Source organism: Neisseria sp. 83E34 (assembly GCF_001308015.1).
Lineage (GTDB): Bacteria > Pseudomonadota > Gammaproteobacteria > Burkholderiales > Neisseriaceae > Neisseria.
Window position 1 is genome coordinate 397,872 of record NZ_LGYH01000001.1, and the last position, 53,805, is coordinate 451,676.

72 protein-coding genes, 1 tRNA gene and 1 pseudogene (2 of these 74 running past the window's edge) are annotated in these 53,805 nt (G+C 45.5%); 49 read left to right on the plus strand and 25 right to left on the minus strand.

Features of this window, described 5'->3' with window-relative positions; translation table 11 throughout:
- The 24 genes from AKG09_RS01915 to AKG09_RS02030 form a co-directional block, all read left to right on the plus strand.
- Positions 1 to 380, plus strand: partial view of a hypothetical protein gene (locus AKG09_RS01915; RefSeq protein WP_054617798.1) — the 3' portion only. Its footprint begins 88 nt before the window's first position; only the last 380 of its 468 coding nucleotides appear in the window; its start codon lies beyond the left edge, outside the window; the stop codon is at positions 378 to 380.
- Positions 381 to 571: 191 nt separating this feature from the next.
- Complete coding sequence (locus tag AKG09_RS01920) at positions 572 to 1,291, plus strand: virB8 family protein (protein WP_054617799.1); 720 nt, start codon at positions 572 to 574, stop codon at positions 1,289 to 1,291.
- Positions 1,292 to 1,300: 9 nt separating this feature from the next.
- Positions 1,301 to 2,116 (plus strand): P-type conjugative transfer protein VirB9, encoded by an 816-nt coding sequence (virB9, locus tag AKG09_RS01925; protein WP_054617800.1) that lies wholly within the window; start codon positions 1,301 to 1,303, stop codon positions 2,114 to 2,116.
- Positions 2,117 to 2,133: 17 nt separating this feature from the next.
- The gene (gene virB10 / locus AKG09_RS01930; protein ID WP_054617801.1) at positions 2,134 to 3,582 is read left to right on the plus strand and encodes a type IV secretion system protein VirB10; all 1,449 of its coding nucleotides are present in this window, start codon (positions 2,134 to 2,136) and stop codon (positions 3,580 to 3,582) included.
- A 57-nt stretch (positions 3,583 to 3,639) separates the two neighbouring features.
- On the plus strand, positions 3,640 to 4,761 hold the full coding sequence (locus tag AKG09_RS01935; protein ID WP_054617802.1) for an ATPase, T2SS/T4P/T4SS family: 1,122 nt from the start codon (positions 3,640 to 3,642) through the stop codon (positions 4,759 to 4,761).
- Positions 4,761 to 5,279: a thermonuclease family protein gene (locus tag AKG09_RS01940; RefSeq protein WP_082391721.1), complete on the plus strand. Its 519-nt coding sequence runs from the start codon at positions 4,761 to 4,763 to the stop codon at positions 5,277 to 5,279. Before AKG09_RS01935 ends, AKG09_RS01940 begins: the two co-directional genes overlap by 1 nt.
- A gap of 107 nt (positions 5,280 to 5,386) precedes the next feature.
- Complete coding sequence (locus tag AKG09_RS01945; RefSeq protein WP_054617803.1) at positions 5,387 to 5,722, plus strand: hypothetical protein; 336 nt, start codon at positions 5,387 to 5,389, stop codon at positions 5,720 to 5,722.
- Between the two features lie 14 nt (positions 5,723 to 5,736).
- Positions 5,737 to 6,135: a single-stranded DNA-binding protein gene (locus AKG09_RS01950; protein WP_054617804.1), complete on the plus strand. Its 399-nt coding sequence runs from the start codon at positions 5,737 to 5,739 to the stop codon at positions 6,133 to 6,135.
- Positions 6,136 to 6,256: 121 nt separating this feature from the next.
- Complete coding sequence (locus tag AKG09_RS01955) at positions 6,257 to 6,583, plus strand: toxin C-terminal domain-containing protein (RefSeq protein WP_054617805.1); 327 nt, start codon at positions 6,257 to 6,259, stop codon at positions 6,581 to 6,583.
- 3 nt (positions 6,584 to 6,586) lie between these two features.
- A complete protein-coding gene (locus AKG09_RS01960) occupies positions 6,587 to 6,775 on the plus strand; it encodes a hypothetical protein (protein WP_054617806.1) in 189 nt (62 codons plus the stop codon).
- Positions 6,776 to 6,960: 185 nt separating this feature from the next.
- A complete protein-coding gene (locus AKG09_RS01965; RefSeq protein ID WP_054617807.1) occupies positions 6,961 to 8,994 on the plus strand; it encodes a type IV secretory system conjugative DNA transfer family protein in 2,034 nt (677 codons plus the stop codon).
- Between the two features lie 150 nt (positions 8,995 to 9,144).
- Positions 9,145 to 9,774 (plus strand): hypothetical protein, encoded by a 630-nt coding sequence (locus AKG09_RS01970; RefSeq protein WP_156320768.1) that lies wholly within the window; start codon positions 9,145 to 9,147, stop codon positions 9,772 to 9,774.
- Between the two features lie 172 nt (positions 9,775 to 9,946).
- Positions 9,947 to 10,408, plus strand: a complete 462-nt coding sequence (locus AKG09_RS01975; RefSeq protein WP_054617809.1) for a hypothetical protein — start codon at positions 9,947 to 9,949, stop codon at positions 10,406 to 10,408.
- A gap of 74 nt (positions 10,409 to 10,482) precedes the next feature.
- Positions 10,483 to 13,350 carry an LPD7 domain-containing protein gene (locus AKG09_RS01980; protein ID WP_054617810.1) on the plus strand — a complete coding sequence of 956 codons (2,868 nt, stop codon included), beginning with the start codon at positions 10,483 to 10,485 and terminating at the stop codon, positions 13,348 to 13,350.
- 54 nt (positions 13,351 to 13,404) lie between these two features.
- Positions 13,405 to 14,640, plus strand: a complete 1,236-nt coding sequence (locus AKG09_RS01985; RefSeq protein WP_156320769.1) for a hypothetical protein — start codon at positions 13,405 to 13,407, stop codon at positions 14,638 to 14,640.
- 76 nt (positions 14,641 to 14,716) lie between these two features.
- Positions 14,717 to 15,826 carry a hypothetical protein gene (locus tag AKG09_RS01990; RefSeq protein ID WP_054617812.1) on the plus strand — a complete coding sequence of 370 codons (1,110 nt, stop codon included), beginning with the start codon at positions 14,717 to 14,719 and terminating at the stop codon, positions 15,824 to 15,826.
- Between the two features lie 83 nt (positions 15,827 to 15,909).
- Positions 15,910 to 16,431, plus strand: a complete 522-nt coding sequence (gene mobC, locus AKG09_RS01995; protein ID WP_054617813.1) for a plasmid mobilization relaxosome protein MobC — start codon at positions 15,910 to 15,912, stop codon at positions 16,429 to 16,431.
- Positions 16,432 to 16,447: 16 nt separating this feature from the next.
- On the plus strand, positions 16,448 to 17,518 hold the full coding sequence (locus AKG09_RS02000; RefSeq protein WP_054617814.1) for a hypothetical protein: 1,071 nt from the start codon (positions 16,448 to 16,450) through the stop codon (positions 17,516 to 17,518).
- 72 nt (positions 17,519 to 17,590) lie between these two features.
- Positions 17,591 to 17,899, plus strand: a complete 309-nt coding sequence (locus AKG09_RS02005; RefSeq protein ID WP_054617815.1) for a type II toxin-antitoxin system Phd/YefM family antitoxin — start codon at positions 17,591 to 17,593, stop codon at positions 17,897 to 17,899.
- A gap of 7 nt (positions 17,900 to 17,906) precedes the next feature.
- Positions 17,907 to 18,197: a type II toxin-antitoxin system RelE/ParE family toxin gene (locus AKG09_RS02010; RefSeq protein ID WP_054617816.1), complete on the plus strand. Its 291-nt coding sequence runs from the start codon at positions 17,907 to 17,909 to the stop codon at positions 18,195 to 18,197.
- Positions 18,198 to 18,376: 179 nt separating this feature from the next.
- Positions 18,377 to 19,381, plus strand: coding sequence for a site-specific DNA-methyltransferase (locus AKG09_RS02015; protein WP_054617817.1), 1,005 nt, complete (start codon positions 18,377 to 18,379; stop codon positions 19,379 to 19,381).
- A 36-nt stretch (positions 19,382 to 19,417) separates the two neighbouring features.
- Positions 19,418 to 19,750, plus strand: a complete 333-nt coding sequence (locus AKG09_RS02020; protein WP_054617818.1) for a hypothetical protein — start codon at positions 19,418 to 19,420, stop codon at positions 19,748 to 19,750.
- Positions 19,751 to 19,826: 76 nt separating this feature from the next.
- On the plus strand, positions 19,827 to 20,645 hold the full coding sequence (locus tag AKG09_RS12120; protein WP_231623881.1) for a DUF5131 family protein: 819 nt from the start codon (positions 19,827 to 19,829) through the stop codon (positions 20,643 to 20,645).
- Complete coding sequence (locus tag AKG09_RS02030) at positions 20,642 to 20,920, plus strand: type II toxin-antitoxin system RelE/ParE family toxin (protein ID WP_054617819.1); 279 nt, start codon at positions 20,642 to 20,644, stop codon at positions 20,918 to 20,920. Before AKG09_RS12120 ends, AKG09_RS02030 begins: the two co-directional genes overlap by 4 nt.
- A gap of 47 nt (positions 20,921 to 20,967) precedes the next feature.
- On the opposite strand, the gene AKG09_RS02035 is transcribed toward AKG09_RS02030, so the two are convergent.
- Positions 20,968 to 21,336: a hypothetical protein gene (locus AKG09_RS02035; protein ID WP_054617820.1), complete on the minus strand. Its 369-nt coding sequence runs from the start codon at positions 21,334 to 21,336 to the stop codon at positions 20,968 to 20,970.
- Between AKG09_RS02035 and AKG09_RS02040 the strand changes: the two genes are divergently transcribed.
- From AKG09_RS02040 to AKG09_RS02065, 5 genes are all read left to right on the plus strand, one after another.
- Positions 21,335 to 21,592, plus strand: a complete 258-nt coding sequence (locus AKG09_RS02040; RefSeq protein WP_054617821.1) for a hypothetical protein — start codon at positions 21,335 to 21,337, stop codon at positions 21,590 to 21,592. The two genes, AKG09_RS02035 and AKG09_RS02040, sit on opposite strands and share 2 nt — an antisense overlap.
- A 16-nt stretch (positions 21,593 to 21,608) precedes the next feature.
- Positions 21,609 to 22,148, plus strand: a complete 540-nt coding sequence (locus AKG09_RS12125) for a DNA cytosine methyltransferase (protein WP_231623882.1) — start codon at positions 21,609 to 21,611, stop codon at positions 22,146 to 22,148.
- A 633-nt stretch (positions 22,149 to 22,781) separates the two neighbouring features.
- The gene (locus AKG09_RS02055; protein WP_054617823.1) at positions 22,782 to 23,375 is read left to right on the plus strand and encodes a hypothetical protein; all 594 of its coding nucleotides are present in this window, start codon (positions 22,782 to 22,784) and stop codon (positions 23,373 to 23,375) included.
- A 238-nt stretch (positions 23,376 to 23,613) separates the two neighbouring features.
- Positions 23,614 to 24,222: a hypothetical protein gene (locus AKG09_RS02060; protein ID WP_054617824.1), complete on the plus strand. Its 609-nt coding sequence runs from the start codon at positions 23,614 to 23,616 to the stop codon at positions 24,220 to 24,222.
- Between the two features lie 18 nt (positions 24,223 to 24,240).
- Positions 24,241 to 28,269, plus strand: coding sequence for a calcium-binding protein (locus AKG09_RS02065; RefSeq protein WP_054617825.1), 4,029 nt, complete (start codon positions 24,241 to 24,243; stop codon positions 28,267 to 28,269).
- A 98-nt stretch (positions 28,270 to 28,367) separates the two neighbouring features.
- Here AKG09_RS02065 and AKG09_RS02070 read toward each other — a convergent pair whose 3' ends face one another.
- The 5 genes from AKG09_RS02070 to AKG09_RS11810 all read right to left on the minus strand — a co-directional run bounded on the left by AKG09_RS02070 (position 28,368) and on the right by AKG09_RS11810 (position 32,126).
- Positions 28,368 to 30,146, minus strand: coding sequence for a DUF2326 domain-containing protein (locus AKG09_RS02070; RefSeq protein WP_054617826.1), 1,779 nt, complete (start codon positions 30,144 to 30,146; stop codon positions 28,368 to 28,370).
- Positions 30,147 to 30,163: 17 nt separating this feature from the next.
- A complete protein-coding gene (locus AKG09_RS02075) occupies positions 30,164 to 30,421 on the minus strand; it encodes an ABC-three component system middle component 6 (protein ID WP_054617827.1) in 258 nt (85 codons plus the stop codon).
- 1 nt (position 30,422) lies between these two features.
- The gene (locus AKG09_RS02080; protein ID WP_054617828.1) at positions 30,423 to 31,325 is read right to left on the minus strand and encodes a hypothetical protein; all 903 of its coding nucleotides are present in this window, start codon (positions 31,323 to 31,325) and stop codon (positions 30,423 to 30,425) included.
- Positions 31,326 to 31,682 (minus strand): hypothetical protein, encoded by a 357-nt coding sequence (locus AKG09_RS02085; RefSeq protein WP_156320770.1) that lies wholly within the window; start codon positions 31,680 to 31,682, stop codon positions 31,326 to 31,328.
- Between the two features lie 225 nt (positions 31,683 to 31,907).
- Positions 31,908 to 32,126: a recombinase family protein gene (locus AKG09_RS11810; protein ID WP_054617830.1), complete on the minus strand. Its 219-nt coding sequence runs from the start codon at positions 32,124 to 32,126 to the stop codon at positions 31,908 to 31,910.
- 248 nt (positions 32,127 to 32,374) lie between these two features.
- Here AKG09_RS11810 and AKG09_RS02095 point away from each other — a divergent pair, with 248 nt between their 5' ends.
- Entirely contained in the window at positions 32,375 to 32,614 is a 240-nt protein-coding gene (locus tag AKG09_RS02095) for a hypothetical protein (RefSeq protein ID WP_231623883.1), read from the plus strand.
- A complete protein-coding gene (locus tag AKG09_RS02100) occupies positions 32,615 to 33,508 on the plus strand; it encodes a zeta toxin family protein (protein ID WP_054617832.1) in 894 nt (297 codons plus the stop codon).
- A gap of 31 nt (positions 33,509 to 33,539) precedes the next feature.
- Here AKG09_RS02100 and AKG09_RS11815 read toward each other — a convergent pair whose 3' ends face one another.
- From AKG09_RS11815 to AKG09_RS02130, 6 genes are all read right to left on the minus strand, one after another.
- Positions 33,540 to 33,767 (minus strand): hypothetical protein, encoded by a 228-nt coding sequence (locus AKG09_RS11815; RefSeq protein WP_156320771.1) that lies wholly within the window; start codon positions 33,765 to 33,767, stop codon positions 33,540 to 33,542.
- Between the two features lie 43 nt (positions 33,768 to 33,810).
- Positions 33,811 to 34,356 (minus strand): hypothetical protein, encoded by a 546-nt coding sequence (locus AKG09_RS02105; protein WP_054617833.1) that lies wholly within the window; start codon positions 34,354 to 34,356, stop codon positions 33,811 to 33,813.
- Complete coding sequence (locus AKG09_RS12130) at positions 34,349 to 35,161, minus strand: hypothetical protein (protein ID WP_231623884.1); 813 nt, start codon at positions 35,159 to 35,161, stop codon at positions 34,349 to 34,351. Before AKG09_RS12130 ends, AKG09_RS02105 begins: the two co-directional genes overlap by 8 nt.
- Before the next feature lie 58 nt (positions 35,162 to 35,219).
- Complete coding sequence (locus AKG09_RS02120; RefSeq protein WP_054617834.1) at positions 35,220 to 35,531, minus strand: hypothetical protein; 312 nt, start codon at positions 35,529 to 35,531, stop codon at positions 35,220 to 35,222.
- Between the two features lies 1 nt (position 35,532).
- Positions 35,533 to 35,979: a hypothetical protein gene (locus AKG09_RS02125; protein WP_054617835.1), complete on the minus strand. Its 447-nt coding sequence runs from the start codon at positions 35,977 to 35,979 to the stop codon at positions 35,533 to 35,535.
- Positions 35,980 to 36,051: 72 nt separating this feature from the next.
- Entirely contained in the window at positions 36,052 to 36,453 is a 402-nt protein-coding gene (locus AKG09_RS02130; RefSeq protein WP_197272088.1) for a phosphoglycerate kinase, read from the minus strand.
- A 658-nt stretch (positions 36,454 to 37,111) separates the two neighbouring features.
- On the opposite strand from AKG09_RS02130, the gene AKG09_RS02135 reads away from it, so the two are divergent.
- The gene (locus AKG09_RS02135; protein ID WP_054617837.1) at positions 37,112 to 37,576 is read left to right on the plus strand and encodes a hypothetical protein; all 465 of its coding nucleotides are present in this window, start codon (positions 37,112 to 37,114) and stop codon (positions 37,574 to 37,576) included.
- Between the two features lie 45 nt (positions 37,577 to 37,621).
- Here the strand turns inward: AKG09_RS02135 and AKG09_RS02140 are convergent, their stop codons facing one another.
- Entirely contained in the window at positions 37,622 to 37,906 is a 285-nt protein-coding gene (locus AKG09_RS02140; RefSeq protein WP_054617838.1) for a type II toxin-antitoxin system RelE/ParE family toxin, read from the minus strand.
- Entirely contained in the window at positions 37,894 to 38,181 is a 288-nt protein-coding gene (locus AKG09_RS02145) for a CopG family ribbon-helix-helix protein (protein WP_009115645.1), read from the minus strand. Before AKG09_RS02145 ends, AKG09_RS02140 begins: the two co-directional genes overlap by 13 nt.
- A 434-nt stretch (positions 38,182 to 38,615) precedes the next feature.
- Between AKG09_RS02145 and AKG09_RS02150 the strand changes: the two genes are divergently transcribed.
- On the plus strand, positions 38,616 to 39,014 hold the full coding sequence (locus tag AKG09_RS02150; RefSeq protein WP_054617839.1) for a hypothetical protein: 399 nt from the start codon (positions 38,616 to 38,618) through the stop codon (positions 39,012 to 39,014).
- 48 nt (positions 39,015 to 39,062) lie between these two features.
- On the opposite strand, the gene AKG09_RS02155 is transcribed toward AKG09_RS02150, so the two are convergent.
- The 5 genes from AKG09_RS02155 to AKG09_RS02175 all read right to left on the minus strand — a co-directional run bounded on the left by AKG09_RS02155 (position 39,063) and on the right by AKG09_RS02175 (position 41,767).
- Positions 39,063 to 39,407 (minus strand): type II toxin-antitoxin system PemK/MazF family toxin, encoded by a 345-nt coding sequence (locus AKG09_RS02155; RefSeq protein WP_054617840.1) that lies wholly within the window; start codon positions 39,405 to 39,407, stop codon positions 39,063 to 39,065.
- A complete protein-coding gene (locus AKG09_RS02160) occupies positions 39,407 to 39,649 on the minus strand; it encodes an AbrB/MazE/SpoVT family DNA-binding domain-containing protein (protein ID WP_054617841.1) in 243 nt (80 codons plus the stop codon). The genes AKG09_RS02155 and AKG09_RS02160 overlap by 1 nt, the downstream gene beginning before the upstream one ends.
- Before the next feature lie 144 nt (positions 39,650 to 39,793).
- Positions 39,794 to 40,198, minus strand: a complete 405-nt coding sequence (locus tag AKG09_RS02165; protein ID WP_054617842.1) for a type II toxin-antitoxin system VapC family toxin — start codon at positions 40,196 to 40,198, stop codon at positions 39,794 to 39,796.
- A complete protein-coding gene (locus tag AKG09_RS02170; RefSeq protein ID WP_054617843.1) occupies positions 40,195 to 40,482 on the minus strand; it encodes an AbrB/MazE/SpoVT family DNA-binding domain-containing protein in 288 nt (95 codons plus the stop codon). The genes AKG09_RS02165 and AKG09_RS02170 overlap by 4 nt, the downstream gene beginning before the upstream one ends.
- A 478-nt stretch (positions 40,483 to 40,960) precedes the next feature.
- On the minus strand, positions 40,961 to 41,767 hold the full coding sequence (locus AKG09_RS02175; RefSeq protein ID WP_054617844.1) for a hypothetical protein: 807 nt from the start codon (positions 41,765 to 41,767) through the stop codon (positions 40,961 to 40,963).
- Positions 41,768 to 41,809: 42 nt separating this feature from the next.
- Between AKG09_RS02175 and AKG09_RS02180 the strand changes: the two genes are divergently transcribed.
- Both AKG09_RS02180 and AKG09_RS02185 read left to right on the plus strand, forming a co-directional pair.
- Positions 41,810 to 42,088 carry a type II toxin-antitoxin system RelE/ParE family toxin gene (locus AKG09_RS02180; RefSeq protein WP_054617845.1) on the plus strand — a complete coding sequence of 93 codons (279 nt, stop codon included), beginning with the start codon at positions 41,810 to 41,812 and terminating at the stop codon, positions 42,086 to 42,088.
- Positions 42,089 to 42,097: 9 nt separating this feature from the next.
- Positions 42,098 to 42,391, plus strand: coding sequence for a HigA family addiction module antitoxin (locus tag AKG09_RS02185; protein WP_054617846.1), 294 nt, complete (start codon positions 42,098 to 42,100; stop codon positions 42,389 to 42,391).
- A gap of 148 nt (positions 42,392 to 42,539) precedes the next feature.
- Here the strand turns inward: AKG09_RS02185 and AKG09_RS02190 are convergent, their stop codons facing one another.
- The gene (locus tag AKG09_RS02190) at positions 42,540 to 42,743 is read right to left on the minus strand and encodes a Cro/CI family transcriptional regulator (protein ID WP_054617847.1); all 204 of its coding nucleotides are present in this window, start codon (positions 42,741 to 42,743) and stop codon (positions 42,540 to 42,542) included.
- 111 nt (positions 42,744 to 42,854) lie between these two features.
- On the opposite strand from AKG09_RS02190, the gene AKG09_RS02195 reads away from it, so the two are divergent.
- Complete coding sequence (locus AKG09_RS02195; RefSeq protein WP_054600255.1) at positions 42,855 to 43,493, plus strand: S24 family peptidase; 639 nt, start codon at positions 42,855 to 42,857, stop codon at positions 43,491 to 43,493.
- Between the two features lie 45 nt (positions 43,494 to 43,538).
- Here AKG09_RS02195 and AKG09_RS02200 read toward each other — a convergent pair whose 3' ends face one another.
- Positions 43,539 to 43,913, minus strand: a complete 375-nt coding sequence (locus AKG09_RS02200; RefSeq protein ID WP_054617848.1) for a type II toxin-antitoxin system HigA family antitoxin — start codon at positions 43,911 to 43,913, stop codon at positions 43,539 to 43,541.
- Positions 43,914 to 43,929: 16 nt separating this feature from the next.
- On the minus strand, positions 43,930 to 44,229 hold the full coding sequence (locus AKG09_RS02205; RefSeq protein WP_054617892.1) for a type II toxin-antitoxin system HigB family toxin: 300 nt from the start codon (positions 44,227 to 44,229) through the stop codon (positions 43,930 to 43,932).
- 885 nt (positions 44,230 to 45,114) lie between these two features.
- Here AKG09_RS02205 and AKG09_RS02215 point away from each other — a divergent pair.
- The 3 genes from AKG09_RS02215 (at position 45,115) to AKG09_RS02225 (ending at position 46,536) form a co-directional block, all read left to right on the plus strand.
- A complete protein-coding gene (locus AKG09_RS02215; protein WP_054617850.1) occupies positions 45,115 to 45,549 on the plus strand; it encodes a DUF29 domain-containing protein in 435 nt (144 codons plus the stop codon).
- A gap of 84 nt (positions 45,550 to 45,633) precedes the next feature.
- Entirely contained in the window at positions 45,634 to 45,927 is a 294-nt protein-coding gene (locus AKG09_RS02220) for a hypothetical protein (RefSeq protein ID WP_054617851.1), read from the plus strand.
- Positions 45,928 to 46,185: 258 nt separating this feature from the next.
- A complete protein-coding gene (locus tag AKG09_RS02225; RefSeq protein ID WP_054617852.1) occupies positions 46,186 to 46,536 on the plus strand; it encodes a hypothetical protein in 351 nt (116 codons plus the stop codon).
- A gap of 299 nt (positions 46,537 to 46,835) precedes the next feature.
- Here the strand turns inward: AKG09_RS02225 and AKG09_RS02235 are convergent, their stop codons facing one another.
- Positions 46,836 to 47,420 (minus strand): hypothetical protein, encoded by a 585-nt coding sequence (locus AKG09_RS02235; protein WP_054617854.1) that lies wholly within the window; start codon positions 47,418 to 47,420, stop codon positions 46,836 to 46,838.
- Positions 47,421 to 47,572: 152 nt separating this feature from the next.
- Between AKG09_RS02235 and AKG09_RS11820 the strand changes: the two genes are divergently transcribed.
- The 8 genes and pseudogenes from AKG09_RS11820 to AKG09_RS11580 all read left to right on the plus strand — a co-directional run.
- Positions 47,573 to 47,761: a hypothetical protein gene (locus tag AKG09_RS11820; RefSeq protein WP_156320772.1), complete on the plus strand. Its 189-nt coding sequence runs from the start codon at positions 47,573 to 47,575 to the stop codon at positions 47,759 to 47,761.
- Positions 47,761 to 48,006, plus strand: a complete 246-nt coding sequence (locus tag AKG09_RS02245; RefSeq protein WP_054617856.1) for a hypothetical protein — start codon at positions 47,761 to 47,763, stop codon at positions 48,004 to 48,006. Before AKG09_RS11820 ends, AKG09_RS02245 begins: the two co-directional genes overlap by 1 nt.
- Positions 48,007 to 48,118: 112 nt before the next feature.
- Entirely contained in the window at positions 48,119 to 48,646 is a 528-nt protein-coding gene (locus AKG09_RS02250; protein ID WP_054617893.1) for a TrbM/KikA/MpfK family conjugal transfer protein, read from the plus strand.
- Positions 48,647 to 48,820: 174 nt separating this feature from the next.
- Positions 48,821 to 49,582, plus strand: coding sequence for a conjugal transfer protein TraL (locus AKG09_RS02255; protein WP_054617857.1), 762 nt, complete (start codon positions 48,821 to 48,823; stop codon positions 49,580 to 49,582).
- On the plus strand, positions 49,575 to 50,018 hold the full coding sequence (locus AKG09_RS02260; protein ID WP_197272089.1) for a hypothetical protein: 444 nt from the start codon (positions 49,575 to 49,577) through the stop codon (positions 50,016 to 50,018). The genes AKG09_RS02255 and AKG09_RS02260 overlap by 8 nt, the downstream gene beginning before the upstream one ends.
- Positions 50,019 to 50,069: 51 nt before the next feature.
- Complete coding sequence (locus AKG09_RS02265) at positions 50,070 to 50,321, plus strand: hypothetical protein (RefSeq protein WP_054617858.1); 252 nt, start codon at positions 50,070 to 50,072, stop codon at positions 50,319 to 50,321.
- Between the two features lie 9 nt (positions 50,322 to 50,330).
- Entirely contained in the window at positions 50,331 to 50,660 is a 330-nt protein-coding gene (locus tag AKG09_RS02270) for a helix-turn-helix domain-containing protein (protein WP_054617859.1), read from the plus strand.
- Positions 50,576 to 51,568: pseudogene (locus AKG09_RS11580) on the plus strand (tyrosine-type recombinase/integrase); the annotation flags it as partial. The gene AKG09_RS02270 and the pseudogene AKG09_RS11580, both read left to right, overlap by 85 nt.
- Before the next feature lie 34 nt (positions 51,569 to 51,602).
- On the opposite strand, the gene AKG09_RS02275 reads toward AKG09_RS11580, so the two are convergent.
- A tRNA-Asn gene (locus AKG09_RS02275) sits at positions 51,603 to 51,678 on the minus strand.
- A gap of 69 nt (positions 51,679 to 51,747) precedes the next feature.
- Between AKG09_RS02275 and AKG09_RS11825 the strand changes: the two genes are divergently transcribed.
- Both AKG09_RS11825 and AKG09_RS02285 read left to right on the plus strand, forming a co-directional pair.
- Positions 51,748 to 52,293, plus strand: coding sequence for a hypothetical protein (locus AKG09_RS11825; RefSeq protein WP_156320773.1), 546 nt, complete (start codon positions 51,748 to 51,750; stop codon positions 52,291 to 52,293).
- A 167-nt stretch (positions 52,294 to 52,460) separates the two neighbouring features.
- Complete coding sequence (locus AKG09_RS02285) at positions 52,461 to 53,093, plus strand: alpha-ketoglutarate-dependent dioxygenase AlkB (protein WP_197272090.1); 633 nt, start codon at positions 52,461 to 52,463, stop codon at positions 53,091 to 53,093.
- A 236-nt stretch (positions 53,094 to 53,329) separates the two neighbouring features.
- On the opposite strand, the gene AKG09_RS02290 is transcribed toward AKG09_RS02285, so the two are convergent.
- A protein-coding gene (locus AKG09_RS02290; RefSeq protein ID WP_054617860.1) for a hypothetical protein crosses the window boundary here: on the minus strand, positions 53,330 to 53,805 show its 3' portion. It continues 97 nt past the right edge of the window; 476 of the gene's 573 nt are visible here — the last part of the coding sequence; its start codon lies off the right edge, out of view — the gene reads right to left on this strand; the stop codon is at positions 53,330 to 53,332.

Consider the following 53,805-nt stretch of genomic DNA (forward strand, 5'->3'; position numbering starts at 1 on the left):
GTGGAGCGCTGGATAAAGCGAACTCTGCCTTGTCTGCATCCAATTCCTCCGGCAGTATCGGAAAAACCTATACCGTTGTGGACAAAGTAACATCCCAATATGAAATCCGTAACCTCTCATTGAAGTTGGAGAAGCTTAACGAAACCCGCACCGATGTACGTTTCGATGGGCAGGCATTCAACAAAACCAACAAGCTATTGAATATCTCAATTGTTATTCCTGTTTACGACGAGCAGAACTACTTAGTGACCTCAGTTCGGGCGCAAGTGCATTTGCCGCCCGGCGAAAAAACTCGGGTAGATACAGTCTCGCCTTTCGCCCTTCGTGACGGCCACCACCTGAATACCCGGAAAACCAGATTTGTCGTAGCGGAATACTGATCCCGCCCCAACACCCAAAGCATGCTCCGAGCATGCTTTTTTACTTTTAAAGAAAGGACGAGAGCCATGAAGAACTGGATGATTGCAACGGCTGTTGCCTTGATGTTGTGTGCCTGTGTGGGGAAAAACCCGCCCAAACCGAAAGGCACCCCTTTTCCTATTAACTCATCAACCACGATAGGGGGCTTTTGATGACAGCGCAAACTACTAATCCAAAAAACGGCGGAAAAAACGCCCGCAATAAAAAAGCTTTGGATTTTATCGATGCGGCAAAAGCGTTTGAGAAATCCGAAATCGAGATGGTGCGCCGCAACAGTAAAATTGCTTGGCGTATTTCAGGCGGTTGCCTGCTGCTGGTCGGCTTGCTCGCCGGCGCAATTGCCGGACTTACCCCATTAAAAGAAGTCAAGCCGTTTGTTATCCGAGTGGATAACAATACCGGTGTTACCGATATTGTTACCTCCGTCAAAAAGAAAGAGGAAAGCTATGGCGAAGTGGTGGACAAATTCTTCCTGAGCCAGTACATCCGTTACCGGGAAGGTTATGACTGGCAAACCATTCAAGACAGTTATGATGCCACCATGCTGTTGAGCGCCCCGACCGTTCAAGCCGAGTTTTCCAAAATATATCACAACAATCCCGATGCGCCCCATCTCAAATTGAGAGGGGATTACAAAGTCGTTGCAAAAGTCAATGCCATTACCTTTATCGGTAAAACCGCCCAAATCCGTTTTGAAAAGCAACGGATTCCGGTGACCGGCGATTTGGACAAAGTGATTCCTGCTCAAAAAATGATTGCAACCATCAGCTTTGACTACACCGACAAACCGTTTAGCGAAAAAGACCGTTTGGTTAATCCTCTCGGTTTTCAGGTAAACAGCTATCGGGTTGACCCGGAAAACACGCCATAAGGAATGTGTATGAACATCAAGAATAATTTACTGACCTTTCTGTGCTTGTCAGTCCTACCGCTGACGGCCCAAGCAGTTACCGTTCCCAAATGTGCCAGCCGAGACTGCCATATCCAATATGCCGTTTACAACGAGAATGAGGTATACCACATTCGCGGCAAAGTCGGCGCCGCATCTTGGATCCAACTGGGTCCCGATGAACGTCTGGTCGGCGATTCTGCATTTTTGGGGGTAGGAGATAAGAAGGCTTGGAATATGGGTATTAAAGGTAACAATATCGTATTCAAGCCGACGGCCAAGCTGCCGGACACCAATCTGCTGATACAGACCAATAAGCGCTCATACGCTTTTTCATTGTCACTCAAGCCGTTCAAAAAACAGAAACCGACCTATATTTTACGCTTCCACTATCCTGATTCGGTGGATGCAAAAAACCGGGCAATAGCTGCAAAACAGGCTAAAGCGCTTGATAAGCTGTATCGAGCGGGGGCATTGAAAAACGCAGAGCACAATCAAAACTATTGGGCATACGGAAGCAAAAACCTGACACCGACGGCGGCCTATGACAACGGCCGCTTTACTTATTTGAGTTTTGATAACGGTAAAGAGCTGCCGTTGGTTTATAAGGTTATGGATGACGGCACCGAAGCATTGTTAAACACCCATATGGAGAATGAAGTGATCGTTATCCATGAGACCGCCAAAAAATTCATGTTACGGTTGGGAAAATCTGTGCTTGCGATTGAAAACCGGGGCTTTAATGAAAAGGGCACATTCAATCGTACCGGTACTGATAGTAACGATTTTGTACGGGTGACCCGATAAGCACGGAAAGGAATAAAATGAATTTACTGAAAAAACTCAAATCGCTGAGAAGAAGCGGTAAAAACGGCACATCTGATCAGGGAAACTATGAAGATAAGCCTTTTGTCGAATCTTCTGCTGATGAAAATGGGCTTTATGGTGAAATAGAACATGATTCTTCCGGTGGTGACAATGTAAATAGTCATGAACAGCCATACGCCCATCGTAATCTGTCTGAAATCGTCCGAAACAATCATGTTGAACCGGGTATTCCGCGAGACTTGACCGCCGGTACAAACAAAAATATGCGTAAAGTCGCTTTCTTGGGTGTCGGCATTGTTGCTGCCGGAGCGGCCGTTGCTGGTCTGATTGCTTTTTCCAGCGGCAATACGGAGCAAACGGCAGAGAGCCAGCCTGCACAAAAAGAAGCCGATGTTGCCGGGAATACCCGACCGAAAGACTTTAATCAGGACAAAGAGAAAATTATGGCGGCAGCGCGTGAGGCAGAGGCAGCCGAAGCAGCTTCCGCGCCGGCTCCTGCTTCGCCGGCATCGGGTACGCCTGCTGCCGAACAGACCACTCTACCGTCAGGAGCGGACAGCCAGCCTTCGGATGCGGCGGTAGGGGGGCACCCTGGTGAAAAACCGGCAGATCCCGTCGAAAGCATCCATGATCGACGTTTGAAAGGAGAGATGTTTGTTGAAACGGATTCTACACATCTTTCCGGTGATAAACAATCCGACAAAGGTGGTGATGCCGGCTCAACCGTCAGTCCTCCATCGGGCGGTTTACTGGGTGAGTCTGATTCTGAAAAATCCTCCGGTTCCGGTTCTTCTTTTGCTGACAAACTGAACCCATCCTTTACACCGTCGACAAATGCCGAGCAACGGGGGGATTTAACCTATCTACTTGCAAAGGGAACCAATCTGCGCTGCGGTTTGGAAACCCGTATTGTGACTACCCAGCCGGGCTTTACACGCTGTGTTGTGTCCCAAGACGTTTATTCTGCAAACGGCAAAGTGTTGCTGGTAGAACGCGGAAGTAAAGTGACCGGTGAACAGACCTCTGCATTGCTGCACGGTCAAGCTATGGTCTTTGTGTTGTGGAACGAGCTGGAAACGCCGTCGGGTGTGAAGGTATCGTTGCGCAGCCCCGGCAGCGGTGCATTAGGCGAATCAGGCCATCGCGCCCGCGTCCGTTACCATTTCTGGCAACGCTTTGGCGGCGCAATCATGATTAGTTTGATTAAAGACGTGGGTACCGGTTTCAGTAACAGCCAGGTAGAGGGCGGCGGCAGCAATAACAATATTTCTTATGAAAATTCCAGTGATGCAGCTCAAGACATGGCCACCGAAGTCTTGAAAAACAGCATCAATATTCCGCCGACCGGCGAAATTAATCAGGGATCGTTGATTAATATTATGGTTGCCCGTGATGTCAATTTCGATCAGGTTTATGAAACCGTTCCCAATCCGATGATGTATTAATTTATTCAACCGAAAGCACCCGCTTAATGCGGGTGCATTTTCTTGTAGGAAAAGGCAATGTATACCGAAATCGGTTCTTCTGTCGGAGCGATCCGCTCTGATGCCACCGTGCGTAATATGCTTGATAAACTGGGGATTTCTGCACTACTAAACCGCCCCGGCGTTACCGAGGTGCTAATCAATCGCCCCGGAGAGTTGTTTTTGGAGACTTCGGCCGGTTTCGAGCGTATTGAAGACGACAAGCTGACACTAACGGCGCTTACCCAGCTGGCGTCAGCTTTGTGCATCTTTAACAGCAAACACCTCTGTTATGAAACGCCGATTCATTCCGTCACACTGCCGGACGGTGAGCGGGGACACATCATGATGCCGCCCTCCTGTGAAGACAAAACACTGGTTTTTGCGTTTCGTAAACCGTCCAACACGCGCTTTGCTTTGGGCGACTATATCAACTCCGGCCGTCTGGATACGTTCAACGACGTTTCGGTTTACGGGACAACGGAGCGTGTGAAACCTTCGGCAATCGAAATAGACAGCCGCGGTGTACGCGATGTGTCCGACAAGATGAAGCTGCCGCATGACGTGGTACTTACCGATTGGCAGTATCGGATGTTGGCGCATAAGGCTGACGGCAATCTGAATGATTTCTTTCAGATGGCTATCGACCACCGTTTGAATATCTGCATGGTCGGCGGCACCGGCTCCGGTAAAACCACTTTTACCAAAGCATTGGTAGACATGATTCCGACGGAGCAGCGGCTGATTACGATTGAAGATACGCATGAATTAAGCACACCAAACCATCCCAACCATGCCCATTTGTTTTACAAGGAGCACATCACGGCCAAGATGATTGTTGCGGCGTGTATGCGTCTCAAGCCCGACCGTATTCTGTTAACGGAGTTGCGCGGGGATGAGGCTTGGGATTATTTATCGGTGTTGAATACCGGCCATCCGGGCGGGATGACTTCCGTCCATGCCAACGACGCGCGCTCCGTACACTATCGGATTGCACAGTTGGCCAAAGAATCGGCTACCGGACAAAGCATGGATTATGATTACATTCTCAACACCGTACGCTCCACCATCGACGTCATCTGCTACTTTGAGAAAACCCGGTTGAAGGAGCTGTACTTCGACCCGGTGGAGAAATTCTATGCCATGAGCGGGCGCTCGTGATGGTTAAAGCACTATTGAAGGCGGCAGGGTGGAGACCTGCCGCTATCGTTTTGCTGACCGTTTCCGTATTGGCCGGTCTGTTTTTCCGGCATCCTTTAGCCGTATCGTCCCGGCCATTTGCCTGCCGGGTTATCGGTATTTCAGACGGAGACACCTTTGCCTGTCTGAAAGAGGGAGAAGACAAAACTTTTGTCCGGCTGTTCGGCATTGATGCCCCCGAAAGGAGGCAGCCTTACGGGAAGAAAGCCAAACAATACTTATCCGGTCAAATCCACGGCAAAACGGTCAGCGTTGTTTCGCACGGCCAAGACCGATACGGCCGTACATTGGGTACGGTATTTCTTGGGCGGACAAACATCAATCTGAAGATGGTACGCTCCGGTTATGCTTGGGTTTACCGTGAGTATACCGACGATGCCGAATTAATCGGGGCGGAGGAGGCGGCAAAATCGGTAAAAGCCGGTTTGTGGGCCGATCCTCATCCGATCAATCCGGCCGACTACCGGAAACAATTTTAAAACATGTGACAGCGTTCTATTACGACACCGCAGAAAAATGCCATGTCATGAGCGGCCTTCTGTAGGGGCTGTTTTTTATTGATGACTTATAAAAGAAAGGTTCTACAATGACTTTGCCTCTTTCCGAAAAAATCAGTTATTTTGTCCGGGCTTCATTTTACGAATCCGATGATAGCGACAATGTTGTATCGGACAAAAAGATTCGTGTTGCAAGCCTTGTATTGGAGTGCCCTCCGTTACGGTGTTGGGAGGACGTTGACCAATATATCCGTCCTGAATTAAAGAACATATGTAAAGAAGAAAACCCGGTTATCGATATAGAGTTGATCACTCCTGTTAGTTGGCCGCAGCAATCCGATATGGTATTGGGTTCTCCGGGTCAAGGCAAAACCGGTATGGGGCTTTCCCTTTCTTCACTATCTAAAATAAATAAAACCAGCTGAAAAAAGGAGGGAGTATGCCATATATCAACAAAATCGAAGTCATGGGCAACTTGGCCAAAGACCCCGAGCTACGTTATATGCCCGACGGTACGCCGACTGCCAAAATCAATGTGGCCGTCGCCGACAGATGGACCGACAAAAAGACCCGGGAACCGAAAGAGCATATCGAGTGGTTTACCGTGTTGCTGTATAACCGTCATGCGGAGGTTGTTTGCCAATATATGAAAAAAGGCGACTGCATTTTGGTGTACGGCAAGCAGCGCTCACGCCGTTATACGGATTCAGGCGGTATCGAGCGATCCGTCAGCGAGGTTATTTGCAATGAAATGCAGATTATCCGTACATCCGGCCATAACAGGCAGGATGCAGATGTCTGTCAAGAGATGAAAGGCGGCTTGTACGGCATGGGATAAAATGGGTTAGGTTATTTCTTATATTTCTATTGTTTATGTCAGATGAATTTTTAAAACGTTGACTTCTCCATGTTCCGAAATTTAGGATGGTTGTTAATTTATATGGCATAGGAGATCGTTTATGAAAACCAAACAGCTATTTCACGCTTTATTTGTTGCTGTAGGCTTGATGGGGGGCGTCTTTATACCATTGGATATAGTACAGGCTGCCTCGTATTTTGCAACTACCGCCGAAGCAACGAAAGCTGCTGAAAAAATCGGTTATAGAAGAACCGTTTATGAAGCTACTAAATCTGCCAAAGTCAAAGGATTGCAGTATATTACTCCTGATGTGGACAACCACAAAGGAGGTGCTTGGAAAGCGGCCAAAACCGTGGCAGGCTTGGGAAGCAAGCAGACCCGCCTCGGAACCTATAATGAAAATTTAACAGTACGTATAGGAGATTGAGATATGAGTGAAATCGTAGAATGGGAAGACAGGCAGAAAAGCATTGCACAAATTATTGAAGAGTTAAAAACCTTTGAGAATCAGGAGCTCGTGGTGGTGGTTACCGATGATGAAGGAGAAACATTCAAAACTGTCAAATTAGTCAGCAAGGGATTTGATGGAAATAAAGTGTATTGCGCCCTGCATATCTGAATTCATACTTATCGGATATTTCCATCGGTATAGTATGATTGAGCAGTCTGAACGCCGTTTCAGACGGTATTCTTTTTATATGCTATCAAAGAATAAATTGCATTGACCGCCTGAGATAGGATCTTCTTTAGAAATATTTGATGCCCGTGCCCGCGAGAGTACGGGCTTTTTTGCGGAGTACGGGTATGAAGTATTTATTGATTGCGGTTATGTGTTTGGCTGTAATGACTGCCGCCATATGCGGCGGTATGTATATCGGCAGCATGGTTTACGCTCAATGGATGGGGCTTAAAGCGGAACCGTCCGTGATGATGTTGTACACCTACTGGCAGTATATAGACGAACTGCCGAAGGGCATGGTTTGGCGGTTGGAGGTTTCAAGTGCCGTTGCCGCCCTGATGCCCGTGGTGGTTTTCGTGTTGATACTGGTTGCGCTGTTTTCGAAGCCCAAGCGGGAGCTGCACGGTTCGGCACGGTTTGCCCGCCGCAGCGAAATAAAAAAAATGAATTTACTGAAAAAGAAATTCGACCCCAAAGAAGCTCCCGACCTGCTCATCGGTAAATACGGAAAAAACTATTTAAGATGGAGCGGAAAGGAGTTTGTTTACCTTGCCGCTCCCACCCGTTCAGGTAAAGGCGTAGGTTTTGTAGTTCCCAATTGCCTACACTACCGGCACAGCATGGTGGTGTACGACCCCAAACTGGAAAACTTCCTGATTACGGCAGGATTTCGTGCCAAGCACGGACAGGCTGTTTACCTGTTTAACCCGGGCGGCCGTATGCCCGAACACGAACGCAACCCGAATGCGCCTTTGGTCAGCCACCGTTGGAATCCGCTGACTTATGTCCGACGCAATCCGGTATATACGTTTAAAGATGCGCAAGGGATTGCAACGATTATGTATCCCGACCCTCCTAACCCCAACGGAAGCGCCATGTTCTTTGTGGAATCGTCACGCAAGCTGTTTTCCGGCTTGTTGATGTATTTGATTGAAACGGAGGGGGAACGGGATTTGAGCCTACCTGAAAACAAAACCACTATGGCCAATCTTTTCAGGCTCGCCAATCCTAAAAACCGCAAAACTTTATCGGAATGGATAAAAGACGAAATCGAGTTGCGGAACCGGCAGGAACATACCCGTCTTAGTGACAACTGCATGACCCTATTAATGGATTTTGCAAACGGAAATGCCAAGACCGGAGCGGATATTGTAGCTACCATGACCGCCTCTTTGAGTATTTTTATTGACCCCGTGGTAGAGGCGGCTACCAGCGATGACGATTTCTTTCTTGATGATGTACGCAAAAAACTCATGACGGTTTATGTGGGTATTCTGCCGACGGAAACCGCCGTATTTTCGCGTTTAACCAATCTGTTTTTCAGTTTGCTGGCCAACGTCAATGTCTATCAAGGCCTGCCTGAAAACAACCCCGATATTTTGAAATACCAGTGTTTGATGATGATGGACGAATTTACCGCCCTCGGTGTGGTGCCGGCTATTGAGCACGGGGTCGCATACATGGCCGGTTACAACATGAGGCTGGCGATTATTTTCCAAACTCCGTCCCAAGTTGAAAAGCTTTACCAAAAAGCCGGTATGCGGACATTCTTTACCAATTTCGGCTGTCAAATCGTGTTTCCCCCGCGGGAACAGGCTGATGCTGAAGAGTACAGCAAACTGATAGGATACGAGACGTTCAAGACTAAATCGACGTCGCGTTCGCACGGCAAAAGCAGCAGCCGCAGTAACAGCGTAAGCGATCAGCGACGTGCTGTCATGAATCCCGACGAATTGAAAATGATGCCGAAAGAGGATTGTATTATCAGCCTAACCAACAGTCGGTCTATTTATGCTAAGAAAATCGTTTACTGGCAAGACCCTGTTTTCAGTAAAAGGGCAAATCTTCCGCCGCCTGCGGTACCGGCGTTGTCAGTTGTTTTACTTAAACGTGCGCCGGAACAAGCGCTGCAACCGGATTATGTATCGCCGGAAGATATGGCGAGCTTTAACTGGAAAGAGGCGGGGAACTCGGAGGACATTGCCCGTTCCGTCCTCACGGCATTGGTTCCGGCAGGAAGTCCGCCGGAATTTGTGGCCCAACTGGTGCCGGTTATTGCCAAGAATTGGGGCGAGGGCAGTTTGGAGCTTATCGCCAAAATATTGAAAGAGACTTCCGGTATATCGGTAGGAAGCGGCCAGCCGAAAGCTGCGGCTTAATTTGGATTTGTATTAAGACGGTCCTTGGCGGCCGTCTGTTTTTTGGAGGTTGATGATGAAGAAAATTGTATTGGTAACGCGTGGCACAGAGCGACAACGTAGCCGGTATATAGCAAGTCAACAAGGTAAAACTAAGTTGTGAGAAAAGTTATGCGTAAATTAATTTTAATTACAGGTGCCGATGAATGTAAGAGAAACCGTGTTATCACACACAAACAAAACACAAGCCATCATGAAATACGCTGTGTTCTATCCCAAGCCGATAAGTTGATGATGCAGGATATTGAAAGCAGTTGGCCGATTGATTTGTATATTAGTATTGAAGATAAGTCTTCCATCTCTCCAGATATTCTTGAAAAAGTTTCCGAAGAGATATTTTTGGAAGAGAAAGATGAGCGATTGTTTGCAGTAACAAACGGAAAGGGCGGTATTAGCCGAGAGGAGATTAACGGCAACGGTTTGCCAAGTTGGGTGCCTATAATAAACACATGTGTAATTATCATTGGCAACACCGATACAGCCAACTCTATTATTCCGCCTGAGGTGACCCACTTTGATGGTTGTGATTCTGCTTTTACTTTCGGTATATTATTATCCACAACAGAATTACACAATCCGTCTGCACACTGCCCTGCTGAAATTGCTTGGAGAATAGACAAGCTTTTCCCTGGACATATAGGCAATATCCTTTATGACCCCAAAACTCGTACTGGAGCTGCTTCCTATCGAGGCACACCCCCGGAAGTGGGCACGATTCGGTATCTTCCTGAAGATAGATAAAACCGCTCCTACCTGTCTGAATTTAATATGCCCATTTATTTTTTAAACCCTTATAAAGCTGCAACCGGAATCTGCTTAATTAACGGTAATACACAGGCCGTCTGAAATTCTTCAGGCGGCCTGTGTATTTCTAGGCGGTTTTTCATAAATATTTAGGAAGAAATGAAATGAAATGAAATTGAAGCGCGAAATACACAACGACAAAATTCACTATGACATCATTCCACGCACACGACTGGTTATTCCTTTGAGTGATTATGAAAGGATGAGAAAAAAAATATACCGTAATCCTCAGTATTGGTTTGAAGAGATTTTCGGGCTGCTCATATGGACGGTCAAAACGGTGTTTTTTGCTCAGGCTGCCGCCTTCTTGATTTGTCTGTGTATTGTGGTTGCGGCAAATTTAGATTTATCCGGCACCGATTTGAAATCGTTTTTCATAGACGTTTGGAACTCAAGCATTGGTCTCACTTTCGGTTTGTTTATATTCAACGTGTTGGTTTGCGCGGCTTTTTCCCTTCGTCCCTTTTCACGCTCGATTTATTACTCCCACCTGGATAATTTAATCGCCAGTGAATATGAAGAAGTAATTACCACAATCGAAATCCCTGCGGACCGGCAGGAAGGCAGATAGCCCCGACATTTCCGGCAAAAAACGTGCAGGTTAAATACGTTTTCAGACGGCCGTTTTAATTTTGGAGAAAATTTATGAGCAACTACGACGACATTCAAAAAGCCCTGAGCTATATTGACCCGCATGACCGGGATGTGTGGGTGAATACCGGCTACTCGATCAAACACGAGTTGGGCGAAAACGGTTTTGATTTATGGGACCAATGGTCACAACAGGCGGACAACTACAACAACCGTGCCGCCCGCAATGTTTGGAAGAGCATCAAAAACCCGACGCGCACCATAGGTTCGCTGTTCCATGATGCACGGAATAACGGCTACCGCCCCGACAAACCCTACACGCCGCCGTCTGCCGAGGAGCAGGCGCGGATTAAGGCGCAAAGGGAAGCAGCCCGTTTGGCCGAAGAGCAGGCGCAGGCAGAGCGGCGGGAGAAGGCAAAAAGTTTGGCGCAAAGCATTTGGTCGCGCGCAACGCCCGCCGACATCAACCATCCCTATTTGGCCGCCAAAGGGATTACCGATCCGGCGGCGGTCGCCGGCCTGCGTCAAAACCTGTATCAGGGCGACAACAATCTGTTGGTACCCGTGGTGCATAACCGTGAAATTGTGAATGTGCAATCCATCAACCAAGACGGCGGCAAGCGGTTTTTGTCGGGCGGGCAGGTACATGGCGGTTTTGCCGTTGTCGGGGATGCCGACAAAATGGAACACGGTATCGTGATTGCGGAAGGCTTTGCCACCGCCGCCAGCATCCATCAGGCTACGGATAAAACCGTGGTTGTAGCGTTCAATGCCGGAAACATGGTGGCCGTATCGGAACGTTTGGCCAAGAGCCTGCCTGATAACGTCCCCGTTACCCTTGCGGTGGATAACGATGCCAGTCAGACAGGTATGAAAAAAGCTTTACAGGCAGCGGCGTATTTCGGCGGTCGGGCGCAGGTTGTCGAACCGGAATTTACCATGACCCAAATCAGACAATATCAACAGGAAAACGGTGTGGACGAACAAGGCCGTCCCAAGCTGCCGAGTGATTTTAACGATCTGCACCGTCTGGCCGGTATCGAAGCCGTGCGTGAAAAAATAGAAACGGCAATCAGACAGTATGAGGTTGATAAAGAGCCGGTGCCGACAACCGGTTTATCCGAACCTGCCGCAGGGCAACCGCCGGAACCCCTGTCTGAACAGGAATGGGCTGCCGTAATTGCCGAAGAAGCGAAAATGCGGGGCATCCCGATGCCCGGACAAACACAACCGGCAGCACACACCGTGCCGCCAACCGAACAAGCCGCCGAAACACCGGCGGCTTTTGTACAGGGAGAAGCCGCAATGAATACCGAGCAGGAAGAAAACCGACAAACCCCGGCACACGAAACATCCGATCCGGCTGCCAACAGTATCGAGTACACCGCCATACGCCCGTCGAAAGAACCGGAGCCGTTGCCGGAGGCCGCACCGGACAAGACCGCCGTAAAAACGGATAGGACAGAAAGTCTAAGTGAAGGGTCGGCGGTTCCGTTGACCGGTTACACGCTGGAAAAGACACCCGAACCCGCCCAAACGGAAAAGACCGAAAACGGGCCGGCGTATGAAACGGTCAAAAAGCCCGTAACCGACCTGAATTACCGCATACCGCCGGAAAGCATCGAAAGCCGTTATGTGGTAGCGGACGGCAAATATCTGTCTGCCGCCAACCATACCACCGTTATGTTTACCGACGCGGGCAAAAAAATCAGCACCGCCAAAACCGACACCCAAACCATCAACGACATGCTTGAGGTGGCCAAAGCCAAAGGCTGGGACAGCATCAAAATCAGCGGCAGCCAAGAGTTTAAGGCCATGATGTATGTGGCGGCGGAAAGTCAGGGTATCCGTACCAGCGGCTACCGGCCTAGCAATGAGGATTTGGCATTACTGAAAAGACTGCGTGAAGAACGGTCGTTAAATACCATAGAACAGCAACCCGAACGCGTACACGCCGTTGCATCGGAGGTGGAAAAAGTCGCGCCGGTTCCTTTCCCGGGCGACAAGCGTAACAGACCGGCCGAAGCCCCGGAGGCTGCTGCGGCAAACGGCGCCGGGGTTGCCCAAGCAGGCGAACGGATTGTCAGCGTCGGTCAGGCACCGTACCGCCACAACCCCGAGAATCAAGACAGCCCGTATATCGTCTTGGAGCGGAACGGCAAAGAACGTACCATCTGGGGCGTAGATATTCCCGATGCAATGGAGCGCAGCGGGGCGGAGGTGGGCGACCGCATCATTCTGCATTCATTGGGTAAGCAGCCGGTGGAAATTGATGTGAACGTCCGGGATGAAAGCGGCCAAGTCATAGGCACCGAGAAAAAAGAAGTCGAACGCAAGCTGTTTAAAATGGAAATCGTTCAGGAACGGGAAGGGCGGGAAAAGGAAGCACCGGATCGGGAGGAGGAGAATGTACCCGGCAAGCCCGATGTTGCGGCCATAGCGAAAGCAGACAAAATGATGTCGCAAAACGAAATCCCGTCCAAAGCGACCATCAACACGTCCCATGCGGCAGACACCCGGCTCGGTGTACCGTTACAGGCAATCGGGCAAAGCGAAATCCCGTCCGAAGTGGCTATCGAAGCAGGGCGCATGAAATCGGCCGCGCTCGATACCCGTTATGCTGCGGCAAAAGCCGGGTATATGGCGAAAGCCGAAAAATTGTCCAAAGCCAACAAACAGCACTTGCAGTTCCACGAACGAAACGTTATGGATACCATCCGCGGACTGAAGGGCGATGCCCGCACATTGGCTTTGGTCAATTATTACGAGCATACCGGAAAAATGATGCACGGGCGCAAGCTGGATTTACCCAAACCTGCGCGTGCACCGGCCCACACCCCCGGGCAACACATTCCGACGCAGCAGCGGACGGAGCGGGAGCACGAACAAAGGCAGACGCCGGAGCCCGAAATCGGCCGTTAATAAACTGACCGCAGCCTGAAACAGCCTGTTTCAGGCTGTTTTGTTTGGAGAGAGATGATGGAGCAAGCAGAAACACGGCAAGCCTTATTTGAAACCGGCCAGTCCGTTAAACACCAAAACCGGCATTTGCGCGAGGTTTACCTTGTGGTGGGCAGGGGAAAGAACGGCAACGGTTATCTGTTGCTGGGAGACGAACCTGTCCGTACACCTTATTTGCAGGCTACCGACGGCTCCGGTTTCGAGCGGGCGGAAGGTTCGGCTTTTCGGGCAGGACTGGTTTACGAAAATACCGATGCGGCAAAGGCATACCGGCTGTTTCAGCAGAACGCGAAGCCGTACCGCAATGAATACGATTTGATTTCGGAGGCCGACTTTTACCGGGCTTTCGGCAAAATCGAACCGGAGCGGCAAGCGGCTGAAAACAGCATAGACCGTGCTGAAAAACATCATTCGGAAAAAATCATTGACCGTTTAGCCGGGTTTCACGGATGGACGAAACAGGATGCTTTGACTGCCGTAAAAAGTGTAGACGGCGTTTCCGAAGGCGGCAATCTGAATCCGCGCGGTACGGAAACCGTTTATGCGCGATTTGACGGCAACGGACGGTACCTGGCTTTGGAAAAAGGATGGGAAACCGTGTTTGATATTGATACGCGGGATGCCCGTACCGAAACGGCGGCAGCCGTATTCAACCGGTTTGCCCAAAAGTCGGAATACGGTATTGCCTTTAAACCGGCCGAAGCAACGGAAATGCTGCTGACGGCCAACAGCGAAGACCGTATCAAACAAGCCCTGACCGAAAACGGTTATGGCTATGTATCAACCACTGCACGTTGGGAAAAGACCGTCGGCAATTTTGATATTACGGCAACATTTATGCAGGGCGAAACCCATCTGCTGACAACCGACCGCCTCAGTCGTGCCACAGAGCACACCAAGTTTCCGTCGCAGGAAACCGATGCGGTAATGGATTATATCGGACGGCAGGAGAAGGCTGCTTTGGCGCACAGCCAAGCCGAACCTTCGGTCGGAAAAGAAGCGGCTTTACCGCCTGAAGAGCGGTTGCAGTTGGCCAAACACCGTTATTTGATGCAGGGCACGACTTTGACTGCTTCCGAAAAGCAGATGCGATCTGTGTTGGAACATGCAATGGAAAACCTGATACACGGCTTGCCGCCTCAGGTGCAGATGCAGGCCCGAACCAACTTTTACGAAAGCCAAATCCAACAACAGGCTCAGAAGTACGATATGGGTGCCGACCTCCATAACGACTATTCGCCCGAACGTTGAGCATTTATGCTTTCGGTCTTAACCGTATGCCTGTCTGAAAACCGTTTTTCAGACAGGCATTTGTTTTGGAGGTGCCATGCCTGAAGCGAAATACGGAGAATTGCCCGGCTACTTTGCGACCGAAGAGCGTTTGGGAGGAAAGGACGCATACGAAGCCGAGAAAACGGCAGGAAAAACGGTGCTCGACTACCGCCAGTGGGTGCAGGTACGCACAGATGAATTTAAAAACTGGTTTGGCGATTGGCAAAACGGTCAAGTTCCTGTCCGGCTGCTTGATAAAAATGGAGAACCGAAAATTTTTTATCCCGACCCTGTTGCGGATACTTATGAGGTTTCCCGCCATATTTGTTACTACGAAACGCAACGGCGGAGCGTAAAAGAGACGATTACCGAATACGTTAAATATGATGACGAAGGCAGAATAATGGGGATATGGCCGCAGCCTAGAGAAGGCTATCTACCCGAGCAGCGCAGCCGGACACGAACATTTTATGAAGATATCGAAAAGTCCAAGACGGTGCATGAAACCCTGAGCTTCAGGCAAGTGGAAGATTGTACATTCCATATACGAATTGAAGGTTCCAACCGTTGGATCGGCGTTTTGGTGTTATCGCCTGAAGATGGAGAAAACGGCTTCCGTAGCAACCGCCCGTTGGCCAAACAGGACGGGAGCCGTTATTTCGTACCGTTTCGTGTCGAAATAGAGAAAGATTACCGGAGCAAAGGCGTGGGAACTGCGCTTTACCGCTTTGCCGAACAGTGTATAGGAGAAGAAATCTATCCCGCCCGTTCGCAGACGGATGCAGCCAAAGGGTTATGGGAGAAACGCAACCGGCAGGGTGGCTTCGGCGGTTATTTTATGAATGCGGACGGACAGATGAAGTCCGCCGTCAATAACAGCGGTTTGTTCGACCGGAGCAACTCCGATACCGGCGATACACTGCCGCAGGAAATACTGGACAAAGCCCGCCGTACTTATCAAGGGCTGCGTGCAACAGCGGCACCTGAAGCGGAAAAGCAGCGTTTCACAATGTTGGAGCAACTAATGGAAAAAACAGTTTCTGGTTTGCCTGCCGATGTGCGGATGCAGGCACGGATTAACTTTTATCAGTCGCAAATCAGGGATGCCGGAAAAACATATGACTTATCGGATGAACGGAACATAGAAACCGGTATAGACCGTTGATTTTCTGATTAAGTCCGTCTAAAAAGCTTGCCTCTTTTGAAGGGCAGGCTTTTTCTTTGTTGATGACAATTAGGGTGTCTATCATGCCGAAAAAATTTGATGTGTACGGTTTGTCCGATGAAGAAATCAAAGCTTTGCGCGAACTCGCTTTCAAACGGTACGGCAAGGCCAGCGTGTCTCTGTTGGCCAAGAAACTGTTACAGGCTCAGTTGGTACCGGCTGACGAACCCGAACCGGTTAAGTTGCCGCCACCCAAATGCAAAAAGCGCATCACCCTGCGCTTGCCGGATAAAGACCGCGCCTATCTTGAGGCGGCAGCGGAGACACGTCGCGGCTCCATTAACGATGTCGTCAGAGACATTATCCAATCCCATATCTCGCATTATCCGATTTTGTCGGCATTTGAAGCCGATGTGCTGTCGCAATCCAACTATCAGTTGGTCATGATAGGCCGCAATCTTAACCAAATCGCCCGCCGTCTAAATGCGGGTGAAAACGTATCTTTAAGCAGCCAACAGATCAGTGACTTGAAGAAGTTTATCGAAGCCCACGTCGGCAAAGTAAACCATGTGCTGCAAACCAACCGCCGCCGCAAGCGGGAGTAGCCGGAAGGGAGTAAAGATGACATTGCACCGTAAAATAGACGATTGGTTTTTGGGTTATAAAACCCGGGCTGTCAAAGCCAAAAAAGACGGTAGTCTTTATTTCGGTAATGACCGCAGTAAACATTCCAAACCTTTAAAGCCCGGCAGCGGTTTGGCCAACCTGCGTGCTGCCGCACTCAAACATCCCGAAGTGATGGTTAAAATCCCCAAGCGGCTCAGTAACAACTCCAAAGGCATGAAAGGTGTCCGCAACCATTTGGATTATGTATCGCGTAACGGCGAAGTGCCGCTGGAGACGCAATCCGGCGAAAAGCTGGTTGGTAAACGGGCAGTCATGGGTTTTGCAGACGATTGGCGGAAACTCGGTATCCCCGAAGAGAGCAAGCATAAAGAAGCCCTTAACATCGTGTTATCCATGCCCGAAGGTACACTACCCGACGCGGTATTGAATGCCGCCCGCAACTTTGCCGCCGAACAGTTTGCCGGACATCAATATGTATTCGGCCTACACCACGACAGCCACGATCCCGACGAGCCGAAACACCCCCACGTCCACCTGTGCGTGTTGATGCGCGACGAGTTCGGGCGGCGGCTCAATCCGCGCAAAGCGGATTTGTTCGAGTGGCGCGTCCGTTTTGCGGAAAAGTTGCGCGAAGAAGGCGTGCTGTGCGCGGCCACCAAGCGGCAGCACCGGGGTAAGGTACAGAAACCGGAAAACAGCCTGCTGCGGGCCATGCGTCAGCGCGGGGTGTTTACGAATGCGGCAAGGCAACAGGCGGTTGAGTTGATGGAAGCACTGAAAAACAATGATCGCCCCAAACATCCGTATCTAAAAGAAACCATGCAGACGCGTGGCATTATCCTGGAGCAATATGGTCTGATAGCCAAAGAGCTTTACAAGATGGGGCATAAAAGCGAAGCGCGGATAATCAGCAAACTGGCAAAAGAAGTGGCCGGGCAATCGTTTGATACCAAAGCGCAAAACCAGTACGACACCATACGAGGTAAGCAGCCGGAGCTTGAGAAGCTGCAACAGAAATTGGCGGAACATGGTAAAAACAAGCAAGAGAAAGATATATCGCGCTGAGTTTTATTTGTACAGTTTGCCTAAATTAGCTAAAATGTAAAACAAATTTATCGGCAAAACAAAGGAAATGCTATGCGAATCATGACTGCCAGCAATGCGCAAAACAATTTCGGCGACCTGTTGGACACCGTCCGCCGCGAACCGGTTTTGCTGACTAAAAACAAGCGTCCCGTCGGCGTATTTGTTTCTTTGGAGGATTTGCAGGGGACTTATCTGGCCGATATGTTGGTCGAGAAAGAAAACGGCTACGACGACTGGTTGCAGGCCAAAGTTGAACAATCTCTGACGCGTTTCGAGCAAAACGGCAGCGCAGGCCGAGAATCAGCGGTTGTTCATGCGGATACTTTGGATAGCATCCGCAACAAGCTGAAAAACCGTTGAGCGGAAAATGTACAGGATAATTTATGAACCTGAAGCGGAATCGGATTTGTTGTCTGTTTTGTCGTACTATGCCGATGAGGGCGGTATAAGTTTGGCAGAAATCATCAGCCGCCGTATAGAGACGGCACTGGAAGGATTGGCTTATTTTCCTTACCGTGCGGTTGAGAGTGCTTTGGTTGAAGGTACGCGCGAATATTTTGTCGGCAATCTGCCTTATACAGCATTCATTAAAATAGATGAAAACAGCAAAACCGTGTATGTGTTGAATATCGTACATACTGCACGGAAATTTCCCTGATTTCGACAGATACCTGTCAATTCCATTCAGGAACAAAACCGCAGTTGTGGTCTAAAATTGAGCCGCTCACGGTTTCACCTGCTCGGTTTTGTATGATATTGAACAAGATCGGATTATCTACCGTAAAAACACCTTGCATCTGCAAGGTGTTTTTTCTTTTTGTAAAGAAAGGTGTACTCATGATTTCTTACACCCAATCTGACAACGGCCGCCTGTTTACCGGCGACTGCCGCCTTGTACTCCCTCGGTTGGCTCAGCAAGGCGTGAAAGTTCAAACCTGCATTACCTCACCGCCGTATTACGGTTTGCGTGATTACGGTTGTGACGGACAAATCGGCTTGGAGCCGACAGTAAACGAGTATGTCGGCAACCTAGTGGAAGTATTCCGCATGGTGCGCGATGTATTGGCCGATGACGGAACCTTATGGCTCAACCTCGGCGACAGTTATGCAGGCAGCGGCAAAGGCCGCAATGCCGACGGCAGCCCGTTTAGCGGGTATCAAGATTCGTTTCAGACAAACGCCCAACTGACAGGCCGTCTGAAAAGCACACCGCTGTCAGACGGCCTCAAAGCCAAAGACCTGATCGGCATTCCGTGGCGCGTTGCCCTGGCTTTGCAGGCAGACGGCTGGTATCTGCGCCAAGATATTATTTGGCATAAAACCAATCCGATGCCCGAATCCGTCACCGACCGCTGCGTCCGCTCACACGAATATCTCTTTCTGCTTTCCAAAAACAGCCGTTACTACTTCTATCACGAAGCCATCCGGGAATCTTCGGACAGTTACGGACGCCCCGGAGCAAACCGGCAAAATGATTTTTGTCGGACGAAAGGAAAATACACGGCAACGCCGAATCCCGGCCAAAGTGCGACCCAACACCGCAGTAACCGCGAACACACCCCCGCAAGACCGCTGCGTAACAAACGCAGTGTATGGCCGGTATCCACCGTAGCCGCCCGGCACGACCATTTGGCGGCTTTCCCGCCGAAGCTGATCGAGCCGTGTATTTTGGCCGGTTCCCGCCCGGGCGATTGGGTGCTGGATCCGTTTTCGGGCAGCGGCACGGTGGCGGAAACAGCCAACCGTTTGGGGCGAAAGTGGATAGGTATAGAACTGAATCCCGCTTTTGCCGCATTGCATCAAGAACGGACGGCACAAATGGCAATCGGATGGGCATTGTGACAAATACGGGCGGCAATATTTTTTTGGAGGTTTGATATGGCTTTTTACATTGAATCCGGTTGCGCCCTTCACGAATCCGAAGACCTTGATTCCGCTTTACGGGATTTTTGCGCACATGAACATTTGGGCGCGCGTCTCTACTTAATCAATGATGCGGGGGAAAAGGAATATTGGTTTTGGGATTTTGGGCATCGGTACGGCTGTTTTCAGACGGCCTGTTTTGATGCCGACGGTCTTTTCCCGTCCGATTATCAGCAAGTGAATTGCGAGAGTGATTTGGATAATGGTTGTAAGGATGAACCGAGTGGTGTGGGTTCTCCGCGCTTTAAAAGCGGTTCGGATCAAGATTGTCAAAAAATCCCATTTTAACTACCGTTGAGATAAATAAGCCGCCTATCACGGCTGCCAACCTGTCTCGGACACTCGTATTTTTAAGAGGTTTGATATGGCCAACAGCAATATCGAATGGACGGAACGTACATGGAATCCCATAACCGGCTGCACCAAAATATCGCCCGGATGCAAAAACTGCTACGCCGAATCAATGGCGAAGCGTTTGCAATCCATGAATACGCCCGGTTATGAAAACGGTTTTGCCCTTACCCTGATGGAAGGCCGTCTGAAAGAACCCGCCGGCAGAAAAAAGCCGACGGTTTATTTTGTGAACTCCATGTCCGACACGTTTCACGAAGACGTGCCGTTTACCTACATTGACCGTATCTTTGAAACCATCCGCCAAACGCCGCAGCACACTTATCAGGTGTTGACTAAACGGGCGGAGAGAATGGCGGAATATTTTGCTATGCGAACCGTCCCTGAAAACGTATGGCTCGGCGTATCGGTGGAGGACCGGCGTTACGGGCTGCCCCGGATCGAATTGCTGAGAAGTATTCCGGCGACAGTCCGCTTTATTTCCTGTGAACCGCTGCTGGAAAATTTGGTTGATGAGGAAAATTTTCTGATATATATTTCATATATATTTGAAAGGAGATTGAAAATGGCACAATTTATTATGAATGTTCCCGATGCCGAAAAAGAGGCATTTATGGAAGCCGCCCGCCTGTCTGATCGCAATGCCTCCCAACTGGTACGGGAATTTATGCGCGATTTCATCGAAAAACAGCGTTATGAAGCCTATGTACGCGCAGAAGTGGAAAAAGGCTTGGCTGATATTGCTGCTGGACGGGTGCTTGAGCATTCGGAAGTTTGTAAAAAAATGGAAGAAAAATTTGCCCGATGGGCTGCCGAGAAGGCGTCTGAGTGAAAATCATTTGGTCAGGGCAAGCATCTGAACAGTTAGACAAGTTATTGGACGCTCGAAAAGATTTTGCAGGTATGTATTCTGCACAAAAAGCTTTTCAGGAGATTGAACGGCTGTTGGATTTGGCCGCTTCACAACCGTACATGGGCAAGCCGGGTATGGTCGAAAACACCCGCGAGCTTTATCCGTTGCGCTACCGCATCGTTTACACGGTGTCGGAAAAACACCTGACCGTTGTTGCCGTACTGCCCCAATGGCAAAAATGGCCTGATGAGTAAATTAATCTAAATTCATAATCTGTAATTGTCGGAAGGCAGTCTGAAATTCAGACGGCCTTTTTCACTATTCGAGCCATACCGCCCAGATACCGCAGTCCGGGCTTATTTTTCGGAGTAAGCTCATGGAGAATGAAAGCAAGCTCGGTCGCAGTAAACGCATGGAAATTTTGCAGAGGTCTTTGGCCAAAAAGCAGACTGCTTTCGACAACAAAATACAGGCGCATTTCGACGACGTACAGTCTGAGAACGGCCAACCGCTTAACGATAAGCGCAACGGGCAAGTAACTATGAACCGTTGTGAACGGCAGAACGCGAGTTTGCGCACCCTTCAAAAAAGCATCGAAAAAACAGAGGCAGCCATCGAGAGGGAGCAGCGGAAAATAGATCATATTGCACGCACCCAGATTCCAGCCCATGTTGGAAGCGGGAGAAATTACGCAGTGGCGCAAGTATCCCAACCGCTTTTTTGTGACGGGCGTGGAGAAAGCCCGTATTGTGTGGCACGAAGACAAAGAGGAATTTAACTACAATCACTTGCAAGGCGTTAAGGGCGAGCAATACGCCAAGTTCCGCGATACCTATAACCATATCCATGCCCTGCATAGGCCGGAACGTGAACAAACACCGACAACAAACGGTATGCAAAATCCCGGTCTAGACCGTGCAGAGTAAAGACACATCCGAACCAATGACGACGATCACCAACAGTGGCAGCCGGCAACAACTGGTATCAGCCTGCCTGATACGCCAGTTCGGAGCCAGCACCGGCAGCGACATTGCCGCACCGATGGGTACGGTCATGACCAATGGTGGCGGTGGTAAAACTTCACTGGCTGTTTGTGAGCTGGGCAATGCCGAAGAACGTGCGCTCAGAGTTGCCTCATTCCTGATTAACTATTGCGGTAACAGTGACGTCAGCAATCTGTCAGCCCCGATAGATGATCTGACGACCGAAGACCTATTATCGTTGGTTAAGGTTTATGTGAATAAAGAACCTTATTACATTGTGGACATAACCCTGCGTATGTTGCTGCCCAAAGAGCTTTACAAGGCTCAGGGATTTCCCGACGATTACGTCTTTGACCACGACCATACTGGCAAACCTCTGACCAAAACCGCCCAGGTGAGGATGTGCGGCAACTCCGTATCGCCGCCGCCGATGGCCGCGTTGATTCGTGCGAATTACAAACCCGGTAAGATGGGCAGACAGGAAAAACAAGCGGCATAAGTCCGATTTTTGTTACTGTGGGCCGAATGTCTGTTTACTTTTATGATGAACCTTTTTGAGAAAGCCCCTGCCGCCATACATTCTGTGTATGGCGGCAGGGGCTTTTTTGCGTTTTTCTAGAACCTTTCATGTGCCGGAAAAGGTCGTGGTGTTTACATTTTAATTATGCCAGATGGCTTTTGTTTTGTGCTGAAATGATTGTTTCGTGATTTTTGAGCATTCTCAAGAACGATGCGGCTTCGCGTGCCTTTCGGTATTCTTGACAACCTTCAACAATCCCCAAATGGATCTTCAAGCAAAAAACGAAAGTGTAAACAATGTTAGGATTTTCTACATCAACCTCATACTGGCCTTTTTCTATTATGAAAAGTTGCACTTCAAATTTGAATCAGCTCCTGTCTAAAAACTACGACAGGTAAAATTTTGGTTTTAAGCTAATGAAACCGATGGTTTGTAAATAAATTCGCTTAATCATTTATATTTATTAAAAATATTTAATTTAATTAAATTGAGTGTGATGTTTGTAATTATTTTGTAAAGATGTTATTGTATTGCATGTCTGTTATGTTTGCGCGGGCATCAACACCCTAATTATTACACCTGAATATACTACATACAGGAATAGGAATATCCATGTTGGCATTGGCCGTATTGTTTGGTTTATTAGTTTGGCTTGGCCTGACGGTTTTGGCTGCTTATTTGTGCGGAAAGCTTACTTCGAAGCTGGGTTTGGGAAGACGGATAGGCCGGTTTGTCGGGTTTATGCTGCTGATGGGCGGTTGGATGGTTAGTTGGACTATGGAATATTGGACGCTTCGGCAGACTGCGCAGGAGTGGTGTAAAAATTCAGGTTTTACCGTTTATGTTACGCCTGAAGAATATTGGGCAAAAATCAGTGAACAAGAACGGCAGGATTTGGAAACTGTCCAGGAACCAATAGAAGATGAGAGGGTATTGGTGTTTGAAGATAGAAAATATAAAGCATCATATAGATATAATAATAGACTTGTTAATTACAGACATAACGAATATAAGCCATATATAGTAGCGAATTACCAAGTTTTTTATGATGAAAAAGACAGGGTTGCTTTATTTAAAATTATGGAAGTCAGCGTAGGCGTGCCTGCAATAGCTAATAATTTACAAGGATTGAAATTTTGGCTTGAGACGGTTCAAGGCTGTGATTCATTTGATGAATGGGAGCTTAAAAAACAATATTTAAGATAACTACTAAGTGCGACAAGTAATTTTTAATATATTCTTGAAAGGGGTTTTTAATGAGTATTAATAATATATCGAACTATGTTTTATTGGCTGAAACAGCGTATGCCGATTTTTCCAAGGTAAAATTTTCAGACGAAGATCAGATAAAGGCCGCTATTGCAAATGAAAGATAAAGAAGATCATGAACACTCCATTTAATTATTACAACTGAATTTATTTATACACAGGAATAGGAATATCCATGTTGGGATTAGCCGTATTGTTTGGTTTGTCAGTCTGGATTGGCCTGACGGTTTTGGCTGCTTATTTATGTGGAAAGCTTACTTCGAAGCTGGGTCTAGGAAGACGGATAGGCCGGTTTGCAGGGTTTATGTTACTGATGGGGTCTGTATTTGTTTATTGGACTTGGGAATTTATGGCAGTTAAGAATTATATAGAAAAAAAATGTCATGACGAAGCTGGTGTGAAAATATATGTAGATTCTAAGGAGTGGCGTAGATTATCTAACTCAAATATGGAAAATTCAGTAATCTTTGATCATCATGTTAAACTTAATTCAAAAAAATATTATATAGATGGAAAAGAGCTTTTTTCAATAGGAAAAATAACAGATAGACTGATCTTGTTTTATGTCCCCTCTAATGGTGAAGATACGATGTATACAAAAAAAAATAAACAAATAATTATAGATATTAACACAGATAAAAAAATAATAGAGAGGACATATTTTACAGCTGGTGTAGGACAAGAATCAGATAATTCATATAAATTATGGTTAAATAATATAGACGACTGCTCTTCAGATGTACTAAAAGATTTTGAGGAAAAGTTACAATTTTACTTAAATTAATTTTAAAGGGGTAGGATAATGAATTCGTTGTTAACAAATTTTGTATATCTATCGGTTGCAAGCTATGCGAATTTATCTAATATTGAAAAATCAGATGAAACTGGTAAATTTTTCAATGCGCTAAATGATGCTAAGAATGGAAATTTACCAAGTAATTTTGCTAAATTAATTTCTGATTCTTACAAAGTAATTGCCCACTGGAAAGATAGCAATTCATTATTTGACGGAGAGAGCGGCTTCTCCGGTACATTATTTCAAGCCAAAGACACAGGTAGTTTTGTTTTGGCATTGAAAGGCACGGCAGGTTTTAAAGATTTGGTAGTTACCGACGGAACTGATATTGTTCTTGACGGTTTGGCTCACCATCAAATTGTCGATATGTATAATTTTTGGCAGCAAATAAATACACCTGAAGGACAAAGTTATCAGGCCGCGGCCATAAAAACAGTAGCTATTGATCCATTGGGTGCAATATCTTTATTAGATGGGGCAACAGCTGAAGGATATTTCAGTAATAATAAAATAGTCCAACAGATTTATTTTACCGACTCTACCGAAGTATACAAAGATGGGCGTCAGTTTGGTTTAGGTATTGATGTGGATACGGTTACCGTAACAGGACACAGTTTGGGAGGACATCTGTCTGCTGCGTTTTCCAGATTATTTCCTGAAGCAACCGAACATGCCTATATGATTAATGGAGCGGGCTTTGGCGGGTCTGGGAATATTGTCAGCGCTCCTGAGCTTACACGCCCGACCTTTAATATTCAATCCGTATTTCATAAATTGGGCGGAGCTGATCAATTTGATGCCAATAAAATTACCAATGTTATTGGGGATAAGAATATCGATTTTGTTGCCCAAGATTGGTTTATTGCATTAAATCAGCCCGGGCAAGCGTATGAACTGTTTATTGAACAGCCAAAGGTATCTTCCCATACGTTTGGGCATGGTTCGGGACAAATGAGCGATTCGATGGCGGTAGCCGATTTATTTGTCAGGCTGGATGCCGGTTTGCAGCAAAAACCATTGAAGGAATTATTATTCTTTATTGATACTGTATTTGAAGCTTCTGCCGTAGATAATGCAAATACACTGGAACACATAGTAGAAAAACTATATCACTTGCTTAATCCGGAAGGATCTTTGGAAATTAAAGCTGAAGATAGAGATGCGCTTTACGGCGGCATCTTAAAAGTACAGGAGTTGATTAATAGTTTAGGTGTACAGGGTAATTATACTTTTGAGAGCATACCGCAAGATATTGGTAAACTTGCATCGATTGAAGGCTCTGATGCTGTGGCATATCGTTATGCTTTATTAAATTTGAACCCGTTCGTAGTGAAGGGCTTAGACTACTCTGCACACAACAGCAACGGTTCTTTAGATCTGCAAAGCCCGAACAACCCTAACGGTATGAGCGAGGTATTTATTGAAAAACGCAGCGAGTTAATGCAGGTTTACTTGAAAGTGGCAAACGATAAACTACCCAATGCGCTTTATACAAATGATGTGGAATATACCGATAAAGGGGAAATGTTCACATTATCCGCTTATGAGTACCGAAACAACCATCCTGTCCGTTCAACAAATCCGGCTGTCGTAGCTTTTGCACTAAACGGAGAGAAAGATTTAGCAGGAGGTATGAAGGAGGACTATCTCTTTACAGGGGCGGGGAATCAAACGCTTGACGGAAAAGATGGCAATGATTACATGGAAGGTGGGATGGGTTTCGACACTTACATGATCCAAGGTTCCGATACTGTCTATGATAGCGATAACAATGGCAAAATTGTTTTTGCCTCAAGCAATGTTCAGGCAGCCTCATTCATGAATAGGCCGGAAGATACTCCTAATTATTGGTACAGCGTAGATGAGGCAGGCAAGCGTGACGGTAAGATGTTTGCAGTGAAAGCAGGTGCGGATTTGAATGTTTTCCACGGGCAGGACAAGGTTACCGTAAAAGGCTTTTTCGATCATGCCAAGAAAAACGGTAATGCTTTGGAAGCATTGGGCATGTCGTTGGCAGTTGAGGACGGTGCCCAGGAAGTTAAAGGAGAGTCTGTAATATATGGTGCAGGAGAGGCGGATAAATACAATGTATTTTATGCCGGTTCCGGGCATACGGTGAATATTACAGGCGGTCATAAGGACGATATTGTATTTGCTACCGCAACCAAAGGGCTCATTTTGAACGCAGCAGGTGGCAATGACCGTATTTTCGGCAGCTATGCAGCAGATATGATTGATGGCAGTGACGGTAATGATTGGATTAACGGTAGTGCTTATGTGCCGCCAACCAAACTTAATGCAGAAATGGAAGCCGATAAGGATTTGATTATCGGAGGTTCGGGTAACGATATTATTTGGGGTGCCGGTGGTGATGATATTATTTACGCTGGCGCCCGAGGCGAGCATTTGTTTGAGAGTAGTAGCAACCTGCGTGGTGATTGGATTGCCGGGGGTGCTGGTAATGATAGGGTTTACGGCAGCCGCGAACGTGATTTTTTGCAAGGCGGTTCGGGTAGTGATACGGTGCAAGGCGGCGCCGGTGATGATGTAATTTTAGGTGATGGCGAAATCCGCTTAGATTCCCGTATGCTGTCCATTTTTAACGAACCTGTTTATACGCCGGTATATACACCGACAACCCCGATTCACCCCTTGGTACCATGGAACGGCGGCACCGTTTCACCTTCATACTCTTATGGCAATGCATTGACAGTAGAACATACACTCAACAGTGGCAGTTGGAAAAAATTACCTTTAAATAGCGCCAGTAAAACCCACCCGGATTCCAATCAATGGGACTTCTCCATCAATGCCGCTCAGAGAGAGTACCATGTCAATAATAAATTGGCATTGGCAAGTGATGCCCACCGCGTAGGTAAAAGGAATGCTGATGACGAGAAAGAAGGTGCATTTAATGATTTTCTATATGGTGGATCAGGCGATGATTTGATTGTGGGCCAAGACGGAGATGATTTACTGCACGGCGGCGACGGTAACGATATTCTTTGGGGAGATGATAACCGCAATCCCGATATTTCGGGCAATGACATACTTGTCGGTGGTGCAGGTAATAATATACTTATCGGCGGAAAAGGTTTGGATACCTATATTTTTGACAGTAGTGACTTGCAGAAAAGGGGCTCAAATAATCACATTATCGACAGTGATGGATTGGGTCGTATTATGATCGACGGGCAATTTGTTGAAACTGTCAATTGGCAAGCAGAAGCCGCAGGGCGCTGGTCGGCAAAAGAACAGGGCTGGATATTGCATGAGGAAAACGGCAGCCTGCATTTAAGCGGAAATGGTTTTCAGACAGGCATTACGTTAGAAAACTACCACTCAGGTATGTTTGGTTTAAACCTACCTGCTTGGGCAGAACAACCTATAGTAGAAAATCCCGAACCGCAGCCTGTTCCCGATGATTCACGACAGCAAGAAGACCCTGTTCCGGATACACATCGGACAGAGCCGCCTAAAGGTCGTTATGAAACACCGGAGCATACCTGGAGCGGAAATGAGGATGGAGATACTTTAACCGGAACCGATGCTCGGGAAGATCTGAACGGTTATGGAGGGGATGATATTATCGACGGCATGGGTGGCAACGATGTCATTAACGGAGGCGAAGGAAACGACATTATGAAAGGCGGCGCAGGAGCCGATACTTATGTTTTCTCCGGGAATTGGGGTCGAGATACCATTATTAGTGAGAATGCTGAAGATCATATCTATTTCAAGGACGTGCGTTTTTCAGAAGTACGCCTTGAACGTGAAGGACAGGATTTGATGGTATTCAAGCTGAATAGTGAAGACCAAATTCGAATTCAGGATCAATTCGAGCCGGAAACCTGGGAAGTACAGGCCATTGTAAACTGGGAGTTTGCTGACGGTCAGATTTTCAAATCCAGTGAAATAAATAATCATATTGCAGGCTTTGAAAATGATAAACCGGCTGCTATGAACTATGCTGTTGACTCTACTGCAAGTAGCACGCTGGATAGTTACCGCGAAGCAGCAATGGCGGGCGTATAGATATCTGATTGGAGTTTGAAAACTAAATTCTGAAATGAAATAGGATTTAAGGGGCCAATCTACTTCAGCCCCTTTTTTATTATTTTCTAATGCAGTTTCTAGAACCTGAATCCGAATAGCATTTCCTCAGGCTTGTCTTTCAGATTGACAATTATGTTGCTGTTCAAATCGAAGCGGTAGTTTATCCCTCTACTCCGGTCACCGTCTCCAATCTGTATCTCGTCTTCATTGAAAGTGGTGATATATTGAAAGTTGCCTTGTTCGCTTTGCTCGTGAATATAATTCAACAGGTTGACTTTCTTTCTGATTTCGATACCGTGAAATACACCGTCATGTATCAGAAAATCGGGCAACGGGATATTCCCGCGCACGGCATTCAGAAATACAGTCAGATCATAAATGACTGTTTTCAGCTTGGTCTGTCCCAATGCTTCGATATGGGGAAAACCGATTTCTATTTTTACCGGCACTTTTCTGTTTTTCAACTGCCCTGGAGCCGAAATGTCCAAATAAACGCCCTTTGCTTCATAACGAATGTCTTCAAATGCGGCGGCAACGATTTCGTTAAACAGACTCCGGATGGTCTCAACGGATTCCGAATACTCAGACAAGGCAATCTGTATCTGCATATGATGTATACTTTCATCGTGGTGCATCCTGCCGAGTTCTGCATGGATTTTTTCAATATTGTCCAGCTTTTGGCGGATTTCGGCAATTTTTGCACTTTCCAATGCATATCTGCCCCATGCTTCAGTCAATGACATATCCATATTATCATCAATCGTTTTCATCAACCCTGCACGCTGCACATCCTTCTCTTGAATTTCTGCCAGCAGTTTTTTATGCTCTGAGGACAATTCCGTCATGCGGCTGCCGTAAAATTTCAGCCGTTCTCGGGTAATGGATGCCCGAAAATCCAGCACTTCTTCCAAACTTTTCCTGACAATCCGGCCTAAATCCAGAGCCACCGATTCGTATTGTTTCCAGACATCATCCACATCAATCTCGTTTTGGGACGATTCCGTGAATTTCTTTAATTTTTCAAGCTGATTGCTGGTTTGACGCTCTTTCTTTCTCAAGTTCGCCAGTTGTTCGTCCAGTTCTGCAATTCTTTCGGAAACTCTTTTGAAGGAGTCGCTGAGTTTGAATTCGCTTAATGACTGTCGAATGAGTGTTAACTCTTTTCCTTTGGCAGCCATTTCCGAACGCAATTGGGAGACAGGCTTGCCGGATGTGTCCGTCAGGTATTTTTGCAAAACATTGGCTTCCTGAGTCAGTTCCTCCGTTATTGCCCAGGTTTTCAGCAAATTGTTCAGATGGGTTGAAGGCAGTCCGAGCAAATAAAGATTCAACAATACCAGCAGGCTCTTTTTAGCCCCTCCGTGCTGGAGATAGGTAACCGGATCATTGCGTTTTACGCTTGTCAAATCATCTTTGGCAAAGAAATTCATCAAATTGCGGTAACTCCCTTCCGGATATTTCCGCTCTGCGGACTGTGGAAAGAATTTTCCGGACAGAAGTTTTTTTGCTTCCTCAATTTCGTAAGAGTATTCAGCCTGATTGTTTTCCCGGATGTAGACTTTCTTCTGTTCCCCAAAACTGCGGCGAATTTGCAGGAGTTCTCCCCTATTTTCCAGAAGCAGGCAGATCTGATGCTCTTGCTCCTTCAGAAATGCGTATTTTTTGTCGTTGAAAATCTTTGCTGCATCCGAAGACAGCAGCAGGTAATCGATAAGACGGACAATACTGGATTTACCGATACCGTTTGTTCCGTGGGATTGTCCGTCTTTAGCGGAACCGATGATAAGGTTCAGTCCGGGCTTGAAGTTTATGTCCCGCAACAGAAAACCAGTCGGAGACCAAAGTTTTTTCAGCATAATCAATGCCTCTATATCTAATCAAAGATGTCGGTTTGAGTTTGATACCGGCAAATCGTGATATGGTAATGTTCGTGCTCTATTGCACCTATCGTATACAAAAATTCCAAAGACGAATAAAAATTGACAATCGTTCGGCGGGGATCCTGTTTGAGAAATGACGCAAGCAGGTCATCAATCATGATCGGAGATTTTTTTGACAGAATTTTCAATAATCCTGCCCCCATTGCCACAACGGATAGGCTCAAATCACTTTCGGGATGTAATAGCGCCATTCTAATCCCTTCCCGGTTTTGTACCGATATGGCATTGTGAGAAAACATACCATACCAATGCGGATATATAGGCCGAAAGCATATCATCCTTCAATTCACTGTTATAACGTTCTTCGTAATTCTCGATCAACCGTTTCATTTTCTGGAATCCGCTGATCGGCAGTGCCGTCAATTTGGCGTAGTCGTTGAAAATCCTGTTTTTAACGGTATTAATGTCGCGGTCTACATAGGCATTCAATGCCTCTTCTATTTCAGCTTGGAACGGATAAGTGGATTTTATCGAATCCTCAAACTCTTCATACTCGGATTCTGTGCTATTGGATCGGATTTTACGTAGAATTTCCGGAGCTTTTTCCAGATAGTCTATCTGGTCGGTTTCGTAGTCCTGACTGCACAAGTCATCAAGCAGTTTTTTCACAAAATCCCTGCCGAGATATTCGTCACCGATATTTAATTCGCGGTACAGCCGGTATTTCTGCGGATATATCCTAGATCGTCCGTCGACATCCGTTTCAATCATGTACAGAATATGGCCGAGTCCGCATATTTTGTGCTGTCTTCCCCAGTCGGCTACCAGTCGGATATGCTCGGGAGCAGGTTCCAAGTTAGTATAAAAATGCCAGTCAGAATACAGCTGCTGCCAGTTTGATTGGTAAGAGCCAAAGTCATCGCGCAACTTCGTGGTCATTTTTCCAGTTTGGCCGGCTTTCTCCGGCGCATAACAGGCAACACAAATCCCTGTCCGTATCAGACAGTCGGCACCTTGGTCTTTGATCCTGCGGACTTCCTGAATTTTGTCGCTTCCGTAATGGGTACGCAGGAGGGATATGATAAATTTCTGAAAATCGAAACCGGTAAGATTCGACACTTGGGTTCGGATGAGGTTTTTCAGCGGGCTATCCATTTACATAACCTCCCCGGATAACGGCATTTTTTCAAGATTAGACTCAAGTAACCGGTGTATGTCTTGCAGCAGTCGGAGCAGTCCGGATTCCAAAACGGGATATTGGCGTATCAGATTTTCAATATCTTTCAACTCCTGAATCGCAGAAGCTTCACCCGACTGTTCGTACGGATCAATTTGCAGGAAAACGCACAAATCGACAACCCTACGGCTAATGACCTTACACTTTCCTGATCTTACCCGTTGGATGAAATCCTTATTCAGCGGTGCTTTTATGTTTTTAGCGATGTCATCTTGATACTCTCGGTTATAAGTATCAACACAGTCGCGCAAAGTCAGCCGTTGTGCTTTGAGCACACGATCAACTTCCGAAGCAATTTGGAGATATGAACGGTAATTCTTCATTGTATTGAAAAAATAATAAATTTACTGAATTATATCATTTTTTTGATAAATAAATGTAAAATAATAAAGACTGTCTGAAAAAATCAGACAGTCTTTATTTGTCGGTTCCATAAATATGTATGGATTTCGGTATTCGGATTGACTTTTCAGAGCCATCTTTCCCGAAATATCCTCAAATCAAAAGCTTATTTTGCGGCCAGCTTGGTTTTTTTCCCTGTTTTTCCAAAAGACCGCACGTAGCAGAATGTTGGTATCGGCGGTAATCTTCATTCCTGCATAAATGTCGGCAATGTAAAATCCTTGCTCTTCGGCCTCATCAACCAACCGTTGTTGGCGTTCCAAATTCTGCTCGTCCGTACTGACCCGCATATAGATGCGGGCGATTTTGACCTCCATCGGACAAACCTCTACTTTTTAAGCCAAGAAATTATACTGCCTTTTTTTGAATTATGAGAAAATAAAAAGAGAGCATACAGATTCATACCGTTTTTTACCTATGGTTATTTGATTGGAGTTTGAAAACTAAATTTTGAAATGAAATAGAATTTAAGGGGCTAATTACTTTAGTCCCTATTTTATTTCAGTTGATTACATTTTCTATGTGGTAGAATATAAATATGTATCGACCAATGAAAGGGCGGACTATGTGTACATTAATGCAAAAAGACGCACTGATCGAACGTGTAGCGTCGGTGCAGGCATTGATTGCCCGCAAAACCCCGCGTACCGGAAAACGTTCCGCAGACCAAGACAGAATCGTTTCGCTGCGCCGTTTCCTTTATGCTTCGGCTCCCGAGGACATAGATTTTGATGCTGTAGCGGATGAATGTAACGTCCTCCACCGAAAATATTCGGCGTTGCCGAAACTGGAGGCGATGGCATAAATGATGCCCACACGGGAAGCAGCCGCATTTGAACTGATTTGGGACGACCTGATTTCCGAAAGTCAGGTTCGTCCCTCTTCTTTTCCTAAAGGTTTCGTGCTGGGCGGTCAACCCGGTGCGGGAAAATCTAACCTTGTCCGTAAAATCAATGCAGAGCTTGGCGGGAATCTGCTGGTAGTAAACGGCGACGAATTCCGCCGCTACCATCCCGATTTCGAGGAGATCCAAGAAAAATACGGCAAAGATGCTCCCAAACATACCTCCGTCTTTTCGGGCACGATGACGGAAAAAGCGATAGCCAAAGCGTTGGCAGAGCGCTACAACATTAGTGTTGAGGGTACTTTCCGAACAACCGAAGTGCCGCTGGGAACCTTAGACCAAATGCGCACCCACGGATATGAAACGGCCGTCTATATTCAGACTACTCCGGCTGAAGTGAGTTGGCAAAGCACACTTGACCGATACAGACAGATGGAAGCATTAGGAGAAATGCCACGATATACCGATAAAGCACATCATGATTTGGTGGTGGAATTGCTGCCGAAAAATGCCGATGCCGTGTTTGTATCTGGCAAAGCCGATCATTTCAGGGTATATAACAGGGATGGTTTGGTTTTTGACGACCGTATCCATGTCGGGCAGATGCCCGGTGCAGCTATCGATTACGAATTGCACCGCAATGAGCGGGAACTCGGGAAGATTCGGGCGGACTTCCAAAAGAACATCCATCTTTTGTCCCCTGCACAAAAGCAAGTAATAGAGGCGGGTGAAGCCGTAATCAAAGGGCTTTCCCCTGCCGAACAGATGCAGGCACGGATTAATCTGTATGGGAGTTTGTTAGCCCAAATTAAGGAGCGGCATCCTTCATTGGACGACCCTGAACCTGAACGTTGAAAGCTGCCGGAACCTTTACAGGCAGCTTTCTTCACTTCATATGTTTCAACAAAGAAGTAATGGTAGTGACAATAATCCTCCCGCAGGAGGGGGCAAGTCGGGCTTGGGCTTGCCGGTTGCGTAGGCTGCCGCAGGTGCCGAAGCGGTCGGCATGGTCAAGTCCGGCTTGGGGGCGTGGGGACGTTTCGGGCGGAGGTACGGAGCCGGGAACGGGGCTGCTGCGGGCTGGATTTTGACAAACGATTTTCCCATCTGCCATATTCAGGCCGTCTGAAACCGTCTCTTTCAGACGGCCTGCTACATCAAAAATTAAAGATTACTTGCTCAATTGTCCACCAAGTTTTAGGGTATGCGTCCCTAAATTCGTCAATTTTCCATAGATTTTCTTCATCATTAATCCCTGTATCATAGATAAATTTTCCATCAGAACCTATAAAATGTGTTGCTCTTATACAACTATTTCTTATACTGGCCTCCACATTGGAGACATTTTCCAGCATCAGCAGGTTAGTTAAGGCTACTGTGTCCAGCCTTGTATTGGGGGGAATATCCCCTTTCAGGCAGTCTGAAAACAGCTTGTCATACGTTGCGCGGGGTAACAATGCAAATGTTTCTGTCATAGTGCCGACACCGTAATCCTCACATGTTTGTGCCAGTAATTCGTAAGTAAAATCCGAACTGCCTTTTAAGGCCGAAGCAAAAATTTCTATGCAGTCGTCTGCTGTCAAAGCTTCATTCAGGCGGTCGGTATTTCTCCATAAAGTCATAAAAGCTTCACGCATTTTATGCGGTTCGAGTTTTTCAAACAGAGATACTGTATTTTCTACACAATTTTTTGCTTCATTCATGTTTATCCCCTTTTTCAGTAATCGTTACATCGTTTTTCCTGCAATACGCCCCTAGTACCCTGTCTAAATCGGATAAGGTAGCTACGCTGTATCCGTTGACATACAGATGTGTATCCATCGCATTAATGCTATATTCCACAGGTAAAAAACGGTAACGCCCTTCTATGGCTTGCCTGAGCCGCTCCAGTAGCAGATGCTGGCGGATATTGCCGATATGCGGCGGTTCTTTATGCCCCCGTGCCATCTCCCAAACATCCTGCTCGAAGTTGATAAAACTGTATCCGCCAAGTTGTTCCAACAAGTGAACCCAATGGTCGAAATCGACTGCCACATCATCCCAAAACATCATTTCATACCCCGCTTTCATAATAATTTTTAATGCCTTTTCTGCTATTTCCTGCTCAAACCATGCCGTAGGGTCGGTATAAAACTGATTCGGCATATTTAGATAAACGCCAAAATCAATCAAAGCTCCATCGCACCACCATCTCGCATCAAGATTCAAATCTCCCTTGTAATAAACCTCTATAAATGTGCCGCGTATTTTGTAGGTTTCGGCAGCGCTCTTACTTTCAATATCCGCTGTCATCTGCACCCGTCCAAATTCGGCATCAATTTCTTTCAGGGGTTTCAGAAGCTGCATCAACCGTAAATAGCGGTCTATATCGAACGTAACCGTTAAATCTTGATAAACCCTTATATCTCCATCATCATCAGCCCATATGTTGTCTTTTAATGCTGCTTCATCTAAAAAAATAACCATCTCGCGCGTACCTGTATATCCATATTGAAAGTGGTATTTCATCGCTGCTTCCTTTCTTTTCAGACGGCCTAAAGGCCGTCTGAATCGTTTGTTGCAAAAATCAGTCTGTCCACAATCGGATTCGGCAAAATCCGTTATTGATGGCAGATTGAACGGTGTAATATTCAGAGAAACCTTCTTCTTCAGCCCAAGCAAGGTATTTGAACAGCCTGTTTTTAATATCGCTTTTGATTTTCATCAGACCGCTTTCGGTTAAGACCAAAGGCATACTGCACCCCATTCCGCGCTCCAATGTCATTTCATCCACAATCTGAAAGAAATGGCGGATACGGTTTCTGCTCTGAGGCGTCAGCTTTGTCAGACAATCCTCCTGTCTGTGGTTCGGACGGCCGACATAACAACGTGTACCCATCTCAAATGCCTCCTGATTTGGATGTTTTCATGTATGCGTCGGACAGGTAGCGGCTGAACTCGCTAAAACGCCCCCGTACCCATTCGTCGCCTGCGTTGCAGTTTCCCTGTTTGGCCAACAGTTCTTTTGCCCATGTTTTCATCATAGGGAAGCCTTCCGAAAAGCCGTCGGTAAAGCCCAGTTGTTTATAGAAAAATTCACTGTTTTTCCTGTCGAGGTCAATCAGGAAACAGGCGATTTCCCGATGGTCGGGGTGCTTCGGGTTTTGAACCAGCAGGGTCAGCCTGCGGCCTTTGATGCGGTAATCGGCAATAAAGAAGCGCAGGTCTTCGGACATTGCAGGTTCGTATTCTTTCGATAAGCCCAAACCCCACTCTAGGGTGTACCAGCAATCTTCAAATGCCGCTTTCAGGTTTTTTCCTGCGGTATGACATGCTATCCAGCCCATGATTTTTTCCTTTTCTGATATATTCTGCTTTTTCAGACGGCCTCAACAGGCCGTCTGAAACTTGGTTAACGATTACCACCAACTGTCATAAAAGACTGCCAAGCCGTTTGCTATGACTTCGCGGGCGGCTGCAATAAATTTCTTGGTATCCTCTATATCTTCGGGGTATACCTCCTCGCCGCCGAAGAAAAAGCCCGGTGTATGTTCCAGTTCGTTGTTGTCTAACGCCTGTTCCAACCGTTCCAAGTCCTCTAACTCCAGCCTTACCGTTCGGCAGTTAAATATTTCTTCTTGCCCGCCTTTTTCTCTGTAAAGCTCTTCCATCCAACCATGCAGATGATTGAATTTGCGCCAGTAGGCTATGTCGGTTAGCTGCGCTTGCTCGCGCTCTTCATCGGTTTTCGGCATTACATCGGTTTGTCGGTCGCCCGCAAACTCGGCACACATGGTGTAGCCGTACATGTCCAGTCCCATAGTCATTCCTTTTATGCGAAATAATTAACAATGCAACGATACAACCATCGGGGGCGGTAGCCGCCGTGTTGTGATGTCGTTAAAAATTTCAAAGCGCCAAAAGTCCAGACTGGCTTTGTGCGGCTTTCATCTTTGTCCGGTGCGTCCTCTGTGACGTGGTGGAAAAGGTGGAAGACGTGCAAAGACACTCGTCTTGGTCTGGACTTTTGGCGCTTTGAAATTTAGACATCAGGAGACAACACGGCGGCTACCGCCCCCGATGGTTGTTTACGGGACAGCCGCTTGCGGCGTTTCCGCCTTTGGCGGAATACACCGTTTAGCGGTGTTTTTGGCACCTTGTGCCTATCCTGCGTCTAGTTTAAAAAGGGGACTTAGATGGGAGTTTTTCGTTTGAAAAGCAAGATGGAGGTACGCGGGAACAGATTGATATTGCGTTAGATTAGGATAGATAACATTAGTTTTTTTATGGATAAAATTAGTTATATTTAGATAGGAATGGATAATAGATAGATTTAAATTAGTTTCAATTTTGATTTAATTTAGATATTAGATAGATTATAATTAGATTTTATATTGACAAAAATAGATTAAATTGGTATTTATTTAGACTAAATTAGATTTTTTTTGGATAGCTTTAGATAAGAATTGGATAAGCAAGATGACTAAGATTTCAGCAGCTGAATTTATTGAAATGCATCAACAAAAAGCAGGCAAGGTTTCAAAACTTGAACCTTTCCGTGAAGACATTTTACTGCTGAAATCCAAAGGCTATACCCAGCAGCAGATTTTGGATTTTTTAAAGATGAACGGCGTAACCGCCGGAATGACGACCTTAAACTGGTTCATCCGAAGTCGGAAAGACAACACGGAATTTGCCCACGCTGCTCAACGGATATCTGTTGAGACTGCTCCGGCAGTAATTGAGAAACCGGCCAAGCATACGTCTCCTACGAAACCGAATGAAATTGGCGAACCTAGAAAATTCAAGTGGGGTACAGTGCCGTCGGATGAAGAATTGTTCGGTTCTTTAGAAAAAAAGTGGCCTGAAGATGGCTCAGAGCCGGGACAGCCCCGTAAATTTGAGTGGAACCCTGCTGCTATCGACACTGAAAAACTGTTGTAAAAAAGTCGTCTGAATCCTTTCAGACGACCGGTTTGTTTGCCTAAATCAAGAGTACCTTTCTTCCAATTGATGCCTCACAGACACAATAAAAACCATATCATGTTCAAACCGGTAAAGCACCAAATACCCCCGGTTTCCAAACGGAACGGGCCACTCCCGGTACACATCATCAAAATATCTTCCCTGAGCTGGGAAAACAGCCAGTTCATTTAAAGCAGCCTTTATTGCGCGGATCGCATTGATCGCGACCGTAGGATTTTTATCAGCCAAAAATTTATAAAGCCTGTTCAAATCATCGGTTGCTTTTTCTGTCAACACTACTTGCGGCATTTGAGCGGTTCCACAGGTTTACCGTCAGTAATGTCGTCCATCCACTTATTGACTTCCTCAAGAGTCAGATGCGAACCTGTTTCCTGATAATGCCGCCACGATTCATCTGCTGCCGTTCTCAATGCCGCTTTGCGCTCTTCTCTGTCAAGAAACTGATTAACCGCCTCTTTCATCAACCAATGAATAGAACGGTCCTGCTGTTCGGCTACGGACTTCAACCGTTCTTTTGTTTCCGGTGTCAGTTTTACTGCTACCGGTACGGATTGAGTTTTCATGACCAAACCTCTTTTAGGTTGTAAAAAGTAATACCATTATATACCCATATCTCCCGACAAACCAATTTATTCACAACAAACGTGCATATCCCTCTTGCTTTAAAGCATAAACGGCTATTTCCTAAATAAAAAAAGAATTGTACAAAAAATCATCAGGCCGGATGGCCTATTGATATCTGTATGTGATCTCTGCGTCTAGTTTGGAAAGGGGGCTTAAATAGAAATTTTTCGTTTGTAAAGCAAGATGGAGGTACGCGCGGAGAGGATATTTTTTGTTTTATTTTGTTTTGTTTGTTAATTTTGATTTAATTTAATTTTTTTTTTGGTTTTCATTGGTATTTATTTTTTATTATTTTTAAATAAATTTGTTTTTTATTTTTAATAGTTGGTATTTAATAAGTTTAAATTGGATTTGTTTTGTAGGATTTTGTATTGTGAGTGACTTGGAAGACTTCATCAGAGAACATGATCTGCGTCCGGGGAAAAGCAAGAAATCCGTGCTCCATCCCTATGCTGATGAAATTTTTAAAATGAAAGAAATGGGATTTACGGAAAAGATCATCCTGCAATTCTTGAAAGAAAAAAAAGGGATTGTTGTAAGCCAACAAACCCTTAACTGGTTTATTCGCAGTAAAGCTTCGGAGCGTTTGGGAAAATCCACACCTGAAAACAAAAAGCGACCTGCAATATTTGAAATGGGTAATTTGACCCCAAAAGCATCCTATGTACGATCTGAAACTGAATTTAGTTCAGAGCCGACTAATCCTATAAAACAGAGTGGAAAAATACGATTTGGAAATAACCAAGATATTGATCCAAAAGCATTAAAATAATGCCGTCTGTGACATTTTAGACGGCATAAATAGTTGTTAGAGCGGTTTCTAATCGAGTTCCAAAATAGCCTCAATCCGGGATAGGACATCTTGCAACACATAATCGGGAACTTTTTCCTTTAATATAGCTTTGCGTGCTTTCCAATCCAAAGATTTGAGCTGGTGGCAGTGAATATTTCCTTGAGTATGAGTTCCAGATCCAAGCAGTGTAGAAAGCATTCCTCTTGCGGCTTCTGCCTTTCCTTGCGAAACGGGGCAGGCAAAAACCAGCCCTGTCGCCTTATTAAATGCTTTAGGAGATAATATCAAAGCAAAATGATCTCCCTGCATTTCTTTTCCTGATGCAGGGTCGAATCGTAGATGGATAATATCGCCTTTTTCCGGGATATACATTATTCAGCGATCTCCTTGCCGACATCAGGCATTTCTTCCCATCCTTTAACGCGCGGAGCACCGTCTTGCATTTCTGCTAACAATTCAGACAGCTTATACCGTGGGCGTTTAACCGCCTTGATTACAATCGTTTGTCCTTTGACTTCGGTTTGCAGTTCATCACCAATCTGTAAACCGAGCTGGCTGATAATTTCTTTGGGAAAGCGCACCGCTGCGCTGTTTCCCCATTTCTGCAATTTCATCGTAATACTCCTCATTGCGGTGTATCTACATTGTAGATACTTTGTGCAGCTGTGTCAAAAATATAACTCCCTAAACCAATTTATCCACAACAAACGTGTATATTTCTTTATTTCAGGCGGGTACTGTGACCATCATACAAATAGCTATCTTAATAAAATAACCTGCCTGCCAAGTTCATTCAGAATATTTGCCGCTTTTTTGTCGAAAGTGGCAAATTTTTCTGCCCCCAGCTGGCTGCCTATATATTCATTTACCCCGTCTGCAAAATCGCCGCCATTTTCCATTACTGCCAATCCTGCTTCGATTTCATCTTCCTTCACAACCAAATTGGGAACAGAGACAATGAAGTTTCTTAGCTGATCTACAATCATTTTTCGCGGTGTTTTATAAACCCGTAGCAATACCCAAACGGTTTCAATAAGCACGGTAGTAGAAATCATAATTTCATGATTCATTTCAAACAGCTCAATGGCTTTTTGTTGTTGCTCAAGATCGTCGCCGACCAATAACCTGATAAGCACATTAGTATCTATTGCTATTGCGCTCATTCTTCTTTCTCCAAGCCGATGGCTCCTTCTGAGGCAGCGGATTCTGCAATAGCTTCATTGATCTGGTCAACAGTTAAATGCGCCCCGGAAACATTTTTCATGCAACCGGCAAAATCACGTACTGATTTAATCTTGCCTTCCTTGTGTTTTGCTCTGATTTTTAATTCTCCACCGGGTAATTTGAATACTTCCAACTCGTCTCCGGCACCGATACCCAGATGCTGTAAATACTCTTTTTTAAACGTTACCTGGCTTTTTGCCGTAACTTTCAATGTGGTTGCCATTGTTGGTTCCTCTTTGATTTTACGTCTTAAGGTAAGGATGATTTTACCTTACTTTATTTTAATATTAAACCAATTTATCCACAACAAACGTGCATATCCCTCTTGCTTTAAAGCCTAACAGGTTATTTCTATTATAAAAAATTGAATTGCCCAAAAAAACATCACGCCTATGGCGGGTTAAGTTTTATGTAGGGGTCTTTGAGGGGGTATTTGTATAGTGTTTGATCCTTTTGTACAAAGAATTGTGTACGTTTCGTACATTGTATTTTGTACAATATGTACAAAGATATGATTTTAAATAACTTTTTTAAAAAGGTAAAAGAGTGGCCAAATGCTAAAAAAACAGCTTTCAGACAGGCCTTGGGAGGTTTGGAGCCTGTGCCGTGCATAAAAAAGCGGCTGAAGTAGCACTTCAGCCGAGTAAAAATAATGGTTTTTAGGGTTTTGACGGTAAAAAGGCGCAATAAGCCTTCAGACCTTATTGCGCTGATTTGGGGATGATACCTGCTGCCTTTAATGCCGCTTTGTGATTCTCGGATTGTTCTTTATCCGGCTTTGGGGGCGGGGGTTTATTCTTTTTTTCTGCCAGAGCCCGTTGTTGGGCTTGCATGATTTCTTCATACTCCCGCCGTAGTTTTTCGTCTGTCTGTTTTTGATTTGCTTGGGAAGAGGGCGAGGATTTATTTAAATCCGATAAGAGAAAACCGTAGCAGCCGGAGGCGATCGCATTTTCCATGACTGGTCTAATATCCAAACCTTTATCATGAATGGCTTTAAGCTGCTTGAGTAAAGTCTTCTTGCCTTTAATGGAAACTTTATTGCCTGTATCAATCCGCATATCTAGGAATGCGTGCCACAAATCCAGCGGCACCCAGTTGTCCAAACGGAAGTTGTCGCGGTCTATGATGAATTGGTTTGAGAAGCCTTTGGGGAGTTTCAATCCGCGTGCCTGGTAGCATTTTTCCAGTAGTTTTTCCCGATTGAGCAGCCAGTGCATTTTACCGTGCACACCGCCACGTCGGTATTGCAGCACACCAAGCGCCAGTAATCCTTTGCGTGCTTTTTCGTATCCCCGTCGGGTCAGGCCCAATTCTTCTTTTAAATCGGCTGCCGTTTTGTAAAGCCAGCCTTTTCGCTCGGGCTGCGCATCGTTGACTTGAGACCACCAAAAGAGGTTGCTCAGTAGTGTTGCCGCCTGCAAATTTGAACCGCACATGACAATAAATTCGCTGTGAATGACAGAGAATTTGTTGGAAAGATGAGGGCGCAGATCGGCGATGAGCATTTAATGGTTTCCGTTTAACGTTATGCGTTATATAATATATCCATGATTCAAACTTTTAACTGCAAACACACCGAGCAGCTGTTCCAAGGTCGCTGCCCATTGAAATTCAGGGCTATCCGAAAGACAGCGGAGCGCAAACTGCAAATGTTGGATTCTGCCGTTACTGTGGATTTTCTGCGCTCCCCGCCCGGTAACAGACTTGAAGCACTCAAAGGCAGCCGTACCGGACAGTTCAGCATCCGTATCAATGACCAATGGTGGGTTTGCTTCCGTTTTGAAAACGGCCATGCCTACGATGTGGAAATTGTCGATTACCATTAAGGAGCCACCATGAATAACCAAATGAGACCCATACACCCCGGCGAAATTTTGCGTGAAGAGTATTTGATTCCGCTGGGTATAACGGCCAATGCCCTGTCTATTGCCCTGCATGTTCCCGCACCGCGCATCAACGACATCGTGCGCGAAAAGCGGGGCATCAGTCCCGATACGGCCTTGCGGCTTGCCCGCTATTTCGGAGGCGATGCACAAAGCTGGCTGAACCTGCAAAATGCCTATGACCTGAAAACGGCAGAGCAGTCCCTGAAACAGGAGATCGAACACATCATTCCGATGCAGGTATAAACAGCCGGAACAATCGCCATACAACGGAGCCGTAACAGGCTCTGTTTTTTTATGTGCGTATAGGGGCATAAACTCGTCATAGATTTGGACGAATTTTTCGATTAGGTGTGGGCGCGGGTCAGAGATAAGCATTTGGTTTTTTTAATGACTATGCTTTAAATTTTCGAATTTTCTCTATCTGATATAGGCGCGGATTTATTTTTACTTTTCCACCCGTCAGTATTTGAATTCTGTACGCTTGCTTTTCCGGAACAACCTCCTGCCATTGTGTTACCGCAGACGGACTAATTCCCAAAGCTCTAGCAACAGCAATTTTCGTACCATAAAAAGCAATAACATCTTTAGTTAGCATAATGAAATATTCTCTTTTTTAAGTTCTCTTAAAGTATAGATGTAAAGAATACTTAAATCAACATGGGTTAAGATAACTTAAAGCTAAAATAATTCTGAGAAGAGGTTCCTTGTGCAAGCAAATACAATCGGAGAGCGTATCCGAAAAATGAGGAAAGACATGAATCTGACCCAACAAGATTTAGCCAAAAGGCTAAAAGATGTGTCTCATGTTGCAATCTCTCAGTGGGAATCAAATACCACAAAACCTAATGCAGAGAATTTGTATGACCTCTCAACTCTCTTCGGCTGCGATTTGGGTTGGTTGTTGAAAGGAATTGAAAGTGAAGCGAGTAATGCAAACTTCATTTCTGAAATTTCTTCTGAAAAAATTCCCATTCTTAACTATAAAGATGTTTATAAAATTAATGAGGATTCTCCTTTTATATCAACAACAGGAGAATTCATCATGACTGACATCAAGAGTTCAAAACTTACCTTTGCCTTGAAACTCGAGGGAGACTCAATGGCAAATGATTTTTTAAATGGTGACATCATCATCATTGACCCAATGGAAAAACCCGAGCCGGGAGAGTTCGTATTGGCAGTCGTAGGTGAGGATGTCTTATTTAGAAAATACCGTGTTGACAATCTTGGGCAATTTTCTCTTCAGCCCCTTAATCCTGATTACCCTGTAATTTCATCAAATGATACGGAAATTCGAATTATTGGAATTTTGGTTGAACACAGAATTTATAGGAGAAAACGATAAGAAAGGCCGTCTGAAAATTTTCAGACGGCCTTAGTTAAAATTAAATTAAGCCCTTATCAGTACGTCTGCGGAAATACCGAGCTTGTAATGAATCCTGCGGATCATCGCCAGCGTCAGCGGGCGTTTGCCATTGAACACTTCATAAACCCGGTTAGGCTTGCCGATAATGTCTTCCATATCTTTAATTTCCAAACCTAACTGTTCCATGCGGAATTTTATCGCTTCAATCGGCTCAGGTGGTTCAATGGGATAGTGGGCAGACTCGTAAATATTGACCAAATCTGCCAATACTTCAAAATAATCGGCTTCTTCTTGTGTTGCATTGTCAGGATTGCTGTCAAAAAATGCCCCTAAGAGCTTTAACGCATCTTGATAATCAGCTTCTGCTCTTAATGGTTTAATTTTAGGAAGTTTGGTCATTTGAGTTCCTTTCATTTCATAACTCAATGGTTTCTGCATCTATTTCGTCATACTGTTTATGAGTACCGACGAATTTTATATACACATACTGGGCAGAAAACCAAAACGAAGCAATCAGCCTGTAATTATTGCCTTTTATATTAAAAACAACACGGTTGTTTTTCAAAATGCTCGCGCTTCTAAACTGTTGTTTAATATCGTGCATATCTTGCCACTGGGCTTTTTTGATTTCGTCGTACCAAGCTTTCAACGGCTGCTCCGTCTCGGGGTATTTTGTCCAAAACTCTCTTAACGTTGAAACGGAAATAACTTTCATGAAAAAACCTGTCATTCTGTGACACCTGAACAATAGTCCCATAATGGGATTTTGTCAATTCTATAATTGTAAAAAGGCCGCCTGAAAATTTTCAGACGGCCTTTTTGTACCTATCAAATCAACTTCTTTCTGCTAGATGGAAATAAAATAAAAATGTTTATTTTCAATTTGATATATTTTAAATTTAAGATAACTTTAATTGGTACTTGTATATAAATTTAAGTTATCTTAAAATAACTCAAACAGTAAACCAAAGCTCTTTAACAACTTGATTACGAAGCAACCGGCCTTCGGAGCCGTCTAAGTCTTCATGCTTATTATTGACTGAAATGTGCAGACATCACTAAAACTTTGGACGGCAGGCGTAGAAAAGGCTTCGAGCCTTTGGGTAAGCAAAACCGCCTAAACGGTGGGAGTACAAACGGTTGCTGGCGGCATTCAACACGCCACCAAAAGAAAAGCCGCGCATCCGGGTAGCGCAATGGCGTCCGGTAACAGGCGGCTGTTGAACGTATTTGACAATCGGGGCGTATCCCCGATGCGGAGCGATAATCTACGGACAAGCTCCAAACTACATACTGATTTTTTGAGGCTGCCTCTTGGCGGGCAGATTCAGGGCGTTTTACTGCCCTTTAGTGTGCCGATAACGCACACGCTTTATAAGACGGTCTCGCACACCGTCTTAGGTCTGTACCCAGACCCAAGCCCGTTTGTAAAAGCGGGCTTCCGTGTGGGTATTTTACACCGAATTTTTGAGAAAGTAACAAAAGTTATTTTTATGACGGTTTAATTGAGCCTGATAAATAAATTTGCAAACCCATTGATTTTTATAAATATGATATGATTTAACCGATACAGGCATTTGATTTTAAGGAGGAATGAACAATGTCGACTTCTTATGAAACCGACTTCGCCGCATGGGCTGCCGAGCAGGCAGGGCTGTTGCGGGCGGGGTTGGTAAACAATATTGATTTTAGAAACTTGGCCGAGGAAATCGAGGATATGGGCAAAAGCGAACAGCGGGCTTTAGAAAGCCGTTTGCAGGTTTTAATCTGCCATCTGCTGAAATGGAAGTTTCAGCCTGAACGGCAGGGTAATTCTTGGAAAGCAACCATTAAAGAGCAACGGCTTAAGATTAAAAGGCTTCTTGCTGAATCCCCCAGCTTGAAAAGCAGGTTGGAAGATAGTGAATTTTGTTCAGACGTATGGTCATACGGCGTGGCTGCTGCATTACGGGAAACCGAGTTGGAAAGCACCTTCCCCGAACAGGCGATTTGGAGTATGGCCGACATCTTAAATGACGAGTTTATGCCCGAATAATTCAGACGGTCGCAATATTGAAAAGCCCGCTTATATTAATAAGCGGGCTTTGATTTTGGGAAACGGATAGCGGAGGTTTGAAATATGAAAGAGGAAATCAGAATATTGAGAGACAAAGCCGACGAGATCACGGCATTCTACGAACAGAAAGTTGACAGCTATCTTGCATTGGGCGAAGAAGGTTTTAATTTGAACAGTGAAAATGTGAATGAAAGCATTGTTCTCGCTGGAACAGCTAATCGTTATCGCCATAAGTTCGCGTGGTATTTAAACGATTCCCCGCTAATTGAAGAGTGCGGGATTGATATTGAGAAAGAAGCTGCTGATTTCAAAGCGCAGTTCGCAGCTTTTTTTGAACAGACTTCTCCGGCCGTCTAAACATTCAAGACGGCCTCACCATAACGGAGGTTGGGGCTGAATCCCGTTCGGCAGGGAGGATGCAGCAAGCGGCTCGGGTGTGGCCTCCTTATGTTTTTTAGCACACCACAGTTCGCCTGTGGCAGGGCGTTAACGCATCAATCAGCCTTTGAGAGTTCGACCTGCTCCGGCCGAAAGGGGGTGGGAAGACGCTTACAGACCTCGCGATACCGGTTCGGGCGGGTGGAAGGCCCGCTTTATTAATTAAGGATTTTCCGTATGAGATATATCCAATACACACCTGATGAAGTGGAAGTTTTAATGTCCTGCCTGTTGCTTGCACGGGAAGCGTTTACGCTTATCCGAAATTTAGGTTTGGGGCGTTTGGGACTGTATGACCTTGATAATCCGTCACTTGATGCACTATCAGAAGAAACGGTGCGTCAGAATCTGAATATTGCGGGGCAATTGGCCGAAGCGATGCACCATCTTCCTGTGGATAAAGACAGTGTGAATGATTTGGAATGTATGCTGCTCCATATGGAGCAGTTTTTATCGAAGAATCCGCCGCTTGAGGAACAGTACCGCTTGCGGGTTTTTTCAGACGGAATTAAAGAATCAATTTCCTGATACTGCCTTTTCGACACGGTATATTGGGAAAGCAAAGGTAATTTAAATATGTTCGATTTAGACGATGAGGTGAGATTAGCCGTAATCCTCATTCCTATGCTGATATATTGTCTAATTGCATTTTACGATAGGGTTGGGTTCGATCATAAATTTTTTTCTTTACTAGGAGTTGTATGTTTTTACTGGTGGATAATATCTGAAATTATTATTTATACGCTCATCATGATAGGCTCCTGTGATGGTTGCATCTCATGGTTTAAGTGACGGGTATTCCTGCATTTCCAATTCGGCGGGGAATTTCAAGATGAACCGATAGCAGGTTTCGTTGTTTTTACGGATGGCAAAGCTGGCTTGGCTTGGCCGACAATCCGAATGGCTGTAAGCATCCAGCAAAAGCAGCCATCGGTCATATTGGCAGCTTGGTTATGAGCCATTATAAGCAGCCACCACATTATGATAAATGTGCCTGAATGGATGCCGTATTTAAGTGATTTTAAAACGGATTTCTCATTGATACTGATGGCAAGAAATTTAAGACTGTTCCATAAAACAGGAAGCGTTAAATACGTACAGGCAGTGATGACAGTCCATACGGCAACAGAATGGTCAAGATGTTCGGGGTAGATGCCGTATTTATTATTGAAGTGATGAGTGGCCGATATTTTGGCGAGAAACAGTGCTACAGCAGAAGTAACAAAAACCTTCCATGTCCATTCAAATTTTTTTACGATCTCATGATAGTGTTTCCATAACTGCCAGCCGGAAAACAGTACACACAAAATGCAAAATATAAGTAGGTTTTGTGTAATGAAAATAGAGCCGTAAACTATGGCGATGGCAATTTTTTCAAAACGGTTTTCATTTGTTTCTTGACTATTTTCCATGGGCGTTTCCTGTTTTGTGTAAAGAGAAGATGTGGAAATTCAATCTTAACACGGACATTGAAACGCCCGCCCTATCACAAAGGCCGTCTGAAAACATGATTTTCAGACGGCATTATTTTTACCCTGAAAGATGGAATAGGAAAGGATTTTTTATGCCGGAAAATTTTGTAATGAGTTTTGGAGATATACTTTTTTTTGGGATGATTGTTATCATGACTTTGTTTTCTTTATCATTGAGGAAATCTTCCGATCCTGCTCCTAGGGTTTTTTCGTTGATGGGTTTGATGATGGCCTTAATTTCTATTGTTTTGTGGGTACTAAAAAAAGAACAGCTTATCTGATGGAAATTTTTGAAAACGGCAACGCGAGCCACGCAGATGCCATTGTTGACAGAAAGGAGAACATTATGTTCAAAACCTCACGAAAACCTGTACCTGTGTCCGTTGTAGGAACCTATCCGACCCGAGAGGCGGCATCAAGGCAGGTTGACCTATTTATGAAAAACCACGATCTAAATGCTTGTGCCAACATCGTGCCGTCTGAAAAAGGAACCGGTTACACGGTACAGGCAGTGAAATGGCAATAAAAAACCGCTCTGTTTCCAAAGCGGTCTTCTTAATGCAAGGATAATCTTTCATATGGCTATGGAGATTATCCATTTTTCTATGGATTTGTGCAACATATGGAGAGCAATCAATATGAAGAGAGTTTTATCGGTAACGGCAGCATTAGCTGCTTTTTTTGTATCTGTGCCAGTGCAGGCTGAAGATCTCACTGGCGATGCCAAGTTGGCCTGTGAGGCAACATTGTGCTTATCCAGCGGGGATAGACCAAGTGAGTGTAATGAGTCGATTCGGAAATATTTTACGATCAAGCATAAACGGATGCACAAAACATTGCAGGCGCGACGTGACTTTCTTAACCTCTGTCCGTCCAGCAAAGAAGAAAATATGCCTGAATTGATCAATGCGTTGGTCAATGGAGCAGGCCGTTGTGATGCTGCCGAGCTAAACCGAGTAAACCGCGCCACTTATACCGAGCAAGTGGCAGATAAAATCGGCCGCAGGTCAGATTGGTTTTATTCGACAGTAACGAAACAATACATCAAAAAAGCTTATCCGGATTACTGCAAGGCCTATTTTGATCATGGATGGACGACCGCAGGTGACCGAGTGAAGTATGTGGGAGAAGAAAAAGAAGGTGGTCGCTGGGTTGATGTCAAATAGTTTCACTCCGGTTCCGGTTTTCCTCCATCTTTTCTGCCGGAACTGATTTTAACCGACGGAGAAAACACTCCGTCGGCTTTTTATAGACAAAAGGCCGTCTGAAAATACGCGGTTTTTTGTGTGTAAGAACATTCTTTGGACGTTTATTTATAACCAGATTTTAGGAGTGAAAAAATGAAAGAAGCACATTTGATTGTTCAGGGTAAGGGAGGAGTGGGAAAGTCTTTGGCTTCCACAATCGTTGCTCAATATATAGCGGCTGAGGCTGAAGTTCCTGTTTTTTGTTTTGACACCGATCCTGTGAATCAGACATTCAGCCGGTTCAAAGCGTTAAATCCTGAAGTGGTAAATATACTGACTGCTGACAACACTATCGACACCCGTAATTTTGACGGTTTGATTGAAAAGTTGTTGGATGGAGAGGGAATTGCCGTGGTGGATAACGGTGCAGCTACTTTTGTCCCTTTGATGTCGTATATGGCAGAAAACCATGTTGACGAACTGTTGATGGAAAACGGTGTCCGCCTCATTCTTCATGTGCCGGTAATGGGTGGACAATCATTGAATGATTGTATTATCGGATTAGTTCAGACAGCGAATAGTATTAATGCTGATATTATCGTCTGGCTGAATGAGTTCCACGGAGAAGTTAAAACAGCGGATGGCAAGATGTTTACCGATTTTCAGGCTTATAAAGAGTACAAATCGAAAATCATCGGCATGGTTAAGGTAGCCCACCGCAACCCCGATACTTTCGGAAAAGATATTCAGGCAATGACATCCGCAAACTTGACTTTTAAAGAAGTGGAAGATTCGCCTGATTTCGGTGTTATGCCGCGCCAGCGTTTGCGTACGGTAAAACGAGATTTGTATGCCCAACTTAAAAAATTGCCCATTTGGGTAAACGAGCAAAAGGCAGACAGCGCAGATGAATAATCAAGTTCAGGATATTATTTCCGAGGTATTCAGACTGACTGGCGTCAGGTTGACACCTGATGATCCGGTTGTGGCGGTTTTGCTGATACTGGAGCAGTCTTTGAAGGCTGCTTTTTCCGATTTTGCCGCCGACCAAGCCAAAGTAAGTGAATCTTTTCTTGAACGTATTGCCGAGCATGAAAAGAACATTACCGATGCGGCCGCTCGGCTGGAAACCTACCGTGAGCAGCTGCTGGTTGAGCTGGCGCAACATGCAGACCGGCAAATGGAAGAGGCGGAAGGGAAGATTTACGCCGCCGTATCTGCCCGCGTCGTAAAAGACATTGAAACGGCCAACGCCGCCTTTTTAGATAATCTGAAAAAGCTGTTGATGTTTGCGTCTGCCGCTTGGGGCTTTGGAATCTTGTTGCTGGTTTGCGGTTTGATTTTTAAATAACTAGTGATTATAGAGCGGCTGGAACATGAAAATTAATTGAAGGAAGAAATTATGTTGATTGAAGCTAATCCTTCTGTCCGACCAATAACGGTAAACTCATCGTTTACTTTTACTGAAGACAGCTATCCGCATTACCGGCTTTTACCGGTACAAACAGAAACAGGCAATGATTATTGCCTGTTTTTTTATATTAATCCTAAAGATTTTTTGGTTTTGGAACCGAAAATCCAGCGCAACTTGGCTATTAAAAAACTTGCCGGATATCTTAAAACCGCCACGTTTGCCGTGTATGAAACGATATAAGGTTAACTTATGAGCACCTATGATGTTAAAGCCGCTGCGGAGTACTGTAAATGCCACCCGGAAACGATTCGGGAGCATATCAGGGAAGGCCGGTTGGTTGCATCCAAACCCGGTCGGAAATATTGTATAACCCAGTCTGCACTTGACGGATTTCTCCGTGATTTGGAAAATGAACGATTGCAGGCTTCACTTGAAAATAGGAGTGAAGAAAAATGCCTATCTACAAAAGAAACAATGGCATATGGTACGTTGACATTACAACGGCAGGTGGGCGCAGAATTAGACGGTCTGCTGGCACCAAAAACAAGGAAGAAGCACAAAAGCTGCATGACAAACTAGCTTACGAGCTGTGGCAGCAGCAGCATCTGGGGTTGAAACCTAAACGGTTGTGGGAGGAAGCAGCCGTCCGATGGATTAAAGAGCAGGGAGGTAAAAAGAAAAGTATCAAAGACGACATCAGCCGGTTGCGTGGTCTACCTCAATTCAGAGGGGTTTTGCTGCATAAAATGGACAGGGATTTTATTATGAATACCGTTGGTGGCTTTAGTTGTTCCGATAGCACCAAAAACCGTTATCTTGCGTTGATACGCGCCATTTTGAACAAAGCTGCTCGTGAGTGGCAATGGTTGGATAACGTGCCGAAAATCACGTTATACCGCGAAGAAAAGCGGCGTATCCGCTGGCTGACGCAAAGTGAGGCACAAAAGCTAGTGACCGCTTTACCTGAATACCTAGCCGATATGGCGGTTTTCAGTTTGGCAACGGGGCTGCGGCAGAGGAACGTTTTAGAGCTGAGGTGGGCGCAAATAAATCTGAACCGTAGAACGGCGTGGATTTATCCAGATGAAGCCAAGGCCGGACGCGCAATCGGTATTGCGCTAAATCAGACGGCGGTCAGTGTACTGGAAAAACAGATGGGCAAACACCCGTCTTTTGTTTTCACCTATTCAAATGGTCGCCCCGTAAAAAGCATCAATTCACGCATTTGGAAAAATGCGTTGGAAAAAGCAGGTATATCCGATTTCCGCTGGCACGATCTTCGCCATACATGGGCAAGCTGGCTGGTTCAGGCCGGTGTTCCGTTGGCGGCGTTGCAGGAGATGGGCGGTTGGGAAAGCATCAGCATGGTGCAGCGGTATGCCCATCTTGCTCCTGAGCATTTGCACGGACACGCTGCTTTGTTGGACAGTGCTGGTCTTGGTTTCGGCTCAAATTTGACACACCCCAAAATAGGCGGTGACAAAGAAAAAAGCCTAAACGTTTGTTTAGGCTTAGAAAAACTGGCTCCCCGACCTGGGCTCGAACCAGGGACCTGCGGATTAACAGTCCGTCGCTCTACCGACTGAGCTATCGGGGAATTAAGTCGCGTATTATAATTGACTCAGAAAACTTGTCAAGCAAATATCGGCTTAAGAAAATTATTTGTTTGAATTTAAAAATTAATTTGTTTTCCATGGTTGGGCGGAATATGTTTAGACTCCCGTGGTTAGTATATAAGATTTGGAAGAGTAAGCAAAAAAAGCTTGTTATACGTGGGCTGACTGATAATGAAGTAAGCTTAGCCAAAAGTGTATATGGTGAATTAATTGATTATGACAAAGTAACCATTATTAATTGTCCGTATCTGCCTTGGCAGCCGCCGGGAACGTTTATGGCGCCGAACGGTTGCATTTTTGTGAATCCGGAGCATTATCAAAATGATTATGCAGCACAAAATTTAAATTATCAGGGCATCTTTATTCATGAAATGGCGCATGTATTGCAATATCAGAGAGGTGTTAATGTATTGTGGCTGGGTACGGTATTGCAAACAGCATATTATTTGAGCTTTAAGCGCTATAACCCTTATAAATATGTGCTGCAAAAAGGAAAATCTTTTTTTCAATATAATATTGAGCAACAAGGAGATATTGCGCGGGATATTTTTTTCAAGCGTATTCCGAATATTTTGTTAGAGCCGGAAAAGGAGTGATAGGGGCCATGTTGATGTAGTATTGTTTATAACTTTTAGAAAACAATACTTGTATGAATATTCACAAAACATTCGGTTTACCATGCATATCACTCGATAATTTCCTAATTGGGTTCTTGATATTCGTTGTCTTTTATTAAGAATTTTACTACACGGCAGATTCCGGAATGATGAATTATCCCGAGCTTTTTCTTTCACCAGCCCAGCCTGAGCGCAATCTATTGCCTTATGATGGCATTGTGAATGATTATGGCGTTATTTTTCCTAAGCAAGAAGCAGACGCATACTATGCCTGTCTGAAAAACACTGTATTGTGGCGGCATGATGAAGTGGTGATTTATGGTAAGAGGATAACGACTGCACGCCAAACAGCATGGTATGGCGATGATTCAATTCAATATGCTTACTCCGGTATAACCCGAACCGCCTTACCGTGGAACAAAGTTTTGTTGGCCATTAAAGAAACCGTTGAGCGGCATATCGTCGGCATCAGCCCCGCACACTTTAATTCTTGTTTGCTGAATCTTTATAGGGACGGTAGCGAAGGCATGGCTTGGCATTGTGATGATGAAGCAAGCTTGGGCACAAATCCGGTAATTGCATCACTAAGCTTGGGTGCGACACGGAAATTTTCTTTCAAACATAAGCAAACACGGGAGAAACACGATTTAATGCTGACACACGGTCAGCTTATCGTAATGCATGGGGTAACACAAAATCACTGGCTGCATGCAGTGATGAAAAGCACCAAAGTGCATGATCCGCGCATTAATCTGACTTTTCGTACCATCTGTAGTTGATGTATTAAAAGGTGGAAAAGAATGGTTTTTTATTTTTCGCAGGGTGTAGCTGTAAAATTGAATTTTTTCTATAGCGTTAACTCCGCTTTCTTCTGCTGGCTGTGTTGTTTGGTATGAGATTTGATTTTTATGGCTTATAGAGGAAAAGAGGCTTTACCTTGTCAGGTTGCTTTTAGTATTAAGTAAAATGCCTGTCTGAAAATTTTCAGACAGGCATTTTTTAGTTGTGAACCGGTTTATTTCTTACCTTTTTTGGCCGGCTTTTTGCCTTTGGCCGGTGCTTCGGCTTTGTTCAGCTTAGCAGTTTCGGCTTTGTCCAATACGCAGTATTTGGTTACGATTTGTGAAACTTGAGTTGGCTGGCCGTTGACTACTTCAACAGCTTCTTGAGTCAGCATATTGCCGTCTACTTTATCAACGTTTGTAGCATCCGCTTTGCCTGAGCTCCAAACAACGCCGTTGCCGAAGAAACGGTTTTGTTCATTGTCGTCAACAACACGCAGCAGGTTAGGGGAAAGTTTGTCTTGATATTTCACTTGGGCAACAACAACATCGTTACCCTTGAAGCCATACATTACGTTCAGTTTATTTTGGCCTTTGTCGCCGCATTTGTACACTACTTCTTTTTTGCCGTCGATAGAGTCAACAGTAACGGTTTTAGGTTGCTCGGCAGCAGGGGTTTGAGGTGCGGCAGCTTCAGCGGCAGGAGCAG

Bases quoted from the DNA above. Each gene is read 5' to 3' on its own strand.
- AKG09_RS01920 (WP_054617799.1), top strand. From the start codon at position 572: ATGACAGCGCAAACTACTAATCCAAAAAACGGCGGAAAAAACGCCCGC.
- virB9 (WP_054617800.1), top strand. From the start codon at position 1,301: ATGAACATCAAGAATAATTTACTGACCTTTCTGTGCTTGTCAGTCCTA.
- virB10 (WP_054617801.1), top strand. From the start codon at position 2,134: ATGAATTTACTGAAAAAACTCAAATCGCTGAGAAGAAGCGGTAAAAAC.
- AKG09_RS01935 (WP_054617802.1), top strand. From the start codon at position 3,640: ATGTATACCGAAATCGGTTCTTCTGTCGGAGCGATCCGCTCTGATGCC.
- AKG09_RS01940 (WP_082391721.1), top strand. From the start codon at position 4,761: ATGGTTAAAGCACTATTGAAGGCGGCAGGGTGGAGACCTGCCGCTATC.
- AKG09_RS01945 (WP_054617803.1), top strand. From the start codon at position 5,387: ATGACTTTGCCTCTTTCCGAAAAAATCAGTTATTTTGTCCGGGCTTCA.
- AKG09_RS01950 (WP_054617804.1), top strand. From the start codon at position 5,737: ATGCCATATATCAACAAAATCGAAGTCATGGGCAACTTGGCCAAAGAC.
- AKG09_RS01955 (WP_054617805.1), top strand. From the start codon at position 6,257: ATGAAAACCAAACAGCTATTTCACGCTTTATTTGTTGCTGTAGGCTTG.
- AKG09_RS01960 (WP_054617806.1), top strand. From the start codon at position 6,587: ATGAGTGAAATCGTAGAATGGGAAGACAGGCAGAAAAGCATTGCACAA.
- AKG09_RS01965 (WP_054617807.1), top strand. From the start codon at position 6,961: ATGAAGTATTTATTGATTGCGGTTATGTGTTTGGCTGTAATGACTGCC.
- AKG09_RS01970 (WP_156320768.1), top strand. From the start codon at position 9,145: ATGCGTAAATTAATTTTAATTACAGGTGCCGATGAATGTAAGAGAAAC.
- AKG09_RS01975 (WP_054617809.1), top strand. From the start codon at position 9,947: ATGAAATTGAAGCGCGAAATACACAACGACAAAATTCACTATGACATC.
- AKG09_RS01980 (WP_054617810.1), top strand. From the start codon at position 10,483: ATGAGCAACTACGACGACATTCAAAAAGCCCTGAGCTATATTGACCCG.
- AKG09_RS01985 (WP_156320769.1), top strand. From the start codon at position 13,405: ATGATGGAGCAAGCAGAAACACGGCAAGCCTTATTTGAAACCGGCCAG.
- AKG09_RS01990 (WP_054617812.1), top strand. From the start codon at position 14,717: ATGCCTGAAGCGAAATACGGAGAATTGCCCGGCTACTTTGCGACCGAA.
- mobC (WP_054617813.1), top strand. From the start codon at position 15,910: ATGCCGAAAAAATTTGATGTGTACGGTTTGTCCGATGAAGAAATCAAA.
- AKG09_RS02000 (WP_054617814.1), top strand. From the start codon at position 16,448: ATGACATTGCACCGTAAAATAGACGATTGGTTTTTGGGTTATAAAACC.
- AKG09_RS02005 (WP_054617815.1), top strand. From the start codon at position 17,591: ATGCGAATCATGACTGCCAGCAATGCGCAAAACAATTTCGGCGACCTG.
- AKG09_RS02010 (WP_054617816.1), top strand. From the start codon at position 17,907: ATGTACAGGATAATTTATGAACCTGAAGCGGAATCGGATTTGTTGTCT.
- AKG09_RS02015 (WP_054617817.1), top strand. From the start codon at position 18,377: ATGATTTCTTACACCCAATCTGACAACGGCCGCCTGTTTACCGGCGAC.
- AKG09_RS02020 (WP_054617818.1), top strand. From the start codon at position 19,418: ATGGCTTTTTACATTGAATCCGGTTGCGCCCTTCACGAATCCGAAGAC.
- AKG09_RS12120 (WP_231623881.1), top strand. From the start codon at position 19,827: ATGGCCAACAGCAATATCGAATGGACGGAACGTACATGGAATCCCATA.
- AKG09_RS02040 (WP_054617821.1), top strand. From the start codon at position 21,335: ATGTTGGAAGCGGGAGAAATTACGCAGTGGCGCAAGTATCCCAACCGC.
- AKG09_RS02035 (WP_054617820.1), bottom strand. From the start codon at position 21,336: ATGGGCTGGAATCTGGGTGCGTGCAATATGATCTATTTTCCGCTGCTC.
- AKG09_RS12125 (WP_231623882.1), top strand. From the start codon at position 21,609: ATGACGACGATCACCAACAGTGGCAGCCGGCAACAACTGGTATCAGCC.
- AKG09_RS02055 (WP_054617823.1), top strand. From the start codon at position 22,782: ATGTTGGCATTGGCCGTATTGTTTGGTTTATTAGTTTGGCTTGGCCTG.
- AKG09_RS02060 (WP_054617824.1), top strand. From the start codon at position 23,614: ATGTTGGGATTAGCCGTATTGTTTGGTTTGTCAGTCTGGATTGGCCTG.
- AKG09_RS02065 (WP_054617825.1), top strand. From the start codon at position 24,241: ATGAATTCGTTGTTAACAAATTTTGTATATCTATCGGTTGCAAGCTAT.
- AKG09_RS02070 (WP_054617826.1), bottom strand. From the start codon at position 30,146: ATGCTGAAAAAACTTTGGTCTCCGACTGGTTTTCTGTTGCGGGACATA.
- AKG09_RS02075 (WP_054617827.1), bottom strand. From the start codon at position 30,421: ATGGCGCTATTACATCCCGAAAGTGATTTGAGCCTATCCGTTGTGGCA.
- AKG09_RS02080 (WP_054617828.1), bottom strand. From the start codon at position 31,325: ATGGATAGCCCGCTGAAAAACCTCATCCGAACCCAAGTGTCGAATCTT.
- AKG09_RS11810 (WP_054617830.1), bottom strand. From the start codon at position 32,126: ATGGAGGTCAAAATCGCCCGCATCTATATGCGGGTCAGTACGGACGAG.
- AKG09_RS02095 (WP_231623883.1), top strand. From the start codon at position 32,375: ATGTGTACATTAATGCAAAAAGACGCACTGATCGAACGTGTAGCGTCG.
- AKG09_RS02100 (WP_054617832.1), top strand. From the start codon at position 32,615: ATGATGCCCACACGGGAAGCAGCCGCATTTGAACTGATTTGGGACGAC.
- AKG09_RS11815 (WP_156320771.1), bottom strand. From the start codon at position 33,767: ATGGCAGATGGGAAAATCGTTTGTCAAAATCCAGCCCGCAGCAGCCCC.
- AKG09_RS02105 (WP_054617833.1), bottom strand. From the start codon at position 34,356: ATGAATGAAGCAAAAAATTGTGTAGAAAATACAGTATCTCTGTTTGAA.
- AKG09_RS12130 (WP_231623884.1), bottom strand. From the start codon at position 35,161: ATGAAATACCACTTTCAATATGGATATACAGGTACGCGCGAGATGGTT.
- AKG09_RS02120 (WP_054617834.1), bottom strand. From the start codon at position 35,531: ATGGGTACACGTTGTTATGTCGGCCGTCCGAACCACAGACAGGAGGAT.
- AKG09_RS02125 (WP_054617835.1), bottom strand. From the start codon at position 35,979: ATGGGCTGGATAGCATGTCATACCGCAGGAAAAAACCTGAAAGCGGCA.
- AKG09_RS02130 (WP_197272088.1), bottom strand. From the start codon at position 36,453: ATGGGACTGGACATGTACGGCTACACCATGTGTGCCGAGTTTGCGGGC.
- AKG09_RS02135 (WP_054617837.1), top strand. From the start codon at position 37,112: ATGACTAAGATTTCAGCAGCTGAATTTATTGAAATGCATCAACAAAAA.
- AKG09_RS02140 (WP_054617838.1), bottom strand. From the start codon at position 37,906: ATGCCGCAAGTAGTGTTGACAGAAAAAGCAACCGATGATTTGAACAGG.
- AKG09_RS02145 (WP_009115645.1), bottom strand. From the start codon at position 38,181: ATGAAAACTCAATCCGTACCGGTAGCAGTAAAACTGACACCGGAAACA.
- AKG09_RS02155 (WP_054617840.1), bottom strand. From the start codon at position 39,407: ATGTATATCCCGGAAAAAGGCGATATTATCCATCTACGATTCGACCCT.
- AKG09_RS02160 (WP_054617841.1), bottom strand. From the start codon at position 39,649: ATGAAATTGCAGAAATGGGGAAACAGCGCAGCGGTGCGCTTTCCCAAA.
- AKG09_RS02165 (WP_054617842.1), bottom strand. From the start codon at position 40,198: ATGAGCGCAATAGCAATAGATACTAATGTGCTTATCAGGTTATTGGTC.
- AKG09_RS02170 (WP_054617843.1), bottom strand. From the start codon at position 40,482: ATGGCAACCACATTGAAAGTTACGGCAAAAAGCCAGGTAACGTTTAAA.
- AKG09_RS02175 (WP_054617844.1), bottom strand. From the start codon at position 41,767: ATGCTCATCGCCGATCTGCGCCCTCATCTTTCCAACAAATTCTCTGTC.
- AKG09_RS02180 (WP_054617845.1), top strand. From the start codon at position 41,810: ATGATTCAAACTTTTAACTGCAAACACACCGAGCAGCTGTTCCAAGGT.
- AKG09_RS02185 (WP_054617846.1), top strand. From the start codon at position 42,098: ATGAATAACCAAATGAGACCCATACACCCCGGCGAAATTTTGCGTGAA.
- AKG09_RS02190 (WP_054617847.1), bottom strand. From the start codon at position 42,743: ATGCTAACTAAAGATGTTATTGCTTTTTATGGTACGAAAATTGCTGTT.
- AKG09_RS02200 (WP_054617848.1), bottom strand. From the start codon at position 43,913: ATGACCAAACTTCCTAAAATTAAACCATTAAGAGCAGAAGCTGATTAT.
- AKG09_RS02205 (WP_054617892.1), bottom strand. From the start codon at position 44,229: ATGAAAGTTATTTCCGTTTCAACGTTAAGAGAGTTTTGGACAAAATAC.
- AKG09_RS02215 (WP_054617850.1), top strand. From the start codon at position 45,115: ATGTCGACTTCTTATGAAACCGACTTCGCCGCATGGGCTGCCGAGCAG.
- AKG09_RS02220 (WP_054617851.1), top strand. From the start codon at position 45,634: ATGAAAGAGGAAATCAGAATATTGAGAGACAAAGCCGACGAGATCACG.
- AKG09_RS02225 (WP_054617852.1), top strand. From the start codon at position 46,186: ATGAGATATATCCAATACACACCTGATGAAGTGGAAGTTTTAATGTCC.
- AKG09_RS02235 (WP_054617854.1), bottom strand. From the start codon at position 47,420: ATGGAAAATAGTCAAGAAACAAATGAAAACCGTTTTGAAAAAATTGCC.
- AKG09_RS11820 (WP_156320772.1), top strand. From the start codon at position 47,573: ATGCCGGAAAATTTTGTAATGAGTTTTGGAGATATACTTTTTTTTGGG.
- AKG09_RS02245 (WP_054617856.1), top strand. From the start codon at position 47,761: ATGGAAATTTTTGAAAACGGCAACGCGAGCCACGCAGATGCCATTGTT.
- AKG09_RS02250 (WP_054617893.1), top strand. From the start codon at position 48,119: ATGAAGAGAGTTTTATCGGTAACGGCAGCATTAGCTGCTTTTTTTGTA.
- AKG09_RS02255 (WP_054617857.1), top strand. From the start codon at position 48,821: ATGAAAGAAGCACATTTGATTGTTCAGGGTAAGGGAGGAGTGGGAAAG.
- AKG09_RS02260 (WP_197272089.1), top strand. From the start codon at position 49,575: ATGAATAATCAAGTTCAGGATATTATTTCCGAGGTATTCAGACTGACT.
- AKG09_RS02265 (WP_054617858.1), top strand. From the start codon at position 50,070: ATGTTGATTGAAGCTAATCCTTCTGTCCGACCAATAACGGTAAACTCA.
- AKG09_RS02270 (WP_054617859.1), top strand. From the start codon at position 50,331: ATGAGCACCTATGATGTTAAAGCCGCTGCGGAGTACTGTAAATGCCAC.
- AKG09_RS02285 (WP_197272090.1), top strand. From the start codon at position 52,461: ATGATGAATTATCCCGAGCTTTTTCTTTCACCAGCCCAGCCTGAGCGC.